The following is a 54,767-nucleotide window of genomic DNA, read 5'->3' as shown; positions in this document are numbered from 1 at the left end:
ACCCGGGCTCCACGGAGCTGCGCATGTTCCGCGACTGGCCCGACGACTTTGGCTACGTCCTGGGCCTCCAGGAGTCCACGGCCGTGGGCATGGCGGCGGGGCACAGCCTGGGCACGGGGCACGCCGCGTTCGTGAGTCTGCACTCGGCGGGCGGCGTCGGGAACGCGCTCGGCGCCGTCTTCAACGCCTACCGGGACCGGGTGCCGCTGGTGATCGTCGCCGGGCAGCAGGCGCGCTCCCTGCTCCAGCTGCGCCCCTTCCTCGGAGCCGATGAACCGGCCCAATTCCCGCGCCCCTACGTCAAGTTCTCCCGTCAGCCGGAGCGTGCCGAGGACGTCCCGGCCGTTCTCGCGGAGGCGCACCGCGTCGCGATGACCCATCCGCGCGGTCCGGTGTTCGTGTCCGTGCCGGAGGACGACTGGGACCGGGCGGCGGTTCAACCGGTCGAACCAAGGGCGGTGCACGCCGACTTCACGGCGAGCCCCGACGCTCTCGCCGCGCTCGCCGCCCGCCTCGACACCTGCGCCCGCCCCGCGCTGATCGTCGGCCCGGGAGTGGACGACGAGGCGGCGCTGCCCGAAGCCCTCGCGCTGGCGGAGCGGATCCGGGCAGGCGTCTGGATCAGCCCGCTGTCCGGCCGCTCAGGATTCCCCGAGTCGCATCCGCTCTTCCAGGGCTTCCTGCCGCCGGTGGCGGGCCAGTTGGCCGCGCGCCTCGCACCGTACGACGTGGTGGTCGCGCTCGGGACGCCGGTGTTCACGTACCACGTGGTGGACGACAGCCCACCCCTCGCGCCCGGCACCGAACTCTTCCACCTGGACTGCGACCCGGCCCAGGCGGCATGGCTACCCACGGGCACGAGCCTGGTCACGACCCTGCGCCCGGCACTGACCCAACTCGCGGCACTCGTCGGCGAGTCGGACCGCGAACCACCTCCGCCGCGCGTCCGGCCGCACCCGGTGAGCGTCGCGGACAGCAGTCACCTCACGCCCGAACTGGTCCTCGACGAGCTGTACCGGCGCCTGCCCCGCGACCGCGTGCTCGTCGAGGAGGCCCCCAGCCATCGCGACGCATTCCACGCCCGCGTCCCGGTCGACCGCTCCGGGGGCTTTCTCACCACGGGCAGCGGGGCCCTCGGCTGGGGGTTGCCGCTGGCCGTCGGCCGGGCGCTCGCGGACCACCGGCGCGTGGTGTGTGTGCTGGGCGACGGTTCGGCGATGTACTCGGTGCAGGCACTGTGGACGGCGGCCAGGCACCGGGCACCGGTCTCGTTCATCGTCCTCGACAACGGCGGCTACGGGGCGGTGCGTGCGCTCGGCCGCCGGATCGGCATCGATCCCGCGCCCGGGACGGACATCGGCGGCATCGAATTCGCGGGACTCGCCGCCTCCTTCGGATGCGCGGCCCACTACGCGGACCGTCCGAATGATCTCGGCAAGGCCCTCGACCGCGCGGTGACACACCTCGGTGACGAGGACGGGCCCCACCTGCTGCACCTCAAGGTCGCCGGCACCGAGGGCACGCTCTACGAACCATGGGCCGGGTGAGGGCCCGGCATGCTCCGCCTCACCGGCATCAGCCAGTCCTACGGCTCCCACCGCGTCCTGCACGATGTGTCCCTGACCGTGCCGGACGGTCAACTCCTGTGCGTCGTGGGCCCGTCGGGCTGCGGAAAGTCGACGCTGCTGCGCACGATCGCGGGGCTGCTCCCCGTACAGGAGGGCACGATCACCGTCGACGGCACACCGGTCGCCGGGGTGCCCGACCGCCTCGCGGTCGTGTTCCAGGACTACGGCCGCTCCCTGCTGCCCTGGCTCACGGTCCGCGACAACGTGGCGCTGCCGCTGCGCCGCCAGGGCCTGCGCCGCGCCGAACGGCGGGCCGCGGCCGATCGCATCCTGGCACGCGTCGGCCTCGAAGACTCGGCCCGCCGCCACCCCTGGCAGCTCTCCGGCGGCATGCAGCAACGGGTCGCGATCGCCCGCGCGTTGGTGGTCCGCCCGTCGCTGCTCCTCATGGACGAGCCCTTCGGCTCCCTCGACGCGCAGACCCGCGAGGACCTGGAGGACCTGCTGCTCGACGTCCACCGCACGGACGGCACCACGATCGTGTTCGTCACGCACGACATCGACGAGAGTGTCTATGTCGGCGACCGTGTGGTCGCCCTCTCGCCCGCCCCTGACTCCGGCATCGCCCTCGATCTACGGGTCCAACTCCCCGTGGAGCGCGACCAGATCGCTACACGGGGGCTGCCGGAGTTCGTGAAGCTGCGGGCGGAGGTGGGGCGGACGGTGCGGGCGCCGAAGCTCAGCTGAAGGGAACGGCGTCGGCGGGGTCGGCGTGCCAGTTGGTGGCTTCGGGCCGGTCCACGACGGCGGTTTCCGGGAGCTTCAGCGAGACGGGGTCGATCCCGGTGTCTCCGACGGAGATGATGATCTGCCCGAACTCCACGCCGCCGTTGCTTCCGCTGCTTTTGGGGTTGACACCCGCGTAGGCCTTGGTGGAGCCGGAGAGCTTGACGGTGTCACTGACGGCCTGCTCGGCGGGCCCCGCGTGGCTGTCGGGCGAGGAGCCGAAGGCGACGTCGGCGGTCTTGCCCTCCAGGTAGCAGGTGATGCCCGGCTTGGCCTTCGCGGTGAGCAGGAAGTAGCCACCGGCCTGCGACTCCAGGCCGACGGTGAAGTCGAGGTCATTGGTGCCGCAGGACTGGCCGACGCGCTCCTTCTTGGCGGTGCCGGTACCCGTGGCACCGGTGCCGGACTTGCTGTCGGTGGCGGCCTCGGCCTTCGTGCCGGCCTCGGTGTTCGAGTCGGTCTTCGTATCGTCCTTGGAGTCCGCCTTCGACCCCATAGAGGTGCTCTGCTTGGCGCTGTCCTTCTCCGCGGCCCCCGAGGAGCACGCGGTGGCGGCCACCGACAGGGACACCGCGGCGACGGCGGTCAGGACGATGCGGCTGGAACGGTGTGCGAGACGTACGGACATGGAAGTGCTCCCCCGGTCATGGTCTTCATGGACTGGTCAAGTCCCTGTCCCATGACCCTAAGTGGGCAGTCATCATCAGCCGATCTTCGACCTGTCCGGGTTGTGTAACACCGCCATGCCCATGTCCGTGCCCGCGCGTCAGCCGCTCGCGCCGAGCACCTCGGCCACGAGACGGCGGGCGTACGCGGCGTCGATTCCGTCCGGGCGGAAGAGGATCCGGTACATGAGGGGTGCGACGACGCGGTCGATGACCGTCTCGACGTCGGGCGTCCTCTCCCCGCGTCCCTTCGCGCGGGCGAGGACGACGTCGATCTGTTCTGCGGCGTAGGCGGAGCACTGGCCCGCGTTGCTGCCGTCCGGGTCGCCGAGCAGGGCGTCGCGGATGTAGGCGCGGCCCGCGGGCGAGGCCATCTCGTCGAGGAACTGCTCGGCCCATACGGTCAGGTCGGAGGAGAGGGTGCCGTGGTCCTTCGGCTCCGTCTCGGGCCGCAGCCGCTCGACCGCCACGTCGGACAGCAGCGCCTGGAGGTCGCCCCAGCGCCGGTAGATCGTCGACGGTGTCACGCCCGCACGCTGGGCGACCATCGGCACCGTCACCGCGTCCCGGCCCACCTCGGCGGCGAGCTCACGGACGGCCTCGTGCACCGCCGCCTGGACCCGGGCGCTGCGCCCACCGGGACGTACCATCTGCTTGCTCATGGGACCCATGCTAAAGCGAATTCATTGCGTCTAGGATTCTGCGGCTTCCTCATCCCGGGGTCTGGGGCTTACGCATCCAGGGGTCTGCGGCTTCCTCATCACGCCGCCCGCGCGAGCGCACGAGCGGGGCGGATCCGCTCGTAGGCGTGTCCGACCCGCAGGAGGGTGCGTTCGCCGAGGGGGCGGCCGAGCAGCTGCATGCCGATGGGCAGTCCGGCCGTGTCGTGGCCGACCGGTACGGACAGGGCCGGTATCCCGGTGATGTTGGCCGGGGACGACAGGCGTACGTAGGCGTCGGACACCGCCTCCACCGTGCCGTCGGCCCAGGTGATCGTCTCCTGGGAGGCCTCGACGGCGGTCGCGGGGACGGCGGGGGCGGCGATCACGTCGACCTGCCGCAGCACGCGGGCCCACTCCTCCCGCATCAGCGTCCGGGAGCGCTGGGCACGAAGGTAGTCCCCGGCGGGCATCAGCTCACCGGCCTCCAGGAGGGTGCGGACGTCCGCCTGGTAGAGCTCGGGGACCGTACGCAGGGTGCGCTCGTGGTACGCGGTCGCCTCGGGGACCATCAGCCCCCACTGCGTGGCCTGCACGTACCGGGCCATCGGGATGTCGATCTCGACGAGCCGGGCACCGAGGTCCTCCAACTGCCCGATGGCGCGTCGCACTTCGGCCTCCACCTCGGGCTGGACGGGGTCGAAGTAGTAATTGCTCGGCACCCCGACGCGCAGCCCTGCGAGGCTCTCGTCCGGACCCGGCCGGTAGTCCGTGGTCGGGGCGCCGAGCGAGGCCGGGTCGTCCGGGTCGTACCCGACCAGCGCACCCAGGACCAGCGCCGCGTCGTCGACGGTACGGGCGATCGGGCCTACGTGGTCCAGCGACCAGGACAGGGAGGTGACACCTCGGCGGGGGACGAGACCGTAGGTCGGCTTCAGGCCGACGACACCGTTGAGTGCGGCGGGCACGCGGATCGAGCCACCCGTGTCGGTGCCGAGCGCGAAGGTCGCCATGCCGGAGGCGACGGCGACGGCGGATCCACCGCTGGAACCGCCGGCGACCCTTCCGGTGTTCCAGGCGTTGCTGGTCTGCGGAGTGGTCAGGCCGTAGGCGAACTCATGCGTGTGCGTCTTGCCCAGCAGTACGGCGCCGGCCTCCGCCAGTCGGGCCGCGACCGCGCTGTCGGCCTGCGCGCGATGACCGGCGCGCACCCTGGAGCTGGCCGTTGTCGGCACGCCCGCGACGTCGATCAGGTCCTTGAGCCCCATGGGGACTCCGTGCAGCGGACCTCGACGCCGGCCGGCCGACAGCTCACGCTCGGCGTCGCGTGCCGCCTCACGGGCCCGTTCGGCAGTGACGGTGACGTAGGCCCCGAGGTCCGGCTCCACCTGCGCGATGCGGCTCAGGACCGAGTCCGCCAGCTCGACGGGCGACAACTCCCGCTCCCCGATCGCCTCGGCGGCTCGGCTCAGGGACATCTCATACGGCTGCAACGGGCTTCTCCTGTTCCAGGGTTTCCGGTCGTTCCGCGCGGTAGGCGAGGGCGGGCGGGGTGTCTGCGAAGTCCAGCTCCCGCAGGACCGCGACGACGGATCGGACGTGCTCGGCGGTGGCCGCGACTGCGGCCTGCCGGTCGGCATCGGACATGAACAGTTCCCCCTTGCTCACTAAACGCTAATCGTTTGCGTTAGTGGACCGTAGCCCTTAAGGTCCACTAACGCAAACACATAGCTTTTAGCGTTGCCTGCCACCTCGAAGGACGGCCCCTCATGACCACCACTCCCCTGACCACCACCCCCGCCTGGACCGTCGGTGACATCACCGTCCACCGCATCGACGAGACACCCCTGCCGCCCGCCACGGGCCCGTGGCTGCTGCCCGACGCCACCCCGGACCTCGTCGTCCAACACGACTGGCTGCGACCGCACTTCGCCGACGCCGAGGGCACCCTCCGTATCGACAGCCACACCTTCGCCTTCACCGTCGGCGGACTGCGGGTCCTCGTCGACACCGGTATCGGCAACGGCAAGCAGCGCGCCAACCCGGCCTGGCACGACCTGGACACCGACTACCTGGAGACCCTCACCGCCGCCGGGTTCCCGCCCGACTCGGTCGACCTGGTGATCCTCACCCACCTGCACGCCGACCACGTCGGCTGGAACACCCGCCTGGTGGACGGCGATTGGGTCCCCACCTTCCCCCGCGCCCGCTATCTGACCTCCCGCGTGGAGCGGGAGTTCTGGGCCGCGTACGAGATGGACGAGGCGCGCGAGCAGATGTTCCGGGACTCCGTGCTCCCGGTGGAGGAGGCGGGTCTGCTCGACCTCGTCGACGTGCCCGCCGAGGGACTCACCGTCTCCCCCGGCCTGCGCCTGCTCCCCACGCCGGGACACACCCCCGGCCACGTGGCCGTCGAACTCACCAGCCGCGGTGGCACGGCGGTCATCACAGGTGACTGCGTCCACCACCCCGTACAACTCGCCCACCCCGCCATCGGCGCCTGCGTCGACATCGACCCGCACCGGTCCGAGACCTCGCGCCGCGCGCTGCTCGACTCGCTCGCCGGCACGGACACGCTCGTCCTGGGCACCCACTTCGCCCCACCCACGGCGGGCCGCGTCATCACCCACGACGACGCCTACCGACTCACCCCCGTCCCGGCCGACGCACACCGACAGCCGTCGGCCACTTCCCCCACGGGTGCCGGGACGGACGAATGAGGGACTGATGGAATCGACCGGTACATGGAGGCCGGCGCGCCGCCCCGTCACCACCAGGCGCGGCGCACCCGCAGGGTCCCGGTGTCGACGCAGCCGGCGCCGTTGACGACCTCCTCGGTGTCGAGGCTCCAGCCGACGACACCGTTGCCCTTGCGGCCGAGTTCGATGAGGTGCTGGGACGTGTTCCGGGCGCCTTCCTGCACCTGGCACTCCAGGACCGACGTCCACGCCTTCCCGTCGACCGCCGACCCGAAGGCGAGCAGCGGCAGGACGACGACGGTCAGCAGCAGCGACGCCATCTGTTCGACCCGGTACCCCCACACGACCCCCTGCCGCAGCGCGTACGCCACGACCCCGGTGCCGAGCCCCCACCAGGGTCCGTAGAAGCAGGCGGCGATGATGCCCACGGCGACCGGATTGACGACGGTGAGCGCCACCCGCCGTGCCGCCTGAGCCGCCCCGCTCCCCTTCGGCACGCTGCCGCGCGAGGCGAACAGGGCGAACACGACGCGGGACACCACGACGCCGAACACCGAGCCGAGGGCGGGTTCGGTGAGCAGCATGCCGATGAGCACGTCCGGCCAGTTGGCCAGCTCCATCCCGACGAACACGTCACGTGCGGGCTCGCCGCCGCCCACCGTGTAGGCGACCTTCACGGCGGGGATCGCGAGGGCGAGCACCATCAGGAGCGTGTGTCCTGGCCCGCCCTTCCGGTCGAGGGACTGCTCCTGCGGTGGGGGCGGGTGTGCGTCGCGTACGGCGGTGCCAGACATGCGGGCCATGAAACAGGTACGGGCCCGCCGATGGTCGGAGCCACGCGCCCCGCACACCCCTACGAGGCGGTCCGGTGGCGTCGCCCGCATGTCTGCTGCTTCGTACGCGGCCGTCTGCACCGCGGACGAGGACGCCGGCCGAGGAACGCCTCCCCGGCACGGCGCCGCGGTTCACTTCGCGGCAGGGCGTGGTGTGAGCACGCAGCTGACCCGGCAAGAGCACACCAAACGCCCTCGCCCGTCGGTGAGTTCCACGTTGTACGTGGCCATGGAGCTCCCCAGGTGCAAGGCGCGGGCGGTGCCACGGACGACTCCGCTGCGGGCGGAGCGGTGGTGCGTGGCGCTGACCTCGACGCCCACCGCGCTGCGGCTGGTTCCCGCGTACATGGCGGCCGCGGTGGAGGCCAGGGTCTCGGCGAAGGCGATCGAGGCGCCGCCGTGCAGCAGGCCCTGAGGCTGTGTGTTGCCCTCCACCGGCATGACGCCGACGACCTCTCGGGCATTGGCCTCCTGGAGCCGAATGCCCAGCTTCCAGTACAGGCCGCCGGCTCCGAGCCCGGCCTCTCGCATCAGGGTGCCGAGCTCCTCCGGCAGATCGTCGGGCAGGACTTTCCCCATGTCTTCGTGTACGTCGGTCCCGGCAGGCAGGGTCATCGCGGCGGACTCCTCACAACAGTCGCGTTTGTGCGGACAGAGCCGCGACCGCCCGCCGTGGATACGGGCGTCCGGGGAATTCCTTGTTCGACGCGCTCCGTGGTGTGCCTATACGCACCCGACACCACCGCCACGTATCTCGCGGCGGTCTTCGGGGCTCTGTGTGGCTGGGCGTGCGCACGCCCGCCCGGGCATCCGGGTCCAGGAGAAGAGGAGTGTGGCGATGCACGAACGGAAACTCGCGGTCATTACTGGTGGTTCACGCGGCATCGGTGCCGCCGTGGCCGAGCGTCTGGCCGCCGACGGCTACAACGTGGCGTTCTGCTACCAGTCGAACCGTACGGCAGGAGCCCGGGTCGCCGAGGTCCTTCGACGGCGCGGGGCGCGCGTCCACCACGACGTGTGTGATGTCACCGATCCGGACGCGGCCGCCGCGTTCCTCGCCAAGGCGGAAGTCGAACTGGGGCCGGTGCAGGCGCTGGTGAACTCGGCGGGCATCGTCCGGGACAACCCGATGGTCCTCATGCCGTCCGCCGACTGGCGGTCCGTGATCGACACGAATCTCAGCGGCACCTTCAACTTCTGCAAGCCCGCCGCCTTCGCCATGATGAAGCGCCGGTCGGGAGTGATCGTCAACATGTCGTCCGTGGCCGGGGTGTTCGGCCACGCCCGGCAGAGCAACTACTCCGCGGCGAAGGCGGGGGTGATCGGGATGAGCAAGGCGCTGGCGAAGGAAGTTGCGCGCAGCGGCATCCGCGTCAACGTGGTGGCCCCCGGCTTCATCGAGACGGACATGACGGCGGACCTGACGGACAAGGCGCGCCAAGAGGCGCTCAAGAGCGTCCCGTTGCGCCGGTTCGGCACCCCCGAGTCGGTCGCGGAGCTCACCGCGTTCCTCCTCTCCGACCGCGCCGACTACATCACCGGGCAGACGTTCCAGGTCGACGGAGGGATCACCTTGTGAGTGCCGCCCCGCAGGGCGCCCCTTCGGACGACGCCTTGCTCGATGAGCTCGCCGAGGAGGCGGGGACGGTTCCGGAGGTCGTCCGCGAGTCCGTCCGCGCTCTCGGGCGCTCCTTGACGGTCCCGGTCGACCGGCAATGCGGTAACCACGGAACAGCATTTATTTGACCTGACAAATCAATCACATGACCATCTCTTGACAATTCCGGGGCGACCTGAGTTCACCTTGACAGTGGAAGCTGAAACTGGTTAGGCTCGGCCGAAGAAAGTAGTTAGTACCTACTAAATCGACTTGCACGGGGGCCCAGCACAATGCGCGGAGATCTACACATACCGCCCGCCGATATTTCAATTTCGAACGAAATCCCTCGGGGTGCAGTGGGATCCGTATGCGCACTTCAGACCGCCCTCTGTGCGGCGCGTTGAGGCGTCACCTCCTCCTGCGCCATCAATTGGAATTCCTCATTCCATTCATGGCTGCCGAGCTACGCATTAATTGCGTGACAAGCTCTCACTGCTGATTTCCGCACCCCTGACGCCGATGTCGGGGTGGCGATCCTTGCGCTTTGCGAAATCCGTCTCCCTGCGCACTCCTGCCCGGGGGGCGCGATACGCACATCCACTTCTCCCGCATGTCCCACAGAGGGGAATCATGAGCGAGTCGTACGACGTCATCGTGAACGGAGCGAGCATCGCCGGGTGCACCGCGGCCGTCCTGTACGCCCGACAAGGGGCCAGGGTCGCCCTGCTGGAGCGCCGCTCCGACATGTCCGCCTACAAGGTGCTGTGCACGCACTACATCCAGGCCTGCGGGCACGCGACGCTGGCCGAACTCGGGGTGACCCGGGAGCTGGAGGACGCGGGCGCGGTACCCAACTCGGCCCGCTACTGGACGCGTTGGGGCTGGATCCGCCCCGAGGACGACCCGCACGAGCGCAGCCTGCCCTTCGGGTACAACGTCCGCCGCCAGACCCTGGACCCGATCCTGCGCCGGCTCGCCCTGGACACCGACGGCGTCGACCTGCTCCTGGGACACACCCTCGACCGGGTGCTCGCCGAGGGCGGCCGGGTCGTCGGTGTCTCCACGACGTCGGGCGGCGCGCGCCGGGACCTACGGGGCCGGCTCGTCGTCGGCGCCGACGGGAAGGACTCCACGGTCGGCCGACTCGTCGGAGCCACCGCCAAGCGCGTCGACAACCAGCGCTTCAGCTACTTCGCCCACTTCAAGGGACTGCCACGCCCGAAGGGCGATGTGACGCTGTCCTGGTTCCGCGAGCCCGACGTCGGCTACGCGATGCCGAACGACGGTGACATCACCCTGGTGGCGTGCATCCCGTCGAAGAGCAGCCTCCCCCGGTTCCGGGAGGACCTGGAGGGCTCCTTCCGGGCGTTCGTGAAGTCGCTGCCCGGTGCACCCGATCTGGACCGGGGCGAACTCGTCGGCAAGATCGTGGGAACCGTCAACTACCCGCTGATCTCACGCCGGCCCACCGGCCCCGGCTGGGCGCTCATCGGCGACGCGGCGCTGACGAGCGACCCCTTGTGGGGTGTGGGCTGCGGCTGGGCGCTGCAGAGCGCGCAGTGGCTGGTCGACGAGACATCGGCCGCCGTACGAGCGGCCGGCGACCTGGACCGCTCGCTGGCCGCCTACCGCGGCCGCCGCTCGAAGCTGAAGGGCTATCAGTTCCTGATCTCCGACTTCGCCTCGGGCCGGCCCTTCAACCCCGTCGAGAAGCTGATGTTCTCGGCGGCGGCGCGTGACCCCGGGATGGCCCGGCACTTCCACACGTTCGGCTCGCGTCTCATCGGGACCGGGTCCTTCCTGTCACCTTCTTCACTCACCAAGGCAACTCTGGTGAATCTCCGCCATCGGCTGCGCCCCGCCACCGCGGTGCCGGCCGGCGGCGTGTGATGCCTTGCCTGCGCACGACAGTCCCCCACCTCTCAGCGAAGGGAAAACATCATGCCTCAGACCAGTCAGAACCTGTTTCAGGCGGAGAAGTTGGAGCAGCTGCGGACGATCGTCGTCCAGGTCCTCGAGCTCGGCCCCGACGAGCTGACGGAGACGAGTCACTTCGTCAACGACCACGACGCGGACTCGCTGCTGGCACTGGAGATCCTTGCGCGCATCGAACTCGACCTCGGTGTGTCCATTCCGCAGGAGGACCTGCCGGAGATGGTCACGCTGACGGCCGTCCACGACGTCGTCGCCCGTAACGCCGGCTGGGAGATACCCAATGCGTGAATCCACGTCATGCCGGGTGGTGGTGACCGGACTCGGCGCCGTCAGCAGCCTGGGGGTGGGTGCCCACGCCTTCGCGGCCGGCATCCGCGCGGGACGCAGCGGCGTCTCCCCCATCCGCGGATTCGACGCCGGCGGCTTCCCGTACACCATGGCCGGAGAGGTGCACGACTTTGAACCGCGTAGCGTGCTGCGCCGCATCGACCCCGAGGAGTGGGGCCGCAGCGGGCTGTTCGCCGCGTCGGCCGCCCGGCTGGCCCTTCAGGACGCCGACATCGACCCCCACGTCGTCGCCTCGGCACGGTCCGGCTCGACCATCGGGACGACCAGCGGTGAGTCGGCGGTCATCGAGCAGCTCACCGAGCAGTGGGTCAAGGACAGTTTCAAGCGCCTCGACCCGGACGCCGTGCGCAAGGTCCCGGCGAACCGGATCGCGAACGCGGTCAACGCCGAGCTGGGGCTGACCGGTGACGCCCAGACCATCGCCACAGCCTGTTCGGCGAGCAACTACGCGCTCGGCTACGCCTACGACATGGTGCGCAGCGGCGAGGCGGATTTCATGGTCAGCGGCGGCGCGGACTCCATCAATCGCTGGGCCCACGCCGGGTTCTTCCGCCTCGGCGCCCTCGCCGAGTCGGTGTGCCGGCCCTTCGACGCGGACCGCAGCGGCATCCTGACCGCGGAGGGCGGCGTCGCGCTGTTCCTCGAGCCGCTGGAGCACGCCCGGGCCAGGGGCGCCCGGATCTACGCCGAGGTGCTCGGCTACGGCGTCAACTGCGACGCCCGGCATCCGGTGTCCCCCGACCCGAACAGCATCGCCGACTGCATCCGTGCCGCCCACCGCAACGCGGGCGTGGAGCCGGCGCAGATCGACTACATCTGCGCGCACGGCACCGGGACACCGACGAACGACGCGACGGAGGTCAAGGCGGTGCGCGAGGTGTTCGGGGACCGGCTGCCGCCGATCAGCTCCATCAAGTCCGCGATCGGGCACACCATGGGCGCGGCCAGCGGCTTCGGTGCGCTGATGTGCTGCCTCGCCCTGCACGAGGGGTTCTTACCGCCGACGGCGAACGTCAGCCGCACCGACCCGGCGCTGGGTCCTGGGGTGGACCCGGTTCCCGGGGTCGCGCGACCCGCCGCTCCCCGCATCGTGCAGAACCATGGTTTCGCCTTCGGCGGGAACAACGCCATCACCATCCTGGGGAGGGCGGCGTGAGTACTTCGACCGCACCCGTCACGACCACTGTCGCCCCCTTGGTCATCACCGGAACCGGCGTGCTGTCCGCGGCCGGGCACGGCATCGGGACACTGCGACCGTCCCGCGCGGCGCACGAGCCCGCGCCCGCGGACCTGTCGGGGATCGCCGACGATCTCCCGCCGATCGCCCTGCGCGCCGTGGCGGATCTCAACGCCGAGGAGTATCTCGGCGGCAAGGGCATCCGGCACCTGGACCGCACCACCAAGCTCGCGCTGGTTGCGTGTGCGCGGGCGCTGCGCGAGCTCCCCGTGCTGCTGGCGGACGGCGACAAGCCGCGTACCGGTGTCGTGATCGGGACGAGCACCGGCAGCATCCGCAGCTCCAGCGAGTTCTCCCGGGACACGCTGATCCAGGACAAGCCGTATCTGGTTCGGGCCAACCTCTTTCCCAACTCGGTCATGAACTGCTGCGCGGGTCAGATCGCCATCAGGTCCGAGCTGCGGGGCGTCAACGCCACGATCGCCGGCGGCCGGCTGTCGAGCCTGAACGCGATCCGCTACGCCCGCAACGTCATCCTGGGCGGCCATGTCGACCGGGTCCTGGTCGGTGGGGTGGAGGAGCTGTGCCCGCAGTCCGCCTGGGGGTGGCATGTGTCCAAGGCGCTCACGGCCACGGCCGCGGTCGGTGAGGGCTGCGCCGTATTCGTCCTCGAACCGCCCGAGTCGGCGCAGGCCGCGGGCCGTGCGCCCCTGGCCGAGGTGCTGGCCTGCGAGGTCTCCTCGACCGGTGGGGAACGCGGCAGCCTGGCCTCGACGTTGGCCCGGTGCGTCGAGCGGGCCCTGGCGCGCAGCGGGGTGTCCGCCGGCCAGGTCGGTGCGGTGTCCCTCGGGTGCACTGGGCACGTCGGGCTCGAGCGGGTCGAGGAGCGGGGCCTGCGGGAGGCGCTGGGGGTGCTCCCCGGCCGTGTCCTGCGGGTCACGCGGCAGTTGGGCGAGACCTTCAGCGCCGGCGGATCGCTCCAGCTCGCCTCGGTACTGGCGTCCTGGCAGGAGCAGGGGGACGACGGCGAGGTCGCCGTGGTGACCTCCCTCGCCTCGGACGGAAACGTCGGCTGCCTGGTCGTGCGCCGTCCCTCCCCCCGTCTGCCCGAGTGAGCGGGGGACCCGGACGTGGCACACATGGCCCCGGCCGACGAGGACGTGGCGGATCTGGTGACCGCGTGTCTCGAGGGGGACCAGCGGGCGTGGGTACGGCTCGTGGACCAGTTCACCCCGATGGTGTGGACGATCACACGCTCGCACCGCCTCTCCCCCGTCGACTGTCAGGACGTGTACCAGCTCACCTGGATGCGGGCCGTTCAGTACCTCCCGCAGCTGCGGGAACGCGCCCAGGTGGCGGCGTGGCTGGCCACCACGGCCCGCCGCGAGTGCCTCAAGCACATCCAGCGGGGCAGGCGTCTGGTCCCGGTCGGCGACAGCCCCCTGTTCGACACGTACGAACGGGAGACGGAGCACCCGGACGAACCGGCCCTGCGCCGCGCCGAGGCCGGCGAGGTGCTCGACGCCTTCCGTCAACTGCCCGGCCGGGACCAGGAGTTGCTCGGTGTCCTGCTGGCCGACCCGCCGCCGAGCTACGACGAGGCGAGCCGGCTGCTCGGGCTGCCGCGCGGTTCGCTCGGCCCGCTGCGGCGGCGCGCCCTGGCCCGGTTGCGCGGACTGCTGGAGGCCCCCGCCCGGTGACCGGTCGACGCCACAGGACCGCGCCGTGAAAACGCGCCGGCCTCCCGAAGGATCCGTCCGGCGGAGCCCTTCGGGAGGCCGGCGCGGCTCGGCCCCGGGGTGCGCTACGCGACGATGCCGCGTTGGCCCGTCACCGAGTACACCTTGCGGATCCGGCCCGCGTCGTCGCACTCGAAGACGTCGGTGCCGCCGACGACACGGTCCGGGCCGATCCGCAGGTCCCACAGCGAGACGGCGAAGTCCGCGCCGGGGGTGAGCAGGTTGCGGACGAGCGAGAACTCGAGGTCGTTGTCGAGGGACGCCCGGAAGTCATGGACGAACGACTTGAGTTGGGCGGGCCCGCTGATGTCGTCCCCGTTGTGGGTCGAGGCATCGCGGCCGAAGAAGATCGAGAACTCCGGGGAGCACACCTTGTCCGCAAGGTCGAGCGCTCCGTTCCACATGTCGTTCCACTGGGTCAGGGTCTTCAGCTCGATCATTTCTGGTTCCACCGTTCTGTTCCTTGGCGGCGCAGGAACGCCGCCTCTCTGGCCTTCGCCACCTGTGCGGCGCGGCACCGCACGGTCGTGAAGGCGTGTGCCGCGCCGGCGAACACGTCGAGTTCCGTCGGCGCGCGGGTGCGCCACTTCGCCTCCATGGCGAGCGTCTGCTGAAGCAGCGCGTCCTCGGTGCCGACGCAGAAGCGGGCGGGCGGCACGCCGGGCAGCTCGGCGTGCAGGGGCGAGGCGTCCGCCCGCTCCGCGCGCCCGGCATCGGGCATGAGCAGCGCGAGCGCCCGCTCAAGGCCCGTGGTGAGGTCGAAGGCTCCATAGTTCAGCGAGACGGCGGAGAACGGCTGCCGGCCGAGCCGCCGGGGCAGCTCGACGGCGGCCATGGCGGCCAGGTGTGCCCCGGCGGACTCGCCTCCGACGGCCAGGAACGGCGCACCGTCGTCCGTGGGTCCGGCCAGCGCGTGGGCCACCGCGAGGACGTCCTCCAGGCAGGCCGGGTAGCGGTGTTCGGGCGCCATCCGGTAGCCGACCGACGTGACCGTCAACTCGCTCTGGTCCGCCAGCCGTTGCAGCGTCGCGTCGTGCATGGTGTGGCTGCCCAGGCACCATCCGCCGCCGTGCAGGTGCAGGTACCGGCCGCGTGAGCGGGTCCTGGGGGTGAACGAACGGACGGGCACCTGCTCGATGGTGGCATCGCGCGCGCTCGTCTCGGTGGTGTCACCGCCGAAGCGGACGGTCTCGCGGTACTGGGCGAAGGTCATGCCGGCGGGCACCTGGTAGAGCGTCGTCAGCCGGGACTTCAACAGCTCGCCGACGCGCACGGACTCCTCGGCGTACTCGTGCCCGATGGTCGCGAGCGCCGCGGTGGCTTCGGGGCGTGTGGTCATCGCGCCGCCCCCAGGGCCACCACGGCGGACTGGCTGCCCAGGGCGAACGCGAAGGACAGCGCCGCGGACAGCTCCGCTTCCCGCGGGCCGCCGAAGACGGAGTCGAGACCGCATGCGGCGTCGGGGCGGCTGCTGTTGCCCGTGGGCGCGATCGTCCCGGAGTCGAGCATGCAGGCCGTGGCTGCGATGTTGACGAGCGCGGAGGCCCCGAAGAGGTGACCGAAGACCGGTTTGACCGAGGTCAGCGGGACGTCGGTGTGCTCGCCGAAGACGCGCCGGACGGCCCTGCTCTCGGCGAGGTCGTTGGTGCGCGTACCGGTTCCGTGGCCGCAGACATGACCTATGTCGCCGACGGACAGATCGGCCTTCTTGATGACCCGCTCGGCGAGCGCCGCCGTCTTCTCCCCCGACAGCTCCATGGTGGTGGGGTGCGCCGCTTCGTTGGCCACGCCGGTCGCCAGCACGAGCGCGTAGATGTGCGCGCCGCGCGCGACCGCGTCGGCCTCCCGCTCGAGGACCAGCGTGACGGCGCCCTCGCCGAGGGCGGTGCCGTCGCGGTCGGCGTCGTAGGGGCGGATCGAGTCCTGCGGCGTCGTGCCGGCACTCAGTACGCGGGAGGCCGGATCGGTGTAGACGCGCAGCAGGTCCGCGGTGAGCGGGAACTCATGGCCGGCCACGATCATGACGTCGGCCTCGTCCGCGTGCAGTTCGGCGGCGGCGGTGCGCAGCGCGTGAGTCCCGCCGACACAGGCCGACGACACGGTCGAGACATAGCCCTGGACGCCGGTGCGGATGGCCGCGATGGCGGCGGGCGCGCCGGGCAGCCCGCCCAGGACGCGGCCGATGCCGGACGCCGAGGCGAATTCGCGTTCCCACCACTGAAGCGGTCCGCGCGAGGAGGAGGCGATGATGCCCGTACGGTGCGGATCGACCTCGCGGACTCCCGCGTCTGCCAGCGCTTCGTCGATGCCGGCGAGGGCCGCGAGGATCTCCCGCGAGTACTTGCGCGCGTGCTTGGGGTCCAGTCCCTCGACGACGGGCTCGTGCGTGAGTCGGCCGGCCATCACGGTCGGCACACCGAGGTCGTGGAACGCCGTGTACGGGCTGAGCGTCGATGTTCCGGTGCGCACATGGCGCCAGAAGTCCCGGGCGGTGCGCACTCCGCCCGGCAGGGTGAACCCCATGCCGGTGATCGCGAGACGGGTCATGCGGCACGCTCCTCGGGAACCTGGAGCACGGCGCAGGTGTAGGAGTAGCCGCCGCCGGCGCCCAGGACGAGCATGATGTCGCCCGGCGCCATGTCGCGTGCGGCCTCGGCGTCGGCGAGGTTGGCGAGGAAGTCGCCCGCGCCCAGGTGCCCCGTCTCGCTGTAGCGGCACTCGATGCGGTCGCTGTACTTCTCCTCGATCGGCCCGATCATCAACTCGCGCACCTTGTCGCTCAGCCGGGGCGCGAGAACCTTGACGATCCTCGGGTCTCCCGGTGCCAGGCGGGCGCTCGCGAGGGCCTTGTCGACCGCGTCGGTGATGCACTCGTGGGAGACCGCGCGCAGGCGGGGGCGGCCGCCCTCGTCCGAGAACTTCTCCGTCGGCATGGCGTTGAGGTACGGCACCGGCGCCTGGTGCGCGCCGAAGCCGTCGTAGTCGTCGCGGGTGCGCCACAGTTCGGGGGCGGCGGTGTGCTCTATGGCCAGGAGGTGGAAGGCGTCGCGGGGGTCGGGCGTGCCCACCACCGCCGCCGCCGCGCCGTCGCCGTAAGCCAGCATGATGTGACTGCGCCAATGGTCGACGGCCGGGGCGGTGAACCGGTCCGCGGCCACGATCAGCGCGTGTGTCCGGCCGTCCAGGCACAGCTGGCCGGCGGCGAGGGAGAAGGACATGGCGGCGCCGTTGCAGGCCTGCTGTATGCCGACCGGCGCGCACGACCGCGGCAGGCCAAGGCCCTCCGCGACACAGTGCGCGGCGGTGAAGAAGGGGTTGCCCTGGTAGTTCGTCCACGCGTACGCCAGCAGCCCGATGCCGTCCGCGGGTACGCCGGACGCCGTCAGCGCGGCCCGGCCGGCGGAGACGGCCATCGCGGGCGCGGACTCCGTTTCCCAGGACCGGCCGATGTGCAGGGTCACATCGCCGTGCCGGGCCGCCTGTTCAGCGGTCAGGTTCCCGCCACGCACTTCGTCCTGTGGGGTGCGTGTCTTGTCCGGGAACCAGCCGCGTGCCGCCCGGACCCCGAGGATCGGCCGGACCGTTGGTGTCTTCAGTGCCATGGATGCTCCTGGGAGATCTGGTCGGGATGCCTGTCCGGTGGGCTCAGGTCGTCCTGGTGACGGCTCCTTGGGACCAGCACTCGGTGATCTGCAGCGACGCGTCGACCTGGAAAATGTCGACGCCGACGAAGAGCACGTCCTCGCCCGGGACGTCGTAGGGCCAGCCGGTGGCTCCGGTCCAGGTGCCGGTGCCCACCCAGCGGAAGGCGAAGCGGCGGCGGTCGGGGTCGACGAACGGACCCAACTGCGTTGCGTAGCGCAGCCCTTCGAACTTTCCGGAGAAGCCGGAGACCCACTCGGACATCTGCGCAGGCCCTGAGATCTTCGACGGGTCGATCGTGGCGCCCACGTCGGGCAGGTGCAGCAGGTACCTGTCCGGGGAGATGATCTCGTGGGCGACATCGGAGTTCTCGTTCCACATGCGCAGCCACTTGTTCCATATCGCCTGCGCGGCATCCGTGTTGAGCGTGAGCATGCGACGACTTCCTTCTATTCGGTGGCGGGGGCGGCCGGTCGGCGCGAGCCGATGAGGGCGACCGCGGCCGCGACGAGAGTGAGAGCGGCGCCGACGATCCACGCGTCGCGCAGGGCCGGCACCGGTGACGCCCCGCTCCGGGCGGCGCTGTCATGGATGACGAGGAGCAGGGCGACGCCGATCGCGATGCCCAGCTGCTTCGCCATGGTGTGCACGGCCGAGCCGGAGGCGTAGAAGGCCTGCGGGATGGTGGCGGAGACCTGGCCCGCGAACGCCGCCATCGCCACGATCGTTCCGATGGAGGTCAGCATCGAACCGGGCATGACGGCCAGTACGTACGGCAGGTCGGTGGGAGCGGTGACGATCCACCACACCATCCCCGCGCCGAGGACGACACAGCCCAGGGCGGCGGTGCGGGGCAGACCGATGCCGCGCGCCATGCGTCCGGTGAGCATGGCGAAGATCGGCATCAGTACGGTGCCCGGTGCGATGGCGAGGCCGGTCTGGATCGCCGAATAGCCGCGCACGTTCTGCGTCCACAGCACCACCGAGAGGAGCATGACGGCGAATCCCGCGCTGTAGACGAACGCGGCGACATTGGTGCGGACGTAGACGGGCAGCGCCAGCAGTTCGCGCGGGACGACGGGTGAGGCGTGCCGCAGGTTGCGCAGGGCGGCGACGGCCAGCATGAGCGCCGCGCAGGCGAATCCGAGCAGCGTGGTGGCCGATCCCCAGCCCGCTTCGGGGGCTTCGACGAGGGCGAACACGGCGCCGCCCGCGAAGAGGGCCACGGCCAGGGCACCGATGAGGTCGGGCCCGGGAGCGGTGGTGGAGCGCGGGGGCGAGGCGGGCAGCACACGGGCTCCCACGACGACCGCGAGGGCGCCGATCGGCACGTTGATCAGGAAGATCAGGCGCCAGTCGGACTGGACGAGCAGTCCGCCGACCACGGGGGCCATGGCCGCGGCGATACCGCCGGCCGCGGTCCAGCTGCGCACCGCGCGCTGCTGCCGCTCGGGCGGGTTCACCTGGAGCAGCAGGCCCATGGAGGTCGGGGTGAGCGCGGCGGCGCCGAGCGCCTGTAGCGCGCGGGCCGCGATGAGGACGGGAAGGCTCGGCGCGAGCGCGCAGGCTCCGCTCGCCAGGGTGAACAGTACGAGCCCGGCGAGGAAGGTCTGCTTGCGGCCGAGGTGGTCGGCCAGTCGTCCCGCGGGGATCAGGGCGGCGGCGTACAGGATCGTGTACGCGTTGAGCGTCCAGCTGACGACCGCGTTGTCGTAGCCGGGGAACTCGTGCTCGATCGCGGGGAAGGCGACGTTCACGATCATCATGTCGAGGCTGGTCAGCACGAACCCGCAGCACAGGACGGCGAAGACGATCGCTCGGCGGCGGTCGGCCGCCTTGTCCACCGGTCGGGCGGCGGCGACGGCAGGCGTTTCGGTGCTCATGGTCGGTTCTTTCGGTTGTGTGCGGTCGGGTCGTCGCCGTCGTACGGCCGCGTCATCGGATGACGCCCTTGGTCGTCATCAGGTGCTCGGACAGGTAGCCGTCGTGGGGCACGCCCGGTTTCATCCAGGTCGTGGTGTGGGCGCCGATGTAGACGTTGGAGATGCTCGGTTCGTCCAGGAGCCGCTGGGCGAAGTCCGTGTCCTCGGTGATCGCGGTGACGACGAGGGAGCCGGCCAGCGGCCCGATCCCCTCGGCGCGGTCGAACGGTGCGATCCATACGCAGGGGAAGGGCAGCTCCGCGCCGAGGACCGGGGCGCGGGCGTCGGGCGCGACGCGGACGACGGGACGCAGCACCGCCGTGCCCGGCCGCACGATCTGGACGAGCTCGGCCGGTCCGTACCCGGTGGTGCCCACCGCGATCTGCTCGACGTGGTCGGCCAGTTGGCGGGCCGTCGCCTCCGGCAGCTCGACGCGCGGGTGCTCGGCCGCGTACGCGGCGAGCCGCTCCGCGAGCGCGGCGGCGAAGGCGTCGGCCGTGGCGGCGTCCCCCTCGACGAGCACCGCGGTGGTGCAGGTGCAGGCGGCGCCGCCGAGGCCCGCGACGGACGCGGCGACGGTGTCGAGGTGCGCACGCCAGTCGACGTCGTTCGTGACGAGTGTCTTGGAGCGCCCGGGGCCCTGGGTGAGCACCGCCGGGTTCGCCGCGTACTTGTCCACGACGGCCTGGCCGCCGTAGACGAGCGCCCGGTCGGCCTGCTCGATGAGCGCGTCGGCGACGTCGTGCCCGGTGGGCAGCAGTGCCACCTGCTCGGCGAGGCCCGCCTCGCGGAAGGCCCGCACGAGGCGTTGCGGCGTGAAGGGTTCGCGGCTCGAGGGCCGCACGGCGACCGCGTAGCCGAGGGCCAGCGCGCTGGGCCAGAGGCTGTGCACGCCCGGCGTGTTGCCCGAGGCGTGGACGGCAAGGGTCTTCCCGCGGCGCGCCCAGTAGGCCGCGCCGTCCCGCAGGCGGGGGTCGTCGATGCCGGTGACCGCGCCGCGGGGGATCTCCTGGGCGAGCGTGTCCGGCAACGCGCGCAGCGTCCGGGCGATGGCGGCGACCGAGGCGTGGGCGATGGCCCTCGGCACGCCGGCGCAGCGGCTGACCAGGTCGAGATAGTCGTCGACCGTGCGGCCTTCCAGTACGGCGTTCTCGAACAGGTCGGCGGCCTTGGCGACCAGCTCGAGGCGCCGTTCGTACGGCAGCACGGGGGCCTGTGCCAGGCGGGCGAAGGCGCGGGTGACATAGAGCCGGGGGACCTCGCTGATGGTCCCGATCTCCGTGCCGTCGGGCAGGGTGAGCGGCCTGCCGGCGCGGGCCCGGTACTCACCTGCCCCGGTGATCGCGTCGACGTGGGTGAACTCGGCCGTGGTGTGGGGGGTGTTCATGATCGGTGGACCCCTTCGGTCTCAGTAGACCCCTTCGGTGACGGCGGAGCCGTCGAAGGTCTGTACCGGCGCCACATCGGCGACCGCGTCCCCGATGTGTCCGTCCTCTGCGGGTGTCCGGACCGCGGTGTCGCGCTCCAGGTTGTTGGGGATCAGGGCGTACTTGGTGATGTGGTTCATGACGATCTGCCCGCGCTCGCCGTACGCGACGGGTCGCCCGGTCCCGGGGTCGACGACCCGGAAGAACACGTACGGGGAGAACGGGTCGAACGTCGCGAGGCCCGAGGGCTGTTCGTCCTTGCGCTCCACGGCGACGCTGAGGATGGTCGTGCTGCCGTAGCCGCCGACGATCGGGATCCCGGGGAACACCTCCTCGCGCAGGATGGCGCGGGTGTCGGGATCCATGTGTGCGCCGCCCCAGGCGATGCGCTTGACCTTCGAGCGGACGAGGTCGACGAGCTCGGGGCGTTCGGCGATCTTCGTCAACAGAACGGGGATCGTCTGGATCATTCCGACGTCCTGGGTGGCCAGGATGTCGGCGGTCTGGTCGACCAAGTGGTCGACGTAGGCACCGAGTTCGTCGGCGCGGCCGCGCTCGATCAGCTTCTTGACCCACCGCGGGTCGACGTCGATGGTGAACCGCTTGCCGCCCAGCGCGTGCGACTGCCGGACGGTGACCTCGCCGATCATGTGCGGTCCCGACGGTGTCGTGGCGAGCAGGTTGATGCCCGAACCGCCCAGGCCCGAGGCGGCTTTGCGGCCCGCCCAGGCGAGGTAGCGGGAGAACCACTCCTCGAACATCAGGAACCGCTTGGGCCGGCCGGTCGTGCCGCCGCTCTCGAAGATGGCCGCGATCTTCGCGTCCCCGAGGCCCCGGGGCACCAGTTCCTCGGCGCTGACATCACGGAACTCGTCGATGAGGTTGGGGAACAGGGCGAGGTCCTCGACGGACTTGACGTCGGTCAGGGGGTCGAAGTCCAGCCGGGACCTGCGGTCGAGCCAGAACGGCGAGCCCGTCCCGGGGCCGAAGTGCCACTGCATGAGGGTGCGTACGTAGGCGTCGGTGTCGGTGACCTTCTGCTGCGTCGGGTCGACGTCGAGAATCGACCAGTCGTGCGCGGCGGCGTCGGACATCGCTGGATCCTTTCGAAAGGTGGGTGCAACACGGGAGAGAGGTGGGGGGGGCGGGTACGCGCGTCAGCCACGGGGAGGGACGGGGCCCACCTTCTGTACGAGCGCGGCGGACCAGGTGAAGCCGCCGCCACCGCCGATGACGAGTGCGTGCTGTCCCTCGTCGATCAACTCAGTGCGGCGCAGGTGGTCCAGGTTGGCGAGGAAGTCGCCCGCCCCCAGGTGCCCCGTCGTACGGCGTTCGCAGTGCAGGGTGGGGCGCAGGCGCGAGTCGATCGCCCCGGAGTACATGAGGTCGAGGACCTTGGGGCTCAGCCGGGGAAGCATCGCGGCCCGCACGTCGCCGACGCGGACGCCCGCGGTGGCGATGACGTCGGCGACGAGTTCGCCGATGGCCTTGACGGCCGTGTCGCGGAATTCCTCGGTGCCGCCGGAGCGCTCGAAGAAGGCGCGCTTGGTGGCCTTGGCGTCGACGGCGGACCTCAGTCGGTGTGGTGTGTCACCGAACGCGTCGCCCTCGCGGTACATGGCCTCGAACCGCGACTGAGCCCGTGAGCCGAGGGCGCGGATGCGCAGGGCGCTCGTGTGCGGGCCGGGACGGGGGGCGAGAATCGCGCAGGTGCCGCCGTCCCCGTAGACGGTGTCATAGTCGCTGCCCCAGCGGTCGAAGCCGGGGCCACCGAAGGTGTCCGCCGTGGTGGCCACGCTCAGGGTCGAGTCACCGGGCCTCGCGGACCGGATCCGCTGGACGGCGATGTCCAGGGCCGCGGCGCCGCCGTTGCACATCTGCCCGATGGCCATCGGGACGCATCGCTCGAATCCGGCCTCGTGCGCGATGAAGTGGGCGGGGGACCAGAAGTCGTGGCCCTGGTAGTAGATGTGACCGTGCATCAGGTGGCCGACGCGGTCGGGCTCGATGCTCGCTTCCGCCGCGGCCCGGCGTGCCGCCGCGGCGGCGAGCACGGGCGCCGACTCCGTGCCCACGTGCACGCTCGCCACATCCAGGCGGTCGGCCTCCTCCTGGGAGATCCGCCCCCGGCGCACGGCGTCGGCGGCGGACTCCACGGCCGGCGGGAGCTCGACCGCGCTGCCGACGAGAAAGGCGTCCGCCTCACCCGGTGCCGCGCGTAATGGCTCGGGCCGGGTGCCCATGACGTCCCTGTGGTCGCTCGTCACGACCGGGCCCCCTCCGGGATCGCGGCCCCGAGCTGTCCGTACAGGTCGAGTTGGTCGTCGGTCAGCCAGTACTCGGCGATACGCCGGCCCTCGAGCCGCAGAATGTCGACGCCCCGGATCGAGACCTCGGTGCCGGCCGGCACGGTCGCCGTCGCCGGGACGCCGCCCTGCCACGTGCCGGTGAAATGCCAGCGCGCCACGACGAACCGGTCCTCCACGAGCCACGGACCGAGTTCCGCGACGAAGCGGGCGTCCGGCCGGTAGCAGCTCCGGAAGCCAACGATCCACCGCGTCACGTCCTCGCGGGTGCTCAGCGACGCGGAGGGCGGCATCCCGAACGTGGGCAGGTGCACGGTCACGTCATCGGCGATGAAGGTGGCGGGATCCGTCTCCCCCGTGCCGTTCCACAAGCCCGTCCAGGATGCCCAGATCTCGTGTCCGAGGCCGCCCGACGGGATGTCGACCGAGGGCCGTGTCGCTCGCATCGTTCTTCTCCTTCAATGTCGGCACTCAGGGGCCGCTCGAAGAATTTCGCCGTCCGGTTCCGATTTCGCGAACCGATCATGCCCGCAGAAAAGTGAAGCAATTCAGACGCGTCAAGCACTCATTCCCGGATCCCCCGTCGGCACGTTTTGAACGCGCAATTCGAACCGTGCGCCGGATTGGCGCAGACCAGTCGCGAACGCCCGGACCACAGCACGTGGCGGCCGTGACCCGATGCACATGACTGTAGCCCGTCCCATCGAGCACCGCAAGCACTAAGTAAGTGGATACATACAAGCGGGCAGGCCTTCTCCATAGCACCTCTGACCTGCATATATACAGGTTCACTGGAGGTTCTGCGCCTCACAGGAGTGTCCTTCAAGTTAGTAGTAACTTTCCACTGCCTCCCCGCCCCGCAACCGGAAGGCGGGCCTCGGCCGGGGCGCCCGACCGGCCACCCCCGACCCCTCTCCCCGCGCGCCGCGTATGACACAATGAGCCATGCAGAAAACTCGTATGTCGTCGGCCGAACGACGGGCGCAAATCCGAGATATCGCCATGCTGGAGTTCTCCAGGACCGGACTCTTCGGCACTTCCGCCGAGGTCATTGCGCGCGCGGCCGGAGTGACGCAGCCGTACATTTTCCGACTGTTCGGCAGCAAGACGAAACTCTTCGTCGAGTGCGTCCGGATCTCGTTCGCCCAGTCGACGGCGCGCATGCTGGACGCCGCCGAGGGGCTGTCCGGGGTCAACGCGCTCGTCGCGATGGGAAACCAGTACCGGTCCAACCTGGAGAACAACCCCGATGTACTGATCCAGGGACAGGCCTTCGCCGCGTGCGCCAACGAAGAAGTGCGCGAGGCCGTCCGGGAGGCATACGGGAGCCAGTGGCGCCAACTGGCCGAGCAGGCGGGGGTGGAGCCCGTCCAGATGAAGGTCTATATGGCGCTCGGGCTGCTGCTGAACGACTTGACGGTGATCGACGCCAAGTCGTCCGCGAGCGCCGACGAACAGTGGGTGCACGACGCCTACACCGTCATCGACTCCTCCGTATTCGCCGCGCTGGGGACGTTGAGCAACGTCGAGAGATGAGCGGGCGCCCGCGACAGGGTGGCTACACGTCGATCACCAGATCTTCCTGCGGCGTCGAACAGCACAGCAGGATCTTGTTGTTGGCGATCTCGCGGGGGCGGATGCCGCCCGCGTGCCGCATGTCGACCGAGCCGGACAGGAGCGTCGTCTTGCAGGTTCCGCACATGCCCTGCGCGCACGATGCGGGGAGCGTGATGCCCTCGCGGGCCGCGGCGGCCAGGACGGGGGTCTCGGCGTCGCACTCGATGGTGCGTCCGGTGCGGGCCAGTTGCACCTTGAAGCCGGTGCCGGTGCCGACGCCGGGTTCGGATTCGGCTGCCACCGGCGGCTCGAACGTGAAGCTCTCCTCGTGGTGGTGGGCCATGTCGAAGCCCTCGGCGGCGAGCATGTCGCGCACCGCCCGCATGTAGCCGGCCGGTCCGCAGGTGAACACCTCGCGTTCGGCGAGGTCGGGGGCGAAGGACCGCAGCATCCGCGCGTTCAGCTGCTCGCCGTGGTCGTCGAGGACGTGACGTACCCGGAAGTTGGGGGACGTCGCCGCGATGAGGTCCAGCTCCCGGCGGAAGATGATGTCGTCGAAGGTGCGGGCGCTGTGGACGAAGACGACGTCCACGGGGTGGGCCAGGTCGTACAGCGCCCGGGTCATCGACATCAGCGGGGTCACACCGCTGCCCGCCGACAGGAACAGGTACTTCGGGGCGGGGTGCTGGTTGATCGTGAACCGGCCGAGGGGGCCGCGCGCCCACACCGTGCCGCCGGGTGTCAGGTGGTCGTGCAGCCAGTTGGACACGTGCCCGCCGGGGACGCGTTTCACCGTGATGGTGGCGAGGTCGGGGCGGGTGGGCGCCGAGGAGAGGGTGTAGCAGCGCTCGACGGGCTCGCCGTCGATGTCCAGGCAGAGGGTGAGGAACTGGCCGGGGTCGTGACGGAAGAGCCGCGGCTCGGTGGGCGCGAGGACAAAGGTCCGCACGTCCGCCGTCACGTCGTGGACCTGCCGGCACACCAGCAGGCCGTCGGCCCAGGCGGGCGGAAGTCCCGCCGCGGTCCGCGTCGCTGTCGTCATGGCCCCTCCAGGTGTGCCGTGAGCCGGTTGATGTACCAGGTGACGAAGTCCTCGACCTGGGATTCGGTCGGGCTGTAGGGGCCCGGGACATACGCGGGGCTGCTCACACCCAGTTGGGCGCGGGAGACGAAGACCGCGTCCTGTTCGTTGGTGGCCACCCAGACGCCGGTCAGGGTGTCGAGGTCGTAGTCGATGCCTTCCTCGGCGTCGGCGTGCACGAGCCATGTGGTGCGTACGAGGGTGCGGTCGGCGGCGAGCGGGACGACGGAGAACAGCACCGCGTGGTCGGCCGAGAAGTGGAACCAGGCGTTGGGTTGCAGGTGGAGGCCGAGGTGGCCGAGGCGCGCCGTCGGGAAGTCGGCGAGCAGGCGGCGTACGGCGGCCTTGCCGTCGGGGGTGAAGGACTCCCCCGCGAGGTCGAGCGGTTCGCGCTGGACGCGGAAGCCGGTGGGGCGGTCGGCCAGGTCCTCGATGGTCGCGTAGGGCAGTCCGAGGGACTCGTACGTGGCGCGGGCCTCGGCGTCGGCCTTCTGGAAGCGTTCGAACGTGGCCCGCATGCCGGGCGGCACCTCGTCCTCGGTGAAGTTGTAGAGCGGGAAGTAGCAGCGCTGGAGTTCGGGGTGGCCCGCGCAGTGGTAGCACTCGCGGTTGTTCTCCATGGTGAGCTTCCAGTTGCCGTGCTCGACGAGGTCGAGCTGCTGGGCCACCTTGGCGCGGGCCAGGTTGTGCGGCGCGAGATAGGGCTCGACCTGGGCGGCGAACTCGTCGAAGTCGGCGGGCGGTTCGGCCGCGAGGGAGAGGAAGACGAGGCCGGCAACCGTGCGTACGTGGACGGAGCGCAGGCCGAAGCAGGAGCGGTCGAAGTCGGGCGGCTGCGACTCGGCGTGCAGGAGTGTCCCGTCGACGCCGTACGTCCAGTGGTGGTAGCCGCAGACGATGTTGCCGACGGAGCCGCGCTCGTCGTTGAGGATGCGGGCGCCCCGGTGGCGGCACACGTTGTGGAAGGCCCTCACCTCCTCGTCGTCGTCACGGACGACGATGACGGAGTACGGGCCGAGGGTGAGCGTGATGTAGTCGCCGGGTTCCGGGAGTTCGGCCTCGGCGGCGGCGAAGATCCAGCTGCGGGCGAAGACGGCGTCGACGTCGAGGCGGAAGAACGCGTCGCTGACGTAGAAGGGGGCTTCGAGGCTGTGGCCGGGGGTGCGCCGGGCGACGAGGTCGGCGGGTGTGGCGGTGTCGGAGGCGTGAACGGTCATGGTGTCTCTCCGAAGGCTCGTCAGACCGGCAGGCAGAGGCGCAGCGCGTCGTACACGGCGGCGTGGATGTTGCGGCTGGTGACCGCGTCGCCGATGCGGAACAGCTGGTAGCTGCCTGCCGGGTTGCGGACGACGGTCTGCGCCTCGCGGGCGAGGAGGGCCCGGTGGTCGACCTCGCCGAGGTTGCGGGAGGCGGGCAGCAGATCGGTGTAGAGCTCGTCGTTGGGCAGGGTGCCGTGCTCGACGACGACGTGGTCCACGACGCGTTCGGTGTCGGTGCCGGTGTACTCGCTGAACAGGGTCGCCACCAGTCGGCCACCCTCACCCCGACGTACGGAGCGCAGCCGCCGGGCGAGCGTGACGGTGACGTCGTGCTCGGTGAACGCCCGTATGTAGGCAGGGGAGTTCATGCTGCCGACGTCCGGCGCCAGGGTGCGCTCCGGTGTCACGTACTCCAGCCGGGCGCCGTGCGCGGCGAGGAGTTCCGCGGCGTCCATGGCCGGGTAGCCGCCGTGGTCGTCGTGGATCAGGACGTCCTTGCCGGCGCGCGGGCGCAGGGAGCCGGACATCACGTCCCAGGTGTCCGCGACGAGCCCCTCCCCCGCGGCGAGGAAGGAACGGTTGGGGAGGCCGCCGGTGGCGACGACGACCAGGCCGGGGTGTTCGGCGAGCACGTCCGACGCTTCGGCGTACGTGCCCAGGCGCAGGTCGACGCCGAGGTGTTTGCACTCGGCGACGCGCCAGTCGACGATGCCGAGGAGGTCCTGGCGGCGTGGGTTCTGCGCGGCGAGCCGGATCTGGCCGCCCGCCTGGTCGCCCGCCTCGAACAGCACGACGTCGTGGCCGCGTTCGGCCAGGACGCGGGCGGCCTCCAGGCCCGCGGGGCCGCCGCCGACGACAACTGCCTTGCGGCGCGCCCCCGTTGTGGCCGGGACGGTGTGGGGGATCTGGAGTTCACGGCCGGTGGCCGGGTTGTGGATGCACTTGGTGTCCCCGGAGTCGTAGATCGCGTCCAGGCAGTAACTCGCCCCGACACAGGGGCGGATGCGGTCCTCCTCACCGGCGGTGATCTTGGCGACGAGGTGCGGGTCGGCGATCTGCGCGCGCGTCATGCCGACGAGGTCGAGGAGGCCCTCGCGCAGGGCGTGCCGGGCGGTGGCGGGGTCGGCGATGCGGGCGGCGTGCATGACGGGGATGTCGAGGCGGCGGCGTATCTCGCCGGTGAAGTCGAGGAAGGGGCCGAGCGGGGTGCCCATCGACGGGATGGTCCGCGACAGGGAGGCGTCGGATTCGATGGTGCCACGGATGGCGCTGATGAAGTCGATGCCGTCGGCGGTGAACTGCTGGGCTGCGGCGAGCCCTTCGGCGAAGGTGAGGCCGCCGGGGAGGGCTTCGTCCAGCGCCATACGGATGCCGACGACGAAGTCGGGGCCGACTGCTTCGCGCACCGCCTGTATCACGCGGCGGGGGAAGGCCATCCGGTGTTCCAGGTCGCCCCCGTACTGGTCGTCGCGGTGGTTGGTGGCCGGGGAGAGGAACCCGTCGAAGAAGTGGCCGTAGGACTGCAACTCGATGCCGTCCAGGCCGCCTTCCTTGCAGCGCACCGCCGCGGCCGCGTAGTCGGCGACGATCCGGTCCAGGTCCCAGGGCTCGGCGGCCTTGGGGAAGGCGCGGTGCGCGGGCTCGCGCAGCGGGGAGGCGGCGACCACCGGCAGCCAGTCCCCCGTGTAGTTGCTGGTGCGGCGCCCGAGGTGGGTGACCTGGCACATGACGGCCGCGCCCGCCGCGTGCACGTCGTCGGCGAGCAGTCGCAGCCAGGGCACGATCTCGTCGCGGTAGAGCAGCAGGTTGCCGAACGAGGGCGGGCTGTCCGGGGAGACGACCGCGGAGCCGCCGATCATCGTCAGGCCCACGCCGCCGCGGGCCTTCTCCACGTGGTAGGCGCGGTAGCGGTCCTTGGGCAGTCCGTCCTCGCCGAAGGCGGGCTCGTGGGACGTGCTGACCACCCGGTTGCGCAGGGTGAGGTGCTTCAGCCGGAAGGGCTGGAGCAGGGGATCCAGGTTCGTGTTCGGTGCGCGCACGACAGCTCCAAGGGAGGCAGGGAAGCTCTGTGGCCCGGATGTGATGGCGAGACCGCATGACGACGACGCCGACGCCAACGCGCCTTCGTTTCGCTATACGAAACAACGACGCGATGCGAGACAAATGTGCGGCGCGCGTGACCGCGTCGTCAACCCCTACCGTTGCGTAATCAGCCGCGCCGGATGTAGCCCTTGCGCCACGAGATCTTCTCGCCGGCCGCCACCAGCTGTTCGGCGAGCCCGGAGATCGTGTGGTCGTTGATCCGGAACGTCGGCCCCGAGACGGTCACGGTGGCGATGACCTCGCCGTTCAGCGACCTGATGGGGGCGGACAGCGAGGCGAGCCCGATCTCCAGCTCCTCACTGATGACGCCGTAGCCCAGTTCGCGCACCCCTTGCAGCTGCTCCTTCAGCAGCGCCGGGTCCGTGATGGTGTGCGGCGTGAACTCCTCCAGCGGCTGCTCGAGGATGTCGGCGGCCTCCGGCTGCGGCATGTGCGCCAGGAAGACCTTTCCGGCCGATGTGGCGTGCAGCGGCGTGCGCTTGCCGACCCAGTCGATGCTGGTGATGGCCGCGTTGCCGAGCACCTGGTCGATGCTGATGACGGCCTCGCCGTCGTAGACCGCCACGTTCACCGTCTCGCCGACGGCGGCGGCGAGCTCCTGGCAGACCGGCCGGCTCAGCAGCGACAGGTCGTTGCCCTTGGTCGCACCGCCCGCGAGTTCGACCACGGTGTAGCCGATGCGGTAGCTGCCGCGCTCACTGTCCTGCTCGACGAGGCCGCGCGCCTCAAGCGTGGCGAGCAGCCGGTACACGGTCGACTTGTGGATGTCGAGGGCGTCGGCGATCTCCGTGACGCCGGACGGCCCCTGCACGGCCAGCACTTGGAGGATCGAGACCGCCCGGTCCACCGACTGCACCGACGTGTCCCGCGCGCGACCTTTGCTGCTCATACGTGGAGCCTATCCAGGAAGTGCCTGCGCACACCGGTCGCGACCGCGTACGGGCGGGCCCCGCCGGCTCAGCCCCGCTTGACCTGTCCCCGACGCCACGAGATCCGCGCCGCGGCCGCGAGCAGCATTCCGGCGAGGACGGGCGCGGTGTCCTCACGGATCCGGAAGGCGGGCCCGGCGAGGGTCACGGCGGCGACGACCGTGTCGTCGAGGGCGCGGACGGGCGCGGCGAGGGAGACGAGGCCGATCTCGTACTCCTCGAACGAGACGGCGTAGCCCCGTTCGCGTACGGCGGCGAGGTCCTTCGCGAGGTGTTCGCGGCGGGTGATGGTGCGGGGCGTGTACCGCTCCAGGCGCCTGCCCCGGGGCAGCTCCGCGGGGAGGCGCCCGTGCCGGTCGGGGGCGGGGTGGGCGAGGAAGACCTTGCCCGCGGCGCTGGCGTGCAGCGGACAGCGCCGGCCGACCCAGTCGACGCTGGTGATCGACGCCTCCCCGGCGACCAGCCCGACGGTGACCACGTCGCGGCCCTCGCGGACGGAGACGTTCACGGTGTCGCCCGCGGCCAGCGCCAGCTCCTGGCAGACGGGGCGGCTGAGCAGGAACAGATCGGTGTTCTTCGCGGCCGCCGCGGCGAGTTCGGTGAGCGGGTGGCCGATGCGGTAGCGGCCCCGGCCCGCGCCCTGCTCGACCAGACCACGCGCCTCAAGTGTGGCGAGCAGCCGGAACACGGTCGTCTTGTGCACGCCGAGCTGCCCGGCGATCTCGGTGACGCCGCACGGTCCGCGCACGGCCAGGATCTGCAGGACCGACACCGCGCGGTCGACGGACTGGACCGCACGGTCGCGCGCTCGCCCACGGCTGCCGGTCATCGCCACAGCGCCCTCCAGCTCTCCGCCTCGGCGACCCAACGCGCCGCCCGTAGACGTTAATTCGCGGTTGCCCGGATGCAAGAGCCTTGACCGCCGTCAGGATCAACGGCATCGTCACACCGTACTGCACATCTGTTGCGCATTGCGAAACACCAGCCCGGACTTGTTCCAACCGCCCCGCGCGGACCCCTGGAGGTGGGGCACGGTGATCGAAGCAGCACGGCTCAACAAGATTTTTGAATCCGCCGACAACACGGTGCACGCGGTGCGTGACGTTTCCTTCACCGTCGAACCCGGCGAACTCTTCGTCGTCATGGGCCTGTCCGGGTCCGGGAAGTCGACCCTGCTCCGGATGCTCAACCGTCTCATCGAGCCGACTTCGGGCGAACTCCGCGTGGGCAGCCGGGACTTGCTGGCGATGAACGATGCGGACCTGCGCGAACTGCGCAACCGCAAGGTCAACATGATCTTCCAGCACTTCGCGCTCTTCCCGCACCGCACGGTCCGCGAGAACGCCGCGTACGGAATCCAACTGCGCGGCGGCACCGCCGCCGAGCGAAGGGAGCGCTCGGACTGGGCGCTCAGCACCGTCGGCCTCTCCGACTGGGCCGACGCCTATCCCAGCGCGCTCTCCGGCGGCATGCGCCAGCGCGTCGGCCTGGCCCGCGCGCTGGCCACGGATGCCGAAGTCATGCTCATGGACGAGCCGTTCAGCGCGCTCGACCCGCTGATCCGCCGTGACATGCAGGACCTGCTGCTCGGCCTGCAGCGCGATCTGCGCCGCACCATCGTCTTCGTCACCCACGACCTCAACGAGGCGATGCGGCTCGGCGACCGGATCATGGTCATGCGGGACGGCGGCGTCGTACAGCTCGGCACCGCGACCGACATCCTCGACTCCCCCGCCGACGCCTACGTACGCGACTTCGTCTCCGACGTCGACCGCTCCCGCGTGCTGACCGCCCGCGCCGTCATGCGCGAGCCACTGACGACGGCCGGCCTCGACGACGCCCCGCGCGACGTCCTTCGCGCCATGGCCGACATCGAGGCCGGCGCCGTCTACGTGCTCGACAGCGACGGCCTCGTCTCCGGTGTGGCGCACGCCGAGGACATCGCACGGGCCGCCGACGCGGGGCACGCCTCCCTGCGCGACAGTCCGGAGAGCCTGACCGACGCGTACGGGCGGGCGGGCCCCGACACGCTGCTCGTGGATCTGTTCCCGGCGGCCGGGCGGTACGCGGTGCCGCTGGCCGTGACCGACGACGACGGGCGGCTGCTCGGCGTCGTACCGCGCGCGGCACTGCTCACCGCTCTCTCTGCACCAGAAGCACCCAACTCCCGCGAAGAGGGCGATACTTCGGAGACATCGGGCAGCACTCACGAGGAGGTGGCCGATGCTGTTCAGCGTTGATCTCGGCACCCCGGTCAACAAGGCCGTCGACTGGCTGACCGAGAACCTCAGCGGCCTCTTCGACGCCGTCACCACCGTGATGACGGAACTGGTCAACGCGGTGCTCTTCGTCCTGACGGCCCCTCATATGGTGGTCATCATCGCGGTGTTCACCGTGCTCGCGTTCCTCGCCCGCGGCTGGTTCTTCGCCGTCTACACGCTGGGCGCGTTCCTCCTCATCCAGGGCATGGGCCTGTGGACCCCGGCGATGCAGACGCTCGCCGTCGTCGTGGTCGCCTCGGTGTTCGCCGTGGTCATCGGGGTGCCCATCGGCATCTGGGCCGCCCGAAGTCCGCTTGTCAGCGCGCTGGTTCGGCCCGTTCTCGACTTCCTGCAGACGCTGCCGGTGTTCGTCTACCTCATCCCGGCCGTCTTCTTCTTCGGCATCGGGCTCGTGCCCGGCGTCGTCGCCACCATCCTCTTCGCCATCTCGCCCGCCGTACGCCTCACCGAACTGGGCATCCGGCAGGTCGACCGGGAGGTTGTGGAAGCCGCGCACGCCTTCGGCGCCCGGAACGGGCAGATCCTGCGCGGTGTCCAACTCCCCCTGGCCCTGCCCTCGATCATGGCCGGCATCAACCAGGTCATCATGCTGGCGCTCTCCATGGTCGTCATCGCCGGCATGGTCGGCGCCGACGGTCTGGGGACCATCGTGGTGCGCGGCATCAGCCAGCTCGACGTCGGGATCGGCTTCCAGGGCGGCCTCGCCGTCGTGTTCCTCGCCATCTTCCTCGACCGCACCACCAGTGCCCTCGCCACACCCCGCATACGCCGCTGGCCGGGGCGCGGGCGTACCGGCACGACCCCGCCGGTGGCCGACACGGAGAAGTCGTCCTCTCCCGCCTCGCCCACCACTCCGGTTTCCGCGTGAAGACAGGAGCTCCGCCCATGATCCGCAATCGCCGCCGCCGCACCACCTTCCTGATCGGCTGTACCGCCGCCGCCCTCACCCTGCTCGCCACCGCATGCAGCGGAAACACCTCGAAGGTCGAAGGGGGATCCGACGACGACAGCGGCAGCGGCTCGAAGACGGTCAAGCTGGCCTACGTCGCCGGATGGGACGAGGGAGTCTCCGCGACCTTCCTGTGGAAGCAGATCCTGGAGGACAAGGGGTACAAGGTCGACGTCCGTGACCTGGACATCGCCAGCACCTACACCGGCATCGCCAACAAGCAGGCCGACATCTACCTCGACGCCTGGCTGCCGGTCACCCACGAGACGTATTGGAAGAAGCTCGGCCCCAAGATGGAGAAGCTCGGCACCTGGTACGAGCCGGCCGACCTCAATCTGACCGTCCCCAAGTACGTCAAGGACGTCAACACCATCGAGGACCTCAAGGGGAAGTCCAAGGAGTTCGGCGGCAAGATCGTGGGCATCGAGGCGGGCTCCGGTCTGATGCGCCTGACCCGCGATCCCGTGCTGCCGGACTACGGCCTCAAGAGCGAGTACGAGCTCTCCGAGTCCAGCACGTCGGCGATGCTCTCCGCCCTGAAGAAGGCGGTCAAGGAAGAGAAGCCGATCGTGGTCACGCTCTGGCGGCCGCACTGGGCGTACACCTCGATGCCGCTGAAGGTCCTCAAGGACACCAAGAAGGCCTACGGCAAGCCCGACAAGGTCCAGATGGTCGCCTCCAAGGGCTACTCCAAGGCCAACCCCGAGGTCGCGGGCTGGCTCAAGAACTTCCACCTCACGAGCAGCCAGCTCGGCAGCCTGGAACTCCTCCTCCAGAAGAAGGGGACGGGCAACGAGCAGGCCGCGGCGAAGGAGTGGATCGGGGACAACAAGCAGCTGGTGGACAGCTGGCTGAAGTGACGTGACACCGGGACCGGAGTGACACCTGCTGCCATGCTGGGCGTATGACGACGATCGCCCAGCTGCGCAAAGCGGCGCTCGCCCTCCCGGAGACCGAGGAGGGGACCCACTTCGGCATGGCCGCCTTCTCCGTACGGGGCAAGGGTTTCGCGTCGCTCACCAAGGACGGGTGGGTACAGCTCCGGCTGTCCGAGGACGACGCCCGGGCGGCACTCGCCGCGCACGCCGGGGCGGTGGCCGTGCTGCGCTCGGGTACGCCGATCGGGGTGCGGCTCGCCCTGGCCGACGTGAACGGCAAGGACCTCAACGCGCTGGTGCGGGCGGCCTGGTCGAACCGGGCGCCGAAGCGGCTCGCGGCGGCCGCCGACGCGACGGGCGACCTTCCGGCCGCCATCGGCAGGCCCGCCACCCGGGCTCTGCTGGGCACGGGCATCGACACGCTGGAGCGGGTGGCCCGCCATTCGGAGGCAGAACTGCTCGCGCTGCACGGCGTGGGCCCGAAGGCCGTGCGGGTGCTCAAGGAGGAGCTGGCCCGCAAGGGGCTGGGGCTGCGTGCCTGACCCCGCCCCGACCCGGCTATGCGTCGCGCAGCCGGAGCAGATACGTCGCGGTCAGCGCCACGGCACGGTCCTCGTCGGCCGACAGCTCGACGAGAGCGCGGGTCGCGGTCGCCCCGGGGATGCCCGCGAGTGCCTGCGTGAGCCGACCGCGGGCGCGGGCTTCGGTGGCCGGGTGGGCGAGGCGCTCGACGAGGGCGGTGGCGATGCGCTCGGCCGGCGCGGTGGCGTCCGCCGGCACGGTGACGCCCGCCGGCGCGGTGGCGTCCGCCGGCGCGGTGGCGTCCGCCGGTGCGGTGGCGTCCGCGGACCCGGTGGTGCTCGAAAGCACGCTCAGCGCGTCCGCCGCGTCCGTGTCGTTCCTGCCTGCCACGATCATGTCGATCAGCTCCGGGACCGCGTCGGTTGCTCCCCGGTTGCCGAGTGCCACGGCGGCGCGCCCCCTGACCACGGCGTCGGGGCCCGCGAGGGCGTGCCGGAGTTCCGCGGTGGCCTCGTCGCCGGGCAGCTCGGCGAGGCACTGAGCAGCTCGATCCCGTACGGCGCCCTCCGGCGAGCCGAGCGCCTCCACCAGCAGCGGCAGGCTGTCGGCGCCGCCCGAGCGGACCAGCGCCCAGCGCAGCGCCCCGGAGACATTCGTGTCCGTCTCGCCCAGCACGGCCTCGACCAGGGCCGCCACGGGCAGCGCGTCCTGGCCGCCCGACGAAAGGGCCGCGCGCTGCCGGGCGTCGGCGCTCTTCGATCCCAACGCCTGTAGCAGCGCGACGACTTGGAGCACTTCCTCCCAGTCGCCGGGCTCCGCCGCGTCGATCCGGTCGAGACGCGTGAGCAACTCGGTCTCGGCCGCGATACGTTCACGCGTCTGCCGGATGAGATCGCCGACGAGTGACGAAGGCGTGAAACCCGGTTCGTCGAGCGCCCGCCCGATCTCGCGCAGCGAGAGCCCCAGAGACCGCAGGCTCTCGATGTGAAAGATCCGCCGGATGTCGTCGCCCGAGTACTCCCGGTACCCGGAGCCCGTGCGCTCCGAGGGCCGCACCAGGCCCAGCGACTCGTAGTGCCTGAGCATGCGGGCACTGACCCCGGACCTTCGCGCCACCTCACCGATCAACACACTTCATCGTCCACCACGGGAGCCCCGCCGAGCGCCACGACGCGCTTCGCCTCCTCGATCGCGAAGCCGAACCCGGTGTCCGGGTCGCGCAGCACCTGTTGCGTGGCGAGCGCGTGTGCCCGCACGGCCGGGTCGGAGGAGATCGCCGCGGCGCGCAGCGCGGGCATCGCCACGTCGCCGAGGTCGACCAGGGCCCGGCCCAGGCTCAGCTGCGTCTCCCGCCCGCCCCGGCCGAGCTGCGTCGCGAGTACGGCGGCGAGCGCGGCCTTCTCGCTGCCCGCGCCGTCGCCGGTGCCACCGTCCTCGCCGTCGCCCACACCGTCGTCCGGTACGAGCACGACGGCCGCCCGCCAGGCGCTGCGCGCCACCTCGTCGTCGGCGTCCGTCAGCAGCTCCCGCGTGATCACCGGCCAGGCACTCCGGTCGCCGATCTTCGAGAGCGTGTGCAGCGCCTGGCTCCGCGCCTGCGCCGGCCCCGAACGCACCTCGCGCAACAGCGCGGGGAGCGTCAGGGCCGCCGGGTGGCGGGTGAGCGCCCAGGTCAGCATGTCGCGGACGTAGAACTCCGGCTCGACCGCGCACCGCTCGACGAGCGTGCCGACGAACCCCGGGTCGGGCGCCGAGCCGACCGCCATCGCGGCCCGCAGCCGCACCGACGCGTCGCGGTCCGCCAGCCCCCGCAGTGCGCGCAAGGTCTCCGTGTCCTGCCCAGTGATCATGATCGAGATCACCTCCTCGACCAGCAGTGAAGACCTTGTCACCGTGTCAAGGTCAAACGCGCAGCGGCGGCACCGCCGGAACCTCGATCGCGTTCTCGATGTCGGCGTCCGTCAGCTTGAAGGCCTCGGGGTAGGACTCGCGGCGGGTGCGGCGGTCGGGTTCGCTCGTGCGCCAGGCGTAGAGGCAGCGGGTGCACTGGAGCACGTCCCACGCTCCGGGGACCGGGGACGTGGCGAGGCGGGTGACGGTGTCGGCGGGGCAGCGCGGACACACGGCGCCGTCAACCAGCTTGCTGTTCATGGGCGTTGGCCTTTCTGGAAAGACTGGAAAGAGAGGGCGACAGAGGTCAGTGGCGGGCCGCGATCATGTCCTGGAGGCGCTTCGCCCACTCGGCCGTCTCGGGCAGGTCCTTGGCCGGCGTGGAGAAGTTGCCGCGGACGTCGGGTGCCACCGGGGTCGTCGCGTCGATGATCATCTTGCTGGTGATACCGGCGGGCTGCGCGGCGGGCGCGAGTTCGAGGACCGACAGGTTCGGGATGACGACGACGTCGTCCTTCGGGTTGACCTTCGCCGACATGGCCCACATGACCTGCGGCAGGTTGAACGGGTCCACGTCCTCGTCGACGACGATCACCTGGGCCACGTATCCGAGCCCGTGCGGCGTCGTCATCGCGCGCATGCCGACGGCCTTGGCGAACCCCCCGTACCGCTTCTTCGTCGAGATGATCACCATCAGGCCGTGCGTGTACATGGCGTTGACCGCCTGCACCTCAGGGAACTCCGCGCGCAGCTGCTTGAGCAGCGGCACACAGGTGTTGGGGCCCACGAGGTAGTCGCACTCGGTCCACGGCATGCCGAGGTAGAGGGACTCGAAGACCGGGTTCGTCCGGTACGAGACGCGGTCCACGCGGATGACGGGCATGCGGCGGCCGCCCGAGTAGTGACCGGTGAACTCCCCGAAGGGGCCCTCTATTTGACGCTTGCGCGACTCGATGACGCCCTCGATGACGACCTCGCTGCCCCACGGCACGTCGAAGCCGGTGAGCGGCGCGGTGGCGATGGGGGCGGGCGCGCCGCGCAGCGCGCCGGCCATCTCGTACTCGCTCTGGTCGTACGCCATCGGCATGCCGGCGACGATCGCCATCACCGGGTCGTTGCCGAGGGTGATGGCGATGGGCAGGTCCTCGCCGACCTCCTCGGCCTTGCGCAGGTGCTGGGCGACGTCGTGCATCGGGACGGGCTGGAAGGCGAGCCGGTTCGCGCCGATGACCTCGATGCGGTACGTCCCGACGTTCTGCTTGCCGAAGTTGTCCGGGTCCTCGGGGTCGCGGGAGACGACGGCGGCCTTGTCGAGGTAGAAGCCGCCGTCACCGTCGTTGAGGCGGAAGAGGGGCAGGACGGAGAACAGGTCGACGTCCTCGCCCTCCTGGGTGTTCTCGCGCCAGGGCGCGTCCTCGCGGCGTTCGGGGGCGACGGGGAAGGCGTCCCAGCGCCGCGCGAACTCCTCGACCTGCTCCTTGACCGGAGTGTTCTTCGGCAGTCCGAGCGCGAGGGCGTGGTTGGCCCACGAGCCGTGCACGTTCAGCGCGATGCGGGCGTCGGTGAAGCCCTTGACGTTGTCGAACCAGAGGGCGGGTGCGTTCTCGCCGATGCGGCCCGTCGCGTTGGCGGCGGCCGCGAGGTCGGGCTCGGGCAGCACCTCGTCGGAGATGCGCAGCAGCTGGCCCTCCTTCTCCAGGGTGCCGAGGAAGCTGCGCAGATCGTCATAGGGCATGGATAACTCCTGTGTTCTGTACGGAGGTTGCGGAGTCGGCCGCGGTGCGGGCGGCGCGTGCGGCGCGCATGCCGGCCCAGCGCTCGGCGGCCGGGGCGGGCAGGTCGAACTGGTCGAGGACCCGCGCGACGATGTGGTCGACGATGTCGTCGATGGTGCGCGGGTTGTTGTAGAAGGCGGGCATGGGCGGCACCAACTGCACGCCCATGCGGGCGAGTTCGAGCATGTTCCGCAGGTGGATCTCGCTCAGTGGTGTCTCGCGCGGGACGAGGACGAGCTTGCGCCGCTCCTTGAGGACGACGTCCGCGGCGCGCGCCACGAGCCCTTCGGCGTAGCCGGCGCTGATCCCCGCGAGTGTCTTCATCGAGCACGGCACGATGACCATGCCGTCGGTGCGGAACGAGCCGGAGGAGATGGTGGCGCCCTGGTCGTCGGGGTGGTGTGTCACGTCGGCGAGCGCCGAGACCTCCGCCGCTGAGCGGCCGGTCTCCAGCTCGATGGTGGTGCGCGCCCAGCGGGAGAGCACCAGATGTGTCTCCACGTCCGGCAGCTCGCGCAGACACTCCAGTAGACGGACACCGAACGGAGCTCCCGTCGCCCCGGTCATTCCCACGACCAATCGCACAGGACACTCCTCACACGTCGCTGACCTGTGCTTTCACGCTAGGCGGCGGGACGGGGGAGGCAGCGGTACGCTCGGGACTCACGATGGGGAAAATCAGACAGGAACAGCGCGCGGGCCGTGCGGCCGGTGCGGAACGTCCCGATGTCAGGGACCTCGAGTACACGCCGAACGTCGGAGCGCCGACGGGGGTGGAGGTCGAGGAGCTGGCCGACCTGCACGACCGCTCGCTGCGCCACGGCAATGATCCGTACGCGCCGCTGCGGCCGGCGTTCCACCAGTTGATCGGCGCGCGCGAGCGTCCGCTGCAGGTGGCGGTGGACTTCGTCGAGTACGAGCTGCGGCCCGGTTCGTGGCTGTGGATCCGGCCGGGTCAGGTGCAGCGCTTCGGCCGGGACCTGAGGACGGCGGACGGCGTGGACGTGGTCTTCAAGGCGGGCTTCCTGCCGCCGGCGATCGTCTCGGCCGCGCACATGGACCCGCCGTACGAACAGCGTCCGCTGACACCGGCTGGGCCGGACGCGGAGGGGGTGCGGCGGGCGCTCGACCACCTCGCGTACGAGTACGGGGCGATGGCCTCGCTCCCCCTCCAGGCGCACACCGAGGTGCTGCGGGCGCTGCTGTCGGTGCTGGTGATGCGTCTCGCGAAGGTACGCGCCCCGGAGCCGGGCCCCGCGGCTGTGTCCAGCGCCTTCCACCGTTTCCACGCGGCGGTGGAGCGGGACCACGCGGTGACCCGCCGGGTCGAGGACTACGCGGCGGCTCTCGGCTACAGCCCCCGCACGCTGACCCGCGCCACGCTCGCGGCGGCGGGCCGCACGGCGAAGCAGTACGTCGACGACCGGGTCCTTCTGGAGGCCAAGCGTCTGCTGTGGCACAGCGGCCTGCCGGCGAAGGAGGTGGCGGGCCGTCTCGGCTTCGACGACCCGAGCGACTTCACGAAGTTCTTCCGCCTGCGCACGGGGGTGACACCGGGGGCGTTCCGGGCGAACCCCTGAACCGGCTCACACCGCGTGCCCGCGATGCTCCAACCACTCCGGCGCGAGGACCGACATCACGACGGCGTCCACGCGCTCCCCGTCCCACAGCAACGGGTCCCGCAGCACCCCTTCGGCGACGAATCCCACCTTCTCGTAGGCACGGCGGGCCCGCGGATTGAACGCGTACACCTCCAGCGAGATGCGATGCAGCCCAAGCTCCTCGAAGCCGTACCCGACGATCAGCCGGGTCGCCTCGGTCCCGAGGCCGGGTCTCGTCGGGCCCGTCCCGGTCACGACTACCAGGCGGTCGCGCCACCTGCGGGGCGCCGAACATGGGCAGCAGTTCGGCGACGTCGGTTGCGGTGGCAGGGCACAGCCAAGTCAACTCCCCCACCAGGGTGGGCTTGTGGCGAAACGTCGGAACCGGCACGCCACGACCATGGCCAGCCATCACTGCAGTGTGCCGGGGCAACAGTCCCCTGCAGCGGGTCGGACCGATGCGGTGCCGGGTGGCCCGTCCCCCGTGGGCGGGCCACCCGGCACCAGGAGCGGGAGCGGCTCAGCGGCGGATTTCCTTGATCTTGAGCATCTTGGTGATGACCTTGTCGAGCTCGCCGTCGTCGAAGACCTTCTTCCAGTCGTCCTTGACGATGGAGTCACGGCCGTAGTCCATGGCGATCAGGCACGCGTCGGAGAACGGGTTGTCACCCTTGAGGGTGTTGGCCAGGGCGACCTGGGTGTGGCCGAGGAGCATGGCGCGGGCCGCCTTCTCCGGGACGCCGACCGTGTGCACGGTCTCGTGCAGCGCCTCGTTGAGGAGGGCGCCGACCATGCAGGCGATGGTCTCGACGAGCGTCGGCTCCAGGACGGCGAGCTGCTTGACGGTGACCCAGTGGACGTCGACGACCGGCGCGTACATGACGCGGATGACGGACCCGGCGAGCGCCTGCTTGGCCTCGTCGCCGCCCTCGTACGCGGCGACGACCTCCTGGGGTGCCGCGATGCCACCGAAGGTGTCGTCCAGCTCGGCCTGCGTCTTGCGCTGCAGGAAGACGGACGGGTGGCAGGGGTGCGCGCACACGTAGTGCACGTCGGCGCGCGGGTGCAGCAGGCCCGCGTACGCGGCCGCCGGGTCGAGGGTGAGGACGACGGCGCCCGGCTTCAGGAGCGGGACGAGCTGCTCGGAGACCTTGCCGAGGACGATGTCCGGCACGGCCAGGATCAGGACGTCGGCCTGCTGCGCCGCCGTCTCGGAGTCGGTCAGCTCACGGCCGAGGGAGCGGATCAGCTCCTGGCCCTTGGGCGAATTCTCGGAGAAGAGGACAGTGAAGTCGCTCTTGACCAGGTTGTTGGAGACACGCTGGCCCATCTTGCCGGCGGCCCCGATGACGGCAACGGTCGTGTTGTTCTCGGCGGCCATGTTCATTCGCCCTTCAGGAGTGTGCTGATGCTGTGCTTGGTCCACTGGTGTTCGAGCTCGGCGGTGGCATCGAAGCCACCGTCCTGCCACGGGAGCCAGTGCTCCACGATCTGGTTGACCGACGCGGGGTCCGGGGCGTGGTCCCGGACGGCGGCGATCATCGCCGGGTAGTCCAGGAGGCCCCTGCCGAGTGGCGCTCCTGCGTAGGTGAAGCCCACCCAGCCGTCCCTGCGGCTGAACGCGAAGTCCTTGACGTGCACGTTCACCACGTAGGGCGCGGTCAACTCCACTACCTGGGACGGGTGTTCCAGGCGGGCCACGCAGTTGCCCGGGTCGACGACGATGCCGAGGCGGGGGCTGTTCACGGTGCGGACGACGTCGACGAGGTCGGCGGTGGCGACCTGCTCGTACGTCTCCAGGCCGAGCGTGACGCCCTCCTCCTCGTACCGGCCGATGGCCTGCTTCAGCAGGGCGATCGACTCTTCGACGCCGGGCTTGTGGTCGGCGGTGTGCAGCATGGAGCGTACGAAGGTCACTCCGAGCCGCTCCGCGATGCGCAGGTAGCGCTCCAGGTGGTCCGGGGCGATGCCGCGGGTGCCGAGTTCGAGAGCGACGCCGAGGTCGGCGGCGGCCTCCTTCAGCTCGGCGAGCTGGGTGTCGTCGTACGTCTCGATCGGCGCGTAGTCGCAGATCTGGAAGACCTGGCCGCCGAGCCGGTGGATGTCCCGGAGCATGTCCAGGGCCGTCATCGGCTGCGGCGCGCGCGACGAGATGCGCCAGAAGTACGCGTAGGTGCTGATGCCGTACGCCATGTCAGGCCACCTCCGTACGGGAGGCGGCGGGCTCGATCTCGTCGAGGATGCGGCCGACGGCCTCCGGGTCGTGGGCGAAGCGGCCGAGGAAGAGGCCGCCGACGGCGCCGCCGAGGCGGGTGAGCAGGCCGGGGCCCGCGCTGCCGCCGTAGATCACGGTGGAACCGGCGTGCTGGGGGCGGGAGTTGAGCCATTCCCCCAGCGCGGCGCACACGGTGGTGATGTGCTCGGGCGAGGCCGGCTCCGGTGCGCCGATGGCCCACTGCGGCTCGTACGCGAGGACCACGGGACCCTCCAGGCCGTAGAGCAGGCGGGCGGCCTCGGCGACGGTGCGGCGCGCGGCCTCCTCCGGCTCCACGGGGTCGAGTTCGCCGACGCACAGGACCGGGGTGAGGCCGTTGCGCAGCGCGGCCGCGGTCTTCGAGGCGACGACCGTGTCACCCTCCCCGTACAGGCGGCGGCGCTCGGCGTGCCCGACCTCGGCGTAGCGGCAGCCGATCTCCTTGAGGAGCGGCCCGGACACCTCGCCGGTGTAGGCGCCCACGTCCTCCGTGGCGATGTCCTGCGCGCCGACGTCGACTCCGCTGCGCGCGAGGATCCCGGCCACCGGCACGATCGCCGGGAAGGACGGCAGCACGAACAGGCGGGCCGCGCCGCTGGTGACGGCCGGGTGCCGGTCCGCCAACTGCACGATGCGGCGGGACCAGTTGAGGGTCTCGTGGTGGCCGAAGTACATCTTCAGGCTCACCCCGAGCAGGACGGGGGCGTTCATCAGGCGGCCTCGGCCTCGGTGGCCTCGTTCTCGTAGTCGCTCATCAGCTGGACCTTCGCCGCGGACGCGGAGGTCTCGTCGAAGCGGTAGGTGAGCCACTCGGCGGCGAGGCGGCGGGCCAGTTCGATGCCGACGACGCGCTGGCCGAAGGTGAGCACCTGGGCGTTGTTGGAGAGGATCGCGCGCTCCACGGAGAAGGAGTCGTGCGCGGTGACGGCGCGGATGCCCTTGACCTTGTTGGCGGCGATGGCGACGCCGAGGCCCGTGCCGCACACCAGGAGCGCACGGTCGGCCTCGCCGCGAGCCACCATCTCGGCGGCGGCGATGGCGACCTTCGGGTAGGCGGTGTGTCCATCGGCGTCCACGCCCACGTCGGTGACCGACTCGACCAGGTCGCTCGCCCGGAGGTCCTGCTTCAGCGCCTCCTTGTACTGGAATCCGGCGTCGTCGCAGCCGACGACGATCCGCAGCTTGTCACTCATGTCGCTTTTCCTTAAAGGGAGTTACTTGCAGGGGGCGAGCGCGCCGTGGACGGCGCGGACGATCAGGGCGAGGGAGTGGGCGCCCGCGTCGGGTGTGCCCAGTGACTTCTCGGCGTGGGGGCGGGCGCGGCCCATCTTGGGCAGCAGGTGGGCGGTGTCGCGCGCGGCCTGCTCGGCCGCGGTGGCGGCGGTGTCCCACGCGGCGGCCAACTCGGCGCCCGCGTCGACCTGTTGACCGAGTGTCTCGGCGAAGGGCACGAGGACGTCGACCATGGTCTTGTCGCCGACCTCGGCGCCGCCGGTCCTGCGGACGCCGTCGGACGCCTGCTGGACTCCGTGGGCGACGGACGCCGGGGTCGGCCGTTCGGTGTCGCCGAGCGCGTCGCCGAGCGCGCGCAGGACGATGCCCCACAGTGCGCCGGAGGTGCCGCCCGCCTTGTCGGCCCAGGCGTCGCCCGCGGCGGTCAGCAGGGAGCGGACTCCCGCGCCGGCTTCGCGGGCGTGGCGGGCGGCTTCGTAGGCGCCGGTCGAGCCGCGCTGCATGCCGATGCCGTGGTCGCCGTCGCCCGCGACGGCGTCGATGCGGCCGAGTTCGTCGGCGTGCGTGTCGACTGTGTCCTTCAGGCGGCGCAGCGCGTCGAGCGCGGTCGCCGCGGCCTGCCGGGACTCCTCGCTCGCCGTGTAGGCCTCGGGCCCTTCCTCCGCCTCGTACGACTCCTCGTCGGCGGCGGCCGCTTCGGGGACGGCGCCCTTGCGGTACGCGGGGGTGTCGGCGGGGGCGGTCCACAGGGCTTCGAGGGTGTCGTCGAGCCAGGTCAGGGTGAGGGAGATGCCGGCCATGTCGAAGCTGGTGACGAGTTCGCCGACCTCGGGGTCGACGGCCGTCACACCCGCGTCGTCGAGCAGCTGCGCGACCCTGCGGTAGACGACGAACAGCTCCTCGTACTTCACGGAGCCCAGGCCGTTGAGGATCACCGCGGCGCGCTGCCCGTCCGGCGCCCCAATTCCCTCGGGGAGTTCCTTGAGGAGGGTGGCGACGAGGAGTTCGGCGGCCTCGTCCGCGGTGGGGACGGGCTCCTCGCCGATGCCGGGCTCGCCGTGAATGCCGAGGCCGACGGCCATCCGGTCCTCGGGGACCGTGAACAGCGGGTGGTCGGCGCCCGGGAGCGTACAGCCGGAGAAGGCGATGCCGAAGGAGCGGGTGCGGTCGTTCGCGTGGGCGGCGATCCGCGCCACCTCGTCGAGGGACCCGCCCTGTTCGGCGGCGGCAGCGGCGACCTTGAAGACGGGCAGGTCGCCGGCGATGCCGCGCCGCTTGTGGGCCTCTGCGGGGTCCGCGCTGGATATGTCGTCGGTGACGGCGAACGTCCGCGTCGGTATGCCCTCGCCGTTCAGCCGCTCGGCGGCCTGCCCGAAGTGCAGGACGTCGCCCGCGTAGTTGCCGTACATGAGCAGCACACCGCCGCCCGACTGCGCCGCCTTGGCGACGCCGCGGATCTGCTGGGCGGAGGGCGAGGCGAAGACGTTGCCGACGGCGGCGCCGTGCGCGAGTCCCTGCCCGACGAGGCCGGAGAACGCCGGGTAGTGGCCGGATCCGCCGCCGATGACGACGGCCACCTGGCCGGGGGTCTTCGCGGTGGCGCGGACCACGCCGCCGGTGACGGGGCGCACCCAGCGGCGATGGGCGGCGGCGAAGCCTTCGAGCGCTTCGTCGGCGAAGGCGGCGGGGTCGTTGTGGAGGCGGGTCATCGCTGGTTCTCCGGGAGGGACGAGGTGCTGGTGGGCGCGCGACGGGCGAGGACGACCATCAGCACGGCCGACAGCAGCATGAAGAGGCCGACGAGGTAGAGCGGTACGTAGTAGTCGCCCGTCCAGTCCTTGAGCCAGCCGGTGATGTAGCTGGAGGCGAAGCCCGCGATGTTGCCCGCGGTGTTGATGAGCGCGATGCCGGCCGCGGCGGCCGCTCCGGTCAGGAAGCGGGAGGGCACGGCCCAGAACACGGGCAGCGCGGCGAAGATGGCGCAGGCGGTCACGGTGATGACGGCGACGGTGGCGGCCGGCGAGCCCATGTAGAGGGCCAGCGGGATGGAGATGCCGCCGACGATCGCGGGGCCCGCGACGTGCCAGGTGCGGGTGCCGTGCCGGGTGGCGTGCCGGCTCCAGAAGAAGAGGACGACCGCGGCGGGCAGGTACGGGATGGCCGTGATCCACGCCTTGTCCATGACGCTGAACGTGGTGTCGTACTGCTCCTGGAAGCCGTCGATGATGGTCGGCAGGAAGAAGGCGAGCGCGTACAGGCCGTAGACGAAGCCGAAGTAGACGACAGCCAGGATCCAGACGCGGCCGTTGGTGAACGCCGCCTTCAGGTCGCCCTTGGCGTGCTTGTCCTCGTGGCCCGTCTTCTGCGCGTTCTCGGCGGCCAGCTCCTCGGTGAGCCAGTCGCGCTCCTCGGTGGTGAGCCACTTGGCGTCGGCGGGGCGGTCGATCAGGTAGAACCAGGCGATGACGCCCAGCAGGATCGCCGGGATCGACACGAACAGGAACATCACGCGCCAGCCCTCGAGGCCGAACAGGCCGTGGTGGCCGATCAGCCAGCCCGCGAGCGGGGCGCCGAAGACCGTGGTCAGCGGCTGTGCGAGGTAGAAGAGGCCGAGCACCTTGGTGCGGTGGCGGCTCGGCACCCACTGGCTGAGGAAGAGGATCGCGCCGGGGAAGAACCCGGCCTCCGCGACACCCAGCAGGAAGCGCAGCGTGTAGAGGCCTCCGCTGCTGTCCACCCAGGTGAAGAGCAGCGAGACGATGCCCCAGGTCACCATGATCCGGGCCAGCCAGCGGCGGGCGCCGAAGCGGTGCAACGCCATGTTGCTGGGGACCTCGAGCACGATGTAACCGACGAAGAAGATCCCGGAGGCGAAGCCGAACTGGGCCGCGGTGAGCGCCAGGTCCTCCCCCATCCCGTTCGGTTCCGCGAACGACACCGCGGTGCGGTCCAGATAGTTCACGAAGAACATCAGGGCCACGAAGGGGACCAACCGGATCGAGATCTTCTTGATGGCCGACTTCTCGACGGCCGACCTCGTCGCCTTCACGGGCGGCGCGGCAGTGGCAGGCATGGCGACTCCTCGGCTCGCCGGACAGCTCTGTCCGGACTTGGGTCACGCTCGGCACGAGGGGTGAGGGGGCCGCAGCAGCTGGCTGGCCGCTCAGGTCGGGCCGATCTGCGTGTCACGCTAGACCCGATCTTCAAATTGGTCACCAATTTACCAATGTGGCGAGCGTCGCACTTGTTGCCCATGGCTGAACCCTTGACAAACCGGGCACGAAAGAGCGTCGCGCGCGGCCGTGGACCGGCCTGGACGACCCGTCTGGTCTACTGGTGACCGTGACCAACCAGCCCTCCGACGCCACCCCCGAGGCCGACCTCGCCACGCTCCTGCGCCCGGTCGTGCGCGAGTCCTCCGTCAGCGAGGTCGCCAAGCGCCTGCTCGACCACCTCTCCGCGGGGAACATCAAGCCCGGCACCCGGCTACCGGCCGAGCGCCAGCTCGCGGAGGCCCTCGGGGTCGCCCGCTCCAGCGTGCGCGGCGCGCTGTCCGCGCTCGACGTGCTCGGCATCATCGAGATCCGTCCGGGCTCCGGCAGTTACGTCCGCGAGGGCACGTCGGAGTTCCTGCCGCGCGCCATCAACTGGGGCCTGATGCTGGGCCAGCGCCGTACCAGGGACCTGGTCGAGGTCCGCACCTACATGGAGGGCGTCTCGGCGCGTCTCGCAGCGGAGCGCGCAGGCGACGAGGACGTGGCACGCCTGGAGGAGCACCTGCGGCACATGCGGGAGGCGGGAAGCGACGTGAAGGCGTTCATCGACGCCGACATCGCCTTCCACCTGGAGTGCGCGAGCATCGCCCGCAACACCGTCCTGAGCGACATCCTGCACAGCATCCGCGCGCTGCTCCAGGTCTGGATGGAACGGGTCAGCGACATCGAGGGCACCGTCAGCGGCACCCTCTGCGAACACGACGCCGTCCTCAAGGCGATCCGCGACCGCGACCCGGAGGGCGCGGACCGGGCCATGGCCGAACACATGCGGATGGCGAGCGCGCGGTTGCGGGAGTCGGTGGGGGACGAGCCCCACCAGGGGTGAGTTCGCCGCGAAACTAACGGGCGGCGGCCAACTCCCTCAGTTTCGGCAGCAGTTGGTCGCCCACCCGGGCCGTCTCCTCACGGTAGGGGGTGTCGGACAGGACGAAGTGGGAGATGCCGAGACCGCGGTAGTCGTGCAGGGCCGCCGCGACCTCGTCGGGGGAGCCGACAAGCCAGGTCGTTCCCGCTCCCCCGCCGCCGAAGCGGCCCGGCGTGGTGTACAGGCAGCGGTCCAGTACCTCGCCGCGTTCTGCCAGGTCAAGCAGTCGGCGTTGGCCGACGGCCGTGCGGCGGTTGCCCGTCCAGGTGGTGTCGCCGGCACCCTCGGCCATCTTCGCGACCTTGCGCTCGGCGGCCTCCCACGCCTCCTCGCCGGTGTCCCGGACGACCGTGGTGATCCGCAGCCCGAACTCCAGCGGGGCGTGCACGCGGCCCTCCGACTCGCTCAACTTCCGTAGCCGGTCGATACGTTCGGCGATCCCGTCGAGGGGTTCGCCCCAGAACAGCTGGACGTCGGCCTCGGCCGCCGCGACCCGCTCCGCGGCCTCGGAGGCGCCGCCGAAGTACAGCCGCGGATGTGCGCGGCCCGGAACCTCGTACGGGCGGGGAGAGACCGTGGAGTGGCGCACCTGGAAGTGCTCGCCCTCGAAGGTGACATCCTCTTGCGTCCACAGCCGCCGCACCAGGTGCAGAAATTCCCGGGTGCGTGCGTACCGCGCGGCGGGGTCGACGTTCGTGTCACCGTACGCGGCCGGGTTGTCCAGGCCGCTGACGATGTTGACGAGCACCCGCCCCTGGCTGAGCTGGTCCAAAGTGGCCGCCGCGCTCGCGAAGTTGGCCGGCTGCCAGTAGCCGGGACGGATCGCGATCAGCGGCTTGAACGTGGTGGTCCGCGCGGCGAGCGCCGTCGCCACGGTGAAGGTGTCGGGCCGGCCCCAGCCGGTGCCCAACAGGGCGCCGCCCCAGCCGTGTTCCTCCGCGGTGCGGGCGAGCCGCGTGGAGAACTCGATCGAGCCCCAGCCCGCCCGGGTTTCGTCGCCGCGGTGTCCCGGCTCGACGGTATTGGGGATGTACCACAGGAATTCCTCGGTCGCCGATGTCATCGCCCCTCCGGTTCCGCGCCGGTCGTCCCATCATGAGCCTGCTCTGCACCGGCGCGGCTCTCGGCATCCTCCGCGGCCTCGACTCCGAGTTGCCTCAGGAGCCGCTCACGCAGGGCCGCCGCCTCGGGATCGCCGCGCCGGCGGGACACCGGTAGGCGCACCGGGAGATCGAGGGCGATCCGGCCCTCCTCCAGGAGGACCACCCGGTCGGCGAGTGCGATGGCCTCGTCGACGTCATGGGTGACCAGGAGGACCGCGGGACGGTGCCGCTCGCACAGCTGGCGGAGCAGCCCGTGCATCCGGATCCGGGTCAGTGCGTCGAGCGCGCCGAACGGTTCGTCGGCGAGCAGGAGTCGAGGCTCGCGCACCAGGGAGCGGGCGAGCGAGACACGCTGTTGCTCGCCGCCGGACAGCTCGATCGGCCACGCCCGCTCGCGGCCTTCGAGGCCGACCTCGGCGAGGGCGGTGCGCCCGCGCTCCACCGCATCCGGCCCGTCGAGGCCAAGGACCACGTTGTCCAGCAGCCGCCTCCAGGGCAGCAGCCGGGCGTCCTGGAACACCACGGACACGTTGTCGGGCGCGATCAGCTCGCCACCGCCCGGCACATCGTGGTCCAGCCGGGCCAGGGCCCGCAGCAGGGTGCTCTTGCCGGAGCCGCTGCGGCCGAGCAGGGCGACGAACTCCCCTTCGGCGATGGACAGTTGCAGCCCGTTCAGTACGTCACGCCCGCCGAGGGTGCGGACGAGTCCCTCGATGCGTACGGCGGCGGCCGGTGCCGCGCCGTCGTGCCGTACGGGGTTCAGCCGGCCAAGGTACGTCGCCATGTCAGCGCCTTTCTCTCCACGAGCCGCACGAGGGCGTCGGAGACGAGGCCGAGAACTCCGTACACGACGAGCCCGACGAGGATCACGTCGGTCTGTCCGTACGTCCGTGCCAGCTCCATCATGTAGCCGATGCCACTGGTGGCATTGACCTGCTCGACCACGACGAGGGCGAGCCACGCCCCGGTCACCGCGAACCGCAGCCCGAGCAGGAACCCCGGGAGTGCTCCCGGCAGCACCACGTGCCGCACGAACCGGGCACGACCCAGGCGGACCGTCTCGGCGAGTTCGACGTAGCGGCTGTCGATGCCGCGCAGCCCGTTGTGGGTGTGGATGTAGATCGGCACGAACACCCCGAGCGCGATGGTGACGACCTTCATCGACTCGCCGATGCCGAACCAGAGGATCAGCAGCGGAATCAGGGCGAGCGAGGGGATCGACCGCTTGATCTGCACAGGCCCGTCGACGAGCCCCTCGCCGATCCGGCTCAGCCCCGACACGAGCGCGAGCGCGAGCCCGGCCAGCACGCCGAACACCAGGCCCAGGAGGGCGCGTTGGGCGGAGATCGCGAGGTTCGACTGGAGCCTGCCGTCGGCGACGAGATCACCCGCGGTGCTCGCGATGGCCCACGGAGCGGGCAGGTTGCGCGGATCGATCAGCCCCGCACCCGAGCCGGCCGCCCATACGGCGAGCAACAGGAGCGGGCCGAGCGCCCACCCGTAGGGGATGGGCCGTCCGGGAGCGAGCCGCTTGCGGACACGGGGACGGGACGCGTACGCCGGACGCCCGCCAGCCCCGGCAGCAGCCCTCTCCTCGACCTTCACCTCAACAGCCGTTGAACTCAAGCCTGTTCACCACCCTCGCCGGCCACCGCGTCCGCGGCGACCCGCTCGTACCGCCGGTCGAAGAGAATTCCCGCGTCGAAGCGCTCGTGCTTCTGTTCCTTCGCGAGCAGGTCGACGGTCTGCTGCTGCCGCGCGATCGCCCCCTTCCAGCTGGCCGGGAAGACCGGATGGCCCGCGTGCTCGACGAGATACTCGCCGTCCTCGCGGCTGAGCCCCTGATCCTTGACGTAGTAGCCCTCGATCCACTCCTTGGGGTGTGCGTCGATCCAGACCTCGGCGCGGGCCCAGAAGCGGATGAGTTCCTTGATGGCCGCGGACTTCTGCCCGTCGGCGACCGCGTCGGTCAGCGCCCACAGGTGTCCGGGGTCGTCCCGCAGCCCGTGCCGGATGGTGGTGGCACCGTCCCGGCCGTACTTCGTGAGATAGCGCTTGATGTTGACACCGGCGATGGGCGCGGCATCGACCTGGTGATTGCCGAGGGCCGTCGGGTACACATCACCGGTGCTGGCCAGCTCGACGAGTTTCACGTCCTCTTTGCCGAGCCCGGCCTTCTTCAGAATGCGCAGCACGAGCGCGCCCTGCGCCTGGCCCGGGCTGTAGGCGATCTTCTTGCCGCGCAGATCGGAGAGCTTCTTGACGCCGGCGCCCGGCGCGATCCCCAGCTCGTAGATCGGGTCGGCGATCGGGTCCTTGCGGAACTCGGCGCCGACGAGCTTGGTGTCGAGCCCGGTCCAGTGGGCGTTGATGGACGGGATCTCGGCCGCGGAGCAGATGTCGAGCGCGTCGGCGCGAAAGGCCTCGGAGCACTGCGGGCCACCACTGATGTTGGCCCACTTCACCTTGAAGGGCAGCTTGTCGATCTGCCCCGACAGTTCGAGGGCGACCTTCAGGGTCGGGGCGCCGACGGTGAGCGTGGTGTCCGCCGACACCTTGGCGGGGATCTTCTTCGACGCGACGTTCCGACTGCCGTTCGTCGAGGTCGAGTTGTTCGCGCAGGAGGTGAGCAGCAGGGCCGCGGCGAGCGATCCGACGACCGCGGCGCTCCGGAATCCGGACATGGGTATGCGGGGACGGGGCTTCATTCGTGCCTTCACAGAGAGGAGGGGCGGCACGCCGGTGCAGGCGTGGGACCCGAAGGAGAAGCAAGTACGCGCGGAATACGGCCCCGTGGAGCGTGTCGAACGGGCGCCGCGGCTCAGCTACACACGGCGGTGGCGACGCGCATCAGATCGATGGCTCGGCGCTTGTGATACCGCTGGTCGTCGGACATGCCGCCGAAGCTAGCCAGGCCGCCGGAGGCGGGTCAAGGGCGTGGGTCGCCCGGGGCCGGACTGCAACAGCCCTGTCATGAAGGGGCCATACGCGTGTTGCGTACGCCCGGACGGGTGAAGACAGTGTGACCCCGGCAACCGCACCCGCGAACGACACCGTCTTCCCCGGTGGCCGCCCCCGACCAGGGCGCCACGACAACAACGTTCGTCGCCCCAATGGGGGCCACAACATGGGGAGTTGTATGAAGAAGAAGCTCGCTTCGGTCCTGGGCGCGGTGGCCCTCGCCGCAGGCGCCGTCGTCACCCTGGCACCCACGGCCTCGGCAGCGGACGGCTGCTGGCAGGACGGGAACCGGCACTGGTGCCACAACGTCGCCGGCGCCCCGGTGTACGGCACCATCGGCAACAACCACATCTACCCGGACCCCGGCACGGTGGTGGGTCACATGAACTCCAACCCCAGCTGGTTCTACTGCAAGATGGACGGCCAGGACTGGGTCGGCGGACCGCACCCGACGCGCTGGCTGATGACGGTGGCGGACAACGGCCGGCTCGGCTTCATGAAGGACACCGACATCTACAGCGAGACGGATCCGGTCCGCGACTGTTGATGGACCGCTGATCCCGGTTCCGCGACTGCTGTTCCCGGTTCCGACACCCTCGGCATACGTCGCCGCCCTACCGCCCCTCGTCCGGGAGCCCCTCACTCCACCGCTCGGGGTCGATTCGCCCCGCATACAGGGGGAGTTCGAGGGGCGGCTGGCCGGCCGTGAACGGGGCCCACACTCGAGTGAGGCCCGCCGTGCCATGGGTGCGTACCCGGCGGGCCTCCCCGAGGTCGAGGACGTCCGTGACGATCTGGTCCGTGGCGGACTCGGCCTCGGTGCGCACCCGGCCCTCGGGGTCGACGACGACGCTGCGGCCGATCCCGTCGGGCTGCGCCGCGTTGACGCTGGCCATGGCGACCTGGTTCACGATCGCGTTGGCCCGGGCGAGGACGAGTTCCTGGGTGCGGTCGACGGTCGGTGTGCGTACGAGGTTGAGGACCAGGTCGGCGCCCTGCCACGCCAGGTGTCGGGAGACCTCGGGGAACCAGGCGTCGTAGCAGATGGACAGGCCCACGCGCCCGTACCCGGCCATGTCGAAGACGACGAACTCCGTGCCGGAGGCCGTGGTCTCGTAGGGGCGCCAGGGGAAGATCTTCCGGTACGCGGCGACGCGCTCGCCCTCGGGCGAGTACACGGGCGCCGTGTTGTAGATCAGGCTGTCGGCCCCGCGCTCGTAGACGCTGCCGGGCACGAGCCACACACCCGTCTCGCGCGCGAGGTCCGCCAGGCGGGCGCCGCGGGGGCCGTCCAGCTCCTCGGCGGCCGCCGTCATGACCGCCTCAGGGTCCTCGTCCGGGCGGTGGCCGCACAGGTGCAGCTCGGGGTAGGCCAGCAGCCGGGCGCGCGGGTGGGCGCGGGTGACACGGCGTACGTCCGCCACGAACGCGTCCAGACCGTCGTCCGCGGCGTGATGGTGTGCGGCCGACTGGACGAGGCAGATCGACAGGGGGCGGCTGGTCATCGGCGGGAGGGACCTTCCGGACGGGGGGCGGTGTGCGCGAGTGGTGTGCTCGGATGGTGTGCGCAGGTGGTGTGCGCGGGTGGTGTGCGGGCCCGGACGAGCCAATCAGGCCGCCCGGCATCGGACAACCCCCCTGTTTCCTGCGGCAGGCACAGGACTAGCCTGTGGCCGCATGACACTCAACCAGCTGAGGGCCTTCGTCGAAGCGGAGCGGCTCGGGTCGTTCACCGCGGCGGCGCGGGCCATGGACATCGCCCAGGCATCCGCCTCCGAACTGGTGCGGCGGCTTGAGGCGGAACTGGACGCCGAGCTGTTCGTGCGCGGCAGCCGCACCCTCGCTCTGACCTCGGCGGGGCAGGAGCTGCTGCCCTACGCCCAGCAGTCCGTGGAGGCCGCCGACAGCGGCACCCGGGCCGTGCACTCCCTCGGTTCGCTCGGCGGCGGCACCGCCACCTTCGGCGTCCTGCGCAACGCGGACTACTACCTGCTGTCCAATCTGGTGCAGCTGTTCCATGCCCGCTATCCGTCGGTGCGGGTGCGGCTCGTGGGCCAGAACTCCGCCGAGACCGCGGCGGCCGTGGCGGCCGGACGCATCGAAGCGGGCCTGGTGGTGCTCCCCGTCGACGAGGAGGAACTCCAGGTGACACCGCTGCTGCGCGACGAGGTGTACTACGTCAGCGCGAGCGAGGAACGCACCGCCGCGCCGGTGACCATCGAGGACTTCGCGCGGGCGCCCCTCGTCCTGTACGACGCCCACTACGGCTGGCAGGACCCGACACGGCGGCAGCTCGCCGAACGCGCCCAGTTCGCGGGCGTCCGCGTCGACCCGCTGATCGAGCTCGAACACGTGGAAGCCGCCCTGAAGTTGGTGACCACCGGGGTCGGCGACACGATCGCCAGCCGTGCCGTGGTCGACAGCCCCGCGTTCCCCGCGGGACTGCACACGGCCCGCTTCGCCGATCCCCTCTACGACACCATCGCGCTGGTACGGCGCCGGGGACACCCGCTGTCCCGCGCCACCCGCGAACTGGCCCGTATCGCCGAGGACACCCTGCGCGAGATCCGCCTCGCACGCGGCCTGTGAGAGCGACCGTCACGCGCACCACGAAAGGGACCGCGGTGACATACAGGAAAACCCTGTGGACGGGACAGGACTCGCCCCTCTAGTCCTGTGGCAGTAGCCCGTCTAGCGTCCTCGCCATGCAGATCACGCACGACGAAGCACAGGCCCTCCCTCCCCTCCAGTGGCTCAAGAAGCCGTCCGTCGACGGCCCGCCCGCCCAGCGCGACCCGAAGGTGGTCGAGCGCGTCTCCGAGATGCTCGCGGAAATCGAGCGCAAGGGCATGGACGCGGTGCGCTCCTACGCCCAGGAGCTGGACGGCTGGTCCGGCGAACTGGAGGTCTCCGCAACCGAGTTGAAGAAGTCCGGCGACGCCCT

Annotated in this window: 56 protein-coding genes and 1 pseudogene (2 of these 57 cut by a window edge); 19 read left to right on the top strand and 38 right to left on the bottom strand. The window is 70.8% G+C overall.

Going from position 1 to position 54,767, the window contains the following annotated elements; translation table 11 throughout:
- Together mdlC and ACOKM3_RS38400 are read left to right on the top strand one after the other, a co-directional pair.
- Positions 1-1,547 carry the 3' portion of a benzoylformate decarboxylase gene (mdlC, locus tag ACOKM3_RS38405; protein WP_426905892.1) on the top strand. It extends 100 nt beyond the left edge of the window, so only the last 1,547 of its 1,647 coding nucleotides appear in the window; its start codon lies beyond the left edge, outside the window; the stop codon is at positions 1,545-1,547.
- Positions 1,548-1,556: 9 nt separating this feature from the next.
- On the top strand, positions 1,557-2,315 hold the full coding sequence (locus ACOKM3_RS38400) for an ABC transporter ATP-binding protein (protein WP_426905891.1): 759 nt from the start codon (positions 1,557-1,559) through the stop codon (positions 2,313-2,315).
- Here the strand turns inward: ACOKM3_RS38400 and ACOKM3_RS38395 are convergent.
- The 4 genes from ACOKM3_RS38395 to ACOKM3_RS38380 form a co-directional block, all read right to left on the bottom strand.
- Entirely contained in the window at positions 2,308-2,982 is a 675-nt protein-coding gene (locus tag ACOKM3_RS38395; protein ID WP_426905890.1) for a DUF4232 domain-containing protein, read from the bottom strand. The two genes, ACOKM3_RS38400 and ACOKM3_RS38395, sit on opposite strands and share 8 nt — an antisense overlap.
- 138 nt (positions 2,983-3,120) lie before the next feature.
- A complete protein-coding gene (locus tag ACOKM3_RS38390; RefSeq protein WP_426905889.1) occupies positions 3,121-3,690 on the bottom strand; it encodes a TetR/AcrR family transcriptional regulator in 570 nt (189 codons plus the stop codon).
- A gap of 89 nt (positions 3,691-3,779) precedes the next feature.
- Positions 3,780-5,171, bottom strand: a complete 1,392-nt coding sequence (locus tag ACOKM3_RS38385) for an amidase (RefSeq protein WP_426905888.1) — start codon at positions 5,169-5,171, stop codon at positions 3,780-3,782.
- Entirely contained in the window at positions 5,158-5,325 is a 168-nt protein-coding gene (locus ACOKM3_RS38380) for a hypothetical protein (RefSeq protein WP_426905887.1), read from the bottom strand. Before ACOKM3_RS38380 ends, ACOKM3_RS38385 begins: the two co-directional genes overlap by 14 nt.
- 122 nt (positions 5,326-5,447) lie before the next feature.
- On the opposite strand from ACOKM3_RS38380, the gene ACOKM3_RS38375 reads away from it, so the two are divergent.
- The gene (locus tag ACOKM3_RS38375; protein ID WP_426905886.1) at positions 5,448-6,398 is read left to right on the top strand and encodes an MBL fold metallo-hydrolase; all 951 of its coding nucleotides are present in this window, start codon (positions 5,448-5,450) and stop codon (positions 6,396-6,398) included.
- 47 nt (positions 6,399-6,445) lie between these two features.
- Here ACOKM3_RS38375 and ACOKM3_RS38370 read toward each other — a convergent pair whose 3' ends face one another.
- Both ACOKM3_RS38370 and ACOKM3_RS38365 read right to left on the bottom strand, forming a co-directional pair.
- Complete coding sequence (locus ACOKM3_RS38370; protein ID WP_426905885.1) at positions 6,446-7,171, bottom strand: hypothetical protein; 726 nt, start codon at positions 7,169-7,171, stop codon at positions 6,446-6,448.
- A 171-nt stretch (positions 7,172-7,342) separates the two neighbouring features.
- Positions 7,343-7,825, bottom strand: a complete 483-nt coding sequence (locus ACOKM3_RS38365) for a PaaI family thioesterase (protein WP_426905884.1) — start codon at positions 7,823-7,825, stop codon at positions 7,343-7,345.
- 223 nt (positions 7,826-8,048) lie between these two features.
- Between ACOKM3_RS38365 and fabG the strand changes: the two genes are divergently transcribed.
- From fabG to ACOKM3_RS38335, 6 genes are all read left to right on the top strand, one after another.
- Positions 8,049-8,789 carry a 3-oxoacyl-[acyl-carrier-protein] reductase gene (fabG, locus tag ACOKM3_RS38360; RefSeq protein ID WP_426905883.1) on the top strand — a complete coding sequence of 247 codons (741 nt, stop codon included), beginning with the start codon at positions 8,049-8,051 and terminating at the stop codon, positions 8,787-8,789.
- 651 nt (positions 8,790-9,440) lie between these two features.
- Positions 9,441-10,700 carry an NAD(P)/FAD-dependent oxidoreductase gene (locus ACOKM3_RS38355; RefSeq protein ID WP_426905882.1) on the top strand — a complete coding sequence of 420 codons (1,260 nt, stop codon included), beginning with the start codon at positions 9,441-9,443 and terminating at the stop codon, positions 10,698-10,700.
- A gap of 51 nt (positions 10,701-10,751) precedes the next feature.
- Positions 10,752-11,033 carry an acyl carrier protein gene (locus ACOKM3_RS38350; protein ID WP_426905881.1) on the top strand — a complete coding sequence of 94 codons (282 nt, stop codon included), beginning with the start codon at positions 10,752-10,754 and terminating at the stop codon, positions 11,031-11,033.
- The gene (locus tag ACOKM3_RS38345) at positions 11,026-12,249 is read left to right on the top strand and encodes a beta-ketoacyl-[acyl-carrier-protein] synthase family protein (RefSeq protein WP_426905880.1); all 1,224 of its coding nucleotides are present in this window, start codon (positions 11,026-11,028) and stop codon (positions 12,247-12,249) included. Before ACOKM3_RS38350 ends, ACOKM3_RS38345 begins: the two co-directional genes overlap by 8 nt.
- Complete coding sequence (locus tag ACOKM3_RS38340) at positions 12,246-13,385, top strand: beta-ketoacyl synthase N-terminal-like domain-containing protein (RefSeq protein WP_426905878.1); 1,140 nt, start codon at positions 12,246-12,248, stop codon at positions 13,383-13,385. Before ACOKM3_RS38345 ends, ACOKM3_RS38340 begins: the two co-directional genes overlap by 4 nt.
- Positions 13,386-13,409: 24 nt before the next feature.
- On the top strand, positions 13,410-13,970 hold the full coding sequence (locus tag ACOKM3_RS38335; RefSeq protein ID WP_426907002.1) for an RNA polymerase sigma factor: 561 nt from the start codon (positions 13,410-13,412) through the stop codon (positions 13,968-13,970).
- A gap of 104 nt (positions 13,971-14,074) precedes the next feature.
- Here ACOKM3_RS38335 and ACOKM3_RS38330 read toward each other — a convergent pair whose 3' ends face one another.
- The 10 genes from ACOKM3_RS38330 to ACOKM3_RS38285 form a co-directional block, all read right to left on the bottom strand.
- Positions 14,075-14,449, bottom strand: coding sequence for a hypothetical protein (locus ACOKM3_RS38330; RefSeq protein ID WP_426905877.1), 375 nt, complete (start codon positions 14,447-14,449; stop codon positions 14,075-14,077).
- Positions 14,446-15,348 (bottom strand): alpha/beta hydrolase fold domain-containing protein, encoded by a 903-nt coding sequence (locus ACOKM3_RS38325; RefSeq protein ID WP_426905876.1) that lies wholly within the window; start codon positions 15,346-15,348, stop codon positions 14,446-14,448. The genes ACOKM3_RS38330 and ACOKM3_RS38325 overlap by 4 nt, the downstream gene beginning before the upstream one ends.
- Complete coding sequence (locus tag ACOKM3_RS38320; RefSeq protein ID WP_426905875.1) at positions 15,345-16,556, bottom strand: beta-ketoacyl-[acyl-carrier-protein] synthase family protein; 1,212 nt, start codon at positions 16,554-16,556, stop codon at positions 15,345-15,347. The genes ACOKM3_RS38325 and ACOKM3_RS38320 overlap by 4 nt, the downstream gene beginning before the upstream one ends.
- Positions 16,553-17,611 carry a ketoacyl-ACP synthase III family protein gene (locus ACOKM3_RS38315; protein WP_426905874.1) on the bottom strand — a complete coding sequence of 353 codons (1,059 nt, stop codon included), beginning with the start codon at positions 17,609-17,611 and terminating at the stop codon, positions 16,553-16,555. Before ACOKM3_RS38315 ends, ACOKM3_RS38320 begins: the two co-directional genes overlap by 4 nt.
- A 43-nt stretch (positions 17,612-17,654) precedes the next feature.
- Positions 17,655-18,086 (bottom strand): hypothetical protein, encoded by a 432-nt coding sequence (locus ACOKM3_RS38310; RefSeq protein WP_426905873.1) that lies wholly within the window; start codon positions 18,084-18,086, stop codon positions 17,655-17,657.
- A 14-nt stretch (positions 18,087-18,100) separates the two neighbouring features.
- Positions 18,101-19,534, bottom strand: coding sequence for an MFS transporter (locus ACOKM3_RS38305; RefSeq protein WP_426905872.1), 1,434 nt, complete (start codon positions 19,532-19,534; stop codon positions 18,101-18,103).
- A gap of 52 nt (positions 19,535-19,586) precedes the next feature.
- Positions 19,587-20,960: an aldehyde dehydrogenase family protein gene (locus ACOKM3_RS38300; RefSeq protein WP_426905871.1), complete on the bottom strand. Its 1,374-nt coding sequence runs from the start codon at positions 20,958-20,960 to the stop codon at positions 19,587-19,589.
- 21 nt (positions 20,961-20,981) lie between these two features.
- Entirely contained in the window at positions 20,982-22,094 is a 1,113-nt protein-coding gene (locus tag ACOKM3_RS38295; protein ID WP_426905870.1) for an AMP-binding protein, read from the bottom strand.
- A gap of 63 nt (positions 22,095-22,157) precedes the next feature.
- Positions 22,158-23,267, bottom strand: coding sequence for a 3-oxoacyl-[acyl-carrier-protein] synthase III C-terminal domain-containing protein (locus ACOKM3_RS38290; protein WP_426905869.1), 1,110 nt, complete (start codon positions 23,265-23,267; stop codon positions 22,158-22,160).
- Positions 23,264-23,752, bottom strand: coding sequence for an ester cyclase (locus ACOKM3_RS38285; RefSeq protein ID WP_426905868.1), 489 nt, complete (start codon positions 23,750-23,752; stop codon positions 23,264-23,266). The genes ACOKM3_RS38290 and ACOKM3_RS38285 overlap by 4 nt, the downstream gene beginning before the upstream one ends.
- A gap of 556 nt (positions 23,753-24,308) precedes the next feature.
- Here ACOKM3_RS38285 and ACOKM3_RS38280 point away from each other — a divergent pair.
- Entirely contained in the window at positions 24,309-24,842 is a 534-nt protein-coding gene (locus tag ACOKM3_RS38280) for a TetR/AcrR family transcriptional regulator (protein WP_426905867.1), read from the top strand.
- A 22-nt stretch (positions 24,843-24,864) separates the two neighbouring features.
- On the opposite strand, the gene ACOKM3_RS38275 is transcribed toward ACOKM3_RS38280, so the two are convergent.
- The 5 genes from ACOKM3_RS38275 to ACOKM3_RS38255 all read right to left on the bottom strand — a co-directional run bounded on the left by ACOKM3_RS38275 (position 24,865) and on the right by ACOKM3_RS38255 (position 31,064).
- On the bottom strand, positions 24,865-25,905 hold the full coding sequence (locus ACOKM3_RS38275) for an FAD-binding oxidoreductase (RefSeq protein WP_426905866.1): 1,041 nt from the start codon (positions 25,903-25,905) through the stop codon (positions 24,865-24,867).
- A complete protein-coding gene (locus tag ACOKM3_RS38270) occupies positions 25,902-27,161 on the bottom strand; it encodes an aromatic ring-hydroxylating oxygenase subunit alpha (protein WP_426905865.1) in 1,260 nt (419 codons plus the stop codon). Before ACOKM3_RS38270 ends, ACOKM3_RS38275 begins: the two co-directional genes overlap by 4 nt.
- Before the next feature lie 20 nt (positions 27,162-27,181).
- Complete coding sequence (locus ACOKM3_RS38265) at positions 27,182-29,242, bottom strand: oxidoreductase (protein ID WP_426905864.1); 2,061 nt, start codon at positions 29,240-29,242, stop codon at positions 27,182-27,184.
- A gap of 170 nt (positions 29,243-29,412) precedes the next feature.
- The gene (locus ACOKM3_RS38260) at positions 29,413-30,162 is read right to left on the bottom strand and encodes an IclR family transcriptional regulator (protein ID WP_426907001.1); all 750 of its coding nucleotides are present in this window, start codon (positions 30,160-30,162) and stop codon (positions 29,413-29,415) included.
- Between the two features lie 101 nt (positions 30,163-30,263).
- Complete coding sequence (locus ACOKM3_RS38255) at positions 30,264-31,064, bottom strand: IclR family transcriptional regulator (protein WP_426905863.1); 801 nt, start codon at positions 31,062-31,064, stop codon at positions 30,264-30,266.
- A gap of 205 nt (positions 31,065-31,269) precedes the next feature.
- Here ACOKM3_RS38255 and ACOKM3_RS38250 point away from each other — a divergent pair, with 205 nt between their 5' ends.
- The 4 genes from ACOKM3_RS38250 to ACOKM3_RS38235 are packed head-to-tail and all read left to right on the top strand — an operon-like array spanning position 31,270 to position 34,886.
- Positions 31,270-32,475, top strand: a complete 1,206-nt coding sequence (locus ACOKM3_RS38250; RefSeq protein ID WP_426905862.1) for a quaternary amine ABC transporter ATP-binding protein — start codon at positions 31,270-31,272, stop codon at positions 32,473-32,475.
- A complete protein-coding gene (locus ACOKM3_RS38245) occupies positions 32,459-33,385 on the top strand; it encodes an ABC transporter permease (protein WP_426905861.1) in 927 nt (308 codons plus the stop codon). Before ACOKM3_RS38250 ends, ACOKM3_RS38245 begins: the two co-directional genes overlap by 17 nt.
- A 17-nt stretch (positions 33,386-33,402) precedes the next feature.
- On the top strand, positions 33,403-34,326 hold the full coding sequence (locus tag ACOKM3_RS38240; RefSeq protein WP_426905859.1) for a glycine betaine ABC transporter substrate-binding protein: 924 nt from the start codon (positions 33,403-33,405) through the stop codon (positions 34,324-34,326).
- Positions 34,327-34,370: 44 nt separating this feature from the next.
- Complete coding sequence (locus ACOKM3_RS38235; RefSeq protein WP_426905858.1) at positions 34,371-34,886, top strand: MmcQ/YjbR family DNA-binding protein; 516 nt, start codon at positions 34,371-34,373, stop codon at positions 34,884-34,886.
- Positions 34,887-34,902: 16 nt separating this feature from the next.
- On the opposite strand, the gene ACOKM3_RS38230 is transcribed toward ACOKM3_RS38235, so the two are convergent.
- Genes ACOKM3_RS38230 through ACOKM3_RS38210 form a run of 5 tightly spaced genes read right to left on the bottom strand, consistent with a single transcriptional unit; the run spans position 34,903 to position 39,116 of the window.
- Positions 34,903-35,997: a MerR family transcriptional regulator gene (locus tag ACOKM3_RS38230; RefSeq protein ID WP_426905857.1), complete on the bottom strand. Its 1,095-nt coding sequence runs from the start codon at positions 35,995-35,997 to the stop codon at positions 34,903-34,905.
- Entirely contained in the window at positions 35,991-36,716 is a 726-nt protein-coding gene (locus ACOKM3_RS38225; protein WP_426907000.1) for a HEAT repeat domain-containing protein, read from the bottom strand. Before ACOKM3_RS38225 ends, ACOKM3_RS38230 begins: the two co-directional genes overlap by 7 nt.
- A gap of 52 nt (positions 36,717-36,768) precedes the next feature.
- A complete protein-coding gene (locus ACOKM3_RS38220) occupies positions 36,769-37,017 on the bottom strand; it encodes a non-oxidative hydroxyarylic acid decarboxylases subunit D (protein WP_426905856.1) in 249 nt (82 codons plus the stop codon).
- A gap of 46 nt (positions 37,018-37,063) precedes the next feature.
- Positions 37,064-38,491, bottom strand: coding sequence for a non-oxidative vanillic acid decarboxylases subunit C (gene vdcC / locus ACOKM3_RS38215; RefSeq protein ID WP_426905855.1), 1,428 nt, complete (start codon positions 38,489-38,491; stop codon positions 37,064-37,066).
- On the bottom strand, positions 38,481-39,116 hold the full coding sequence (locus tag ACOKM3_RS38210) for a non-oxidative hydroxyarylic acid decarboxylases subunit B (protein ID WP_426905854.1): 636 nt from the start codon (positions 39,114-39,116) through the stop codon (positions 38,481-38,483). Before ACOKM3_RS38210 ends, vdcC begins: the two co-directional genes overlap by 11 nt.
- Before the next feature lie 83 nt (positions 39,117-39,199).
- On the opposite strand from ACOKM3_RS38210, the gene ACOKM3_RS38205 reads away from it, so the two are divergent.
- Complete coding sequence (locus ACOKM3_RS38205; protein ID WP_426905853.1) at positions 39,200-40,111, top strand: helix-turn-helix domain-containing protein; 912 nt, start codon at positions 39,200-39,202, stop codon at positions 40,109-40,111.
- A gap of 6 nt (positions 40,112-40,117) precedes the next feature.
- Here the strand turns inward: ACOKM3_RS38205 and ACOKM3_RS38200 are convergent.
- The 7 genes and pseudogenes from ACOKM3_RS38200 to ACOKM3_RS38170 form a co-directional block, all read right to left on the bottom strand.
- Positions 40,118-40,390 (bottom strand): annotated as a pseudogene (locus tag ACOKM3_RS38200) (GNAT family N-acetyltransferase); the annotation flags it as partial.
- 262 nt (positions 40,391-40,652) lie between these two features.
- Complete coding sequence (locus tag ACOKM3_RS38195; protein ID WP_327659487.1) at positions 40,653-41,513, bottom strand: phosphogluconate dehydrogenase C-terminal domain-containing protein; 861 nt, start codon at positions 41,511-41,513, stop codon at positions 40,653-40,655.
- Positions 41,514-41,515: 2 nt separating this feature from the next.
- Positions 41,516-42,325 carry a sugar phosphate isomerase/epimerase family protein gene (locus ACOKM3_RS38190; protein ID WP_426905852.1) on the bottom strand — a complete coding sequence of 270 codons (810 nt, stop codon included), beginning with the start codon at positions 42,323-42,325 and terminating at the stop codon, positions 41,516-41,518.
- A gap of 1 nt (position 42,326) precedes the next feature.
- Positions 42,327-43,097: a triose-phosphate isomerase family protein gene (locus ACOKM3_RS38185; RefSeq protein ID WP_426905851.1), complete on the bottom strand. Its 771-nt coding sequence runs from the start codon at positions 43,095-43,097 to the stop codon at positions 42,327-42,329.
- Positions 43,097-43,579: a ribose-5-phosphate isomerase gene (locus ACOKM3_RS38180; protein ID WP_426905850.1), complete on the bottom strand. Its 483-nt coding sequence runs from the start codon at positions 43,577-43,579 to the stop codon at positions 43,097-43,099. Before ACOKM3_RS38180 ends, ACOKM3_RS38185 begins: the two co-directional genes overlap by 1 nt.
- 21 nt (positions 43,580-43,600) lie before the next feature.
- Complete coding sequence (locus ACOKM3_RS38175; protein WP_426905849.1) at positions 43,601-45,328, bottom strand: dihydroxyacetone kinase family protein; 1,728 nt, start codon at positions 45,326-45,328, stop codon at positions 43,601-43,603.
- Positions 45,325-46,692: an MFS transporter gene (locus tag ACOKM3_RS38170; protein WP_426905848.1), complete on the bottom strand. Its 1,368-nt coding sequence runs from the start codon at positions 46,690-46,692 to the stop codon at positions 45,325-45,327. Before ACOKM3_RS38170 ends, ACOKM3_RS38175 begins: the two co-directional genes overlap by 4 nt.
- 263 nt (positions 46,693-46,955) lie before the next feature.
- On the opposite strand from ACOKM3_RS38170, the gene ACOKM3_RS38165 reads away from it, so the two are divergent.
- Complete coding sequence (locus ACOKM3_RS38165; RefSeq protein ID WP_426905847.1) at positions 46,956-47,720, top strand: FadR/GntR family transcriptional regulator; 765 nt, start codon at positions 46,956-46,958, stop codon at positions 47,718-47,720.
- A gap of 13 nt (positions 47,721-47,733) precedes the next feature.
- Here ACOKM3_RS38165 and ACOKM3_RS38160 read toward each other — a convergent pair whose 3' ends face one another.
- From ACOKM3_RS38160 to ACOKM3_RS38145, 4 genes are read right to left on the bottom strand one after another with little or no spacing between them, the layout of a single operon-like run.
- Positions 47,734-48,822, bottom strand: a complete 1,089-nt coding sequence (locus ACOKM3_RS38160) for an LLM class flavin-dependent oxidoreductase (protein ID WP_426905846.1) — start codon at positions 48,820-48,822, stop codon at positions 47,734-47,736.
- Positions 48,819-49,646: an ABC transporter ATP-binding protein gene (locus ACOKM3_RS38155; protein ID WP_426905845.1), complete on the bottom strand. Its 828-nt coding sequence runs from the start codon at positions 49,644-49,646 to the stop codon at positions 48,819-48,821. Before ACOKM3_RS38155 ends, ACOKM3_RS38160 begins: the two co-directional genes overlap by 4 nt.
- Entirely contained in the window at positions 49,622-50,488 is an 867-nt protein-coding gene (locus ACOKM3_RS38150; protein ID WP_426905844.1) for an ABC transporter permease, read from the bottom strand. Before ACOKM3_RS38150 ends, ACOKM3_RS38155 begins: the two co-directional genes overlap by 25 nt.
- Positions 50,485-51,546, bottom strand: a complete 1,062-nt coding sequence (locus ACOKM3_RS38145; RefSeq protein ID WP_426905843.1) for an ABC transporter substrate-binding protein — start codon at positions 51,544-51,546, stop codon at positions 50,485-50,487. Before ACOKM3_RS38145 ends, ACOKM3_RS38150 begins: the two co-directional genes overlap by 4 nt.
- 455 nt (positions 51,547-52,001) lie before the next feature.
- On the opposite strand from ACOKM3_RS38145, the gene ACOKM3_RS38140 reads away from it, so the two are divergent.
- Entirely contained in the window at positions 52,002-52,370 is a 369-nt protein-coding gene (locus ACOKM3_RS38140; protein ID WP_426905842.1) for a hypothetical protein, read from the top strand.
- A 67-nt stretch (positions 52,371-52,437) separates the two neighbouring features.
- On the opposite strand, the gene ACOKM3_RS38135 is transcribed toward ACOKM3_RS38140, so the two are convergent.
- Positions 52,438-53,328, bottom strand: coding sequence for a carbon-nitrogen hydrolase family protein (locus ACOKM3_RS38135; protein WP_426905841.1), 891 nt, complete (start codon positions 53,326-53,328; stop codon positions 52,438-52,440).
- Between the two features lie 172 nt (positions 53,329-53,500).
- Between ACOKM3_RS38135 and ACOKM3_RS38130 the strand changes: the two genes are divergently transcribed.
- Both ACOKM3_RS38130 and hisD read left to right on the top strand, forming a co-directional pair.
- Entirely contained in the window at positions 53,501-54,412 is a 912-nt protein-coding gene (locus ACOKM3_RS38130) for a LysR family transcriptional regulator (RefSeq protein ID WP_426905840.1), read from the top strand.
- A gap of 116 nt (positions 54,413-54,528) precedes the next feature.
- Positions 54,529-54,767: the 5' portion of a histidinol dehydrogenase gene (hisD, locus tag ACOKM3_RS38125; RefSeq protein ID WP_426905839.1), read on the top strand. Its footprint extends 1,123 nt past the window's final position; only the first 239 of its 1,362 coding nucleotides appear in the window; its start codon is at positions 54,529-54,531; its stop codon lies beyond the right edge, outside the window.

The organism is Streptomyces nidicola (genome assembly GCF_050106155.1).
Classification (GTDB): domain Bacteria; phylum Actinomycetota; class Actinomycetes; order Streptomycetales; family Streptomycetaceae; genus Streptomyces.
The sequence above is the reverse complement of the archived record's forward strand: the minus strand, read 5'-3'. Positions and strand labels throughout refer to the sequence as shown.

Bases quoted from the DNA above. Each gene is read 5' to 3' on its own strand.
- ACOKM3_RS38400 (WP_426905891.1), top strand. From the start codon at position 1,557: ATGCTCCGCCTCACCGGCATCAGCCAGTCCTACGGCTCCCACCGCGTC.
- ACOKM3_RS38395 (WP_426905890.1), bottom strand. From the start codon at position 2,982: ATGTCCGTACGTCTCGCACACCGTTCCAGCCGCATCGTCCTGACCGCC.
- ACOKM3_RS38390 (WP_426905889.1), bottom strand. From the start codon at position 3,690: ATGGGTCCCATGAGCAAGCAGATGGTACGTCCCGGTGGGCGCAGCGCC.
- ACOKM3_RS38380 (WP_426905887.1), bottom strand. From the start codon at position 5,325: ATGTCCGATGCCGACCGGCAGGCCGCAGTCGCGGCCACCGCCGAGCAC.
- ACOKM3_RS38375 (WP_426905886.1), top strand. From the start codon at position 5,448: ATGACCACCACTCCCCTGACCACCACCCCCGCCTGGACCGTCGGTGAC.
- ACOKM3_RS38370 (WP_426905885.1), bottom strand. From the start codon at position 7,171: ATGTCTGGCACCGCCGTACGCGACGCACACCCGCCCCCACCGCAGGAG.
- ACOKM3_RS38365 (WP_426905884.1), bottom strand. From the start codon at position 7,825: ATGACCCTGCCTGCCGGGACCGACGTACACGAAGACATGGGGAAAGTC.
- fabG (WP_426905883.1), top strand. From the start codon at position 8,049: ATGCACGAACGGAAACTCGCGGTCATTACTGGTGGTTCACGCGGCATC.
- ACOKM3_RS38355 (WP_426905882.1), top strand. From the start codon at position 9,441: ATGAGCGAGTCGTACGACGTCATCGTGAACGGAGCGAGCATCGCCGGG.
- ACOKM3_RS38350 (WP_426905881.1), top strand. From the start codon at position 10,752: ATGCCTCAGACCAGTCAGAACCTGTTTCAGGCGGAGAAGTTGGAGCAG.
- ACOKM3_RS38345 (WP_426905880.1), top strand. From the start codon at position 11,026: ATGCGTGAATCCACGTCATGCCGGGTGGTGGTGACCGGACTCGGCGCC.
- ACOKM3_RS38335 (WP_426907002.1), top strand. From the start codon at position 13,410: ATGGCCCCGGCCGACGAGGACGTGGCGGATCTGGTGACCGCGTGTCTC.
- ACOKM3_RS38330 (WP_426905877.1), bottom strand. From the start codon at position 14,449: ATGATCGAGCTGAAGACCCTGACCCAGTGGAACGACATGTGGAACGGA.
- ACOKM3_RS38325 (WP_426905876.1), bottom strand. From the start codon at position 15,348: ATGACCACACGCCCCGAAGCCACCGCGGCGCTCGCGACCATCGGGCAC.
- ACOKM3_RS38320 (WP_426905875.1), bottom strand. From the start codon at position 16,556: ATGACCCGTCTCGCGATCACCGGCATGGGGTTCACCCTGCCGGGCGGA.
- ACOKM3_RS38315 (WP_426905874.1), bottom strand. From the start codon at position 17,611: ATGGCACTGAAGACACCAACGGTCCGGCCGATCCTCGGGGTCCGGGCG.
- ACOKM3_RS38310 (WP_426905873.1), bottom strand. From the start codon at position 18,086: ATGCTCACGCTCAACACGGATGCCGCGCAGGCGATATGGAACAAGTGG.
- ACOKM3_RS38305 (WP_426905872.1), bottom strand. From the start codon at position 19,534: ATGAGCACCGAAACGCCTGCCGTCGCCGCCGCCCGACCGGTGGACAAG.
- ACOKM3_RS38300 (WP_426905871.1), bottom strand. From the start codon at position 20,960: ATGAACACCCCCCACACCACGGCCGAGTTCACCCACGTCGACGCGATC.
- ACOKM3_RS38295 (WP_426905870.1), bottom strand. From the start codon at position 22,094: ATGTCCGACGCCGCCGCGCACGACTGGTCGATTCTCGACGTCGACCCG.
- ACOKM3_RS38285 (WP_426905868.1), bottom strand. From the start codon at position 23,752: ATGCGAGCGACACGGCCCTCGGTCGACATCCCGTCGGGCGGCCTCGGA.
- ACOKM3_RS38280 (WP_426905867.1), top strand. From the start codon at position 24,309: ATGCTGGAGTTCTCCAGGACCGGACTCTTCGGCACTTCCGCCGAGGTC.
- ACOKM3_RS38275 (WP_426905866.1), bottom strand. From the start codon at position 25,905: ATGACGACAGCGACGCGGACCGCGGCGGGACTTCCGCCCGCCTGGGCC.
- ACOKM3_RS38270 (WP_426905865.1), bottom strand. From the start codon at position 27,161: ATGACCGTTCACGCCTCCGACACCGCCACACCCGCCGACCTCGTCGCC.
- ACOKM3_RS38255 (WP_426905863.1), bottom strand. From the start codon at position 31,064: ATGACCGGCAGCCGTGGGCGAGCGCGCGACCGTGCGGTCCAGTCCGTC.
- ACOKM3_RS38245 (WP_426905861.1), top strand. From the start codon at position 32,459: ATGCTGTTCAGCGTTGATCTCGGCACCCCGGTCAACAAGGCCGTCGAC.
- ACOKM3_RS38240 (WP_426905859.1), top strand. From the start codon at position 33,403: ATGATCCGCAATCGCCGCCGCCGCACCACCTTCCTGATCGGCTGTACC.
- ACOKM3_RS38235 (WP_426905858.1), top strand. From the start codon at position 34,371: ATGACGACGATCGCCCAGCTGCGCAAAGCGGCGCTCGCCCTCCCGGAG.
- ACOKM3_RS38225 (WP_426907000.1), bottom strand. From the start codon at position 36,716: ATGATCACTGGGCAGGACACGGAGACCTTGCGCGCACTGCGGGGGCTG.
- ACOKM3_RS38220 (WP_426905856.1), bottom strand. From the start codon at position 37,017: ATGAACAGCAAGCTGGTTGACGGCGCCGTGTGTCCGCGCTGCCCCGCC.
- vdcC (WP_426905855.1), bottom strand. From the start codon at position 38,491: ATGCCCTATGACGATCTGCGCAGCTTCCTCGGCACCCTGGAGAAGGAG.
- ACOKM3_RS38205 (WP_426905853.1), top strand. From the start codon at position 39,200: ATGGGGAAAATCAGACAGGAACAGCGCGCGGGCCGTGCGGCCGGTGCG.
- ACOKM3_RS38195 (WP_327659487.1), bottom strand. From the start codon at position 41,513: ATGGCCGCCGAGAACAACACGACCGTTGCCGTCATCGGGGCCGCCGGC.
- ACOKM3_RS38190 (WP_426905852.1), bottom strand. From the start codon at position 42,325: ATGGCGTACGGCATCAGCACCTACGCGTACTTCTGGCGCATCTCGTCG.
- ACOKM3_RS38185 (WP_426905851.1), bottom strand. From the start codon at position 43,097: ATGAACGCCCCCGTCCTGCTCGGGGTGAGCCTGAAGATGTACTTCGGC.
- ACOKM3_RS38180 (WP_426905850.1), bottom strand. From the start codon at position 43,579: ATGAGTGACAAGCTGCGGATCGTCGTCGGCTGCGACGACGCCGGATTC.
- ACOKM3_RS38175 (WP_426905849.1), bottom strand. From the start codon at position 45,328: ATGACCCGCCTCCACAACGACCCCGCCGCCTTCGCCGACGAAGCGCTC.
- ACOKM3_RS38170 (WP_426905848.1), bottom strand. From the start codon at position 46,692: ATGCCTGCCACTGCCGCGCCGCCCGTGAAGGCGACGAGGTCGGCCGTC.
- ACOKM3_RS38160 (WP_426905846.1), bottom strand. From the start codon at position 48,822: ATGACATCGGCGACCGAGGAATTCCTGTGGTACATCCCCAATACCGTC.
- ACOKM3_RS38155 (WP_426905845.1), bottom strand. From the start codon at position 49,646: ATGGCGACGTACCTTGGCCGGCTGAACCCCGTACGGCACGACGGCGCG.
- ACOKM3_RS38145 (WP_426905843.1), bottom strand. From the start codon at position 51,546: ATGTCCGGATTCCGGAGCGCCGCGGTCGTCGGATCGCTCGCCGCGGCC.
- ACOKM3_RS38140 (WP_426905842.1), top strand. From the start codon at position 52,002: ATGAAGAAGAAGCTCGCTTCGGTCCTGGGCGCGGTGGCCCTCGCCGCA.
- ACOKM3_RS38135 (WP_426905841.1), bottom strand. From the start codon at position 53,328: ATGACCAGCCGCCCCCTGTCGATCTGCCTCGTCCAGTCGGCCGCACAC.
- ACOKM3_RS38130 (WP_426905840.1), top strand. From the start codon at position 53,501: ATGACACTCAACCAGCTGAGGGCCTTCGTCGAAGCGGAGCGGCTCGGG.